Annotated in this window: 50 protein-coding genes, 2 riboswitches and 2 other annotated features (1 of these 54 only partly in view); of the genes, 9 read left to right on the forward strand and 41 right to left on the reverse strand. The window is 47.5% G+C overall.

Features of this window, described 5'->3' with window-relative positions:
- The coding region (locus BMW43_RS21690; RefSeq protein ID WP_218140613.1) for a collagen-like triple helix repeat-containing protein at positions 1–590 on the forward strand (590 nt) is incomplete at its 5' end.
- Between the two features lie 416 nt (positions 591–1,006).
- Here BMW43_RS21690 and sigK read toward each other — a convergent pair.
- The 3 genes from sigK to BMW43_RS05730 form a co-directional block, all read right to left on the reverse strand.
- A complete protein-coding gene (gene sigK / locus BMW43_RS05720) occupies positions 1,007–1,711 on the reverse strand; it encodes an RNA polymerase sporulation sigma factor SigK (RefSeq protein ID WP_091744700.1) in 705 nt (234 codons plus the stop codon).
- Between the two features lie 538 nt (positions 1,712–2,249).
- Positions 2,250–2,867: a spore protease YyaC gene (gene yyaC, locus BMW43_RS05725; RefSeq protein WP_091744702.1), complete on the reverse strand. Its 618-nt coding sequence runs from the start codon at positions 2,865–2,867 to the stop codon at positions 2,250–2,252.
- Positions 2,868–3,053: 186 nt separating this feature from the next.
- Positions 3,054–3,620 (reverse strand): HD domain-containing protein, encoded by a 567-nt coding sequence (locus BMW43_RS05730; RefSeq protein WP_091745011.1) that lies wholly within the window; start codon positions 3,618–3,620, stop codon positions 3,054–3,056.
- A gap of 296 nt (positions 3,621–3,916) precedes the next feature.
- On the opposite strand from BMW43_RS05730, the gene BMW43_RS05735 reads away from it, so the two are divergent.
- Positions 3,917–4,840, forward strand: coding sequence for a Na/Pi cotransporter family protein (locus tag BMW43_RS05735; RefSeq protein WP_091744704.1), 924 nt, complete (start codon positions 3,917–3,919; stop codon positions 4,838–4,840).
- Positions 4,841–4,996: 156 nt separating this feature from the next.
- Here the strand turns inward: BMW43_RS05735 and BMW43_RS05740 are convergent, their stop codons facing one another.
- The 6 genes from BMW43_RS05740 to aroH all read right to left on the reverse strand — a co-directional run bounded on the left by BMW43_RS05740 (position 4,997) and on the right by aroH (position 9,487).
- Positions 4,997–5,806 (reverse strand): metal ABC transporter permease, encoded by an 810-nt coding sequence (locus tag BMW43_RS05740; RefSeq protein ID WP_091744705.1) that lies wholly within the window; start codon positions 5,804–5,806, stop codon positions 4,997–4,999.
- A gap of 162 nt (positions 5,807–5,968) precedes the next feature.
- Positions 5,969–6,685, reverse strand: coding sequence for a metal ABC transporter ATP-binding protein (locus tag BMW43_RS05745; RefSeq protein ID WP_091744707.1), 717 nt, complete (start codon positions 6,683–6,685; stop codon positions 5,969–5,971).
- A 4-nt stretch (positions 6,686–6,689) separates the two neighbouring features.
- Positions 6,690–7,121 carry a Fur family transcriptional regulator gene (locus tag BMW43_RS05750; RefSeq protein WP_091744709.1) on the reverse strand — a complete coding sequence of 144 codons (432 nt, stop codon included), beginning with the start codon at positions 7,119–7,121 and terminating at the stop codon, positions 6,690–6,692.
- Positions 7,122–7,250: 129 nt separating this feature from the next.
- Positions 7,251–7,919, reverse strand: coding sequence for a C40 family peptidase (locus tag BMW43_RS05755; protein ID WP_091744711.1), 669 nt, complete (start codon positions 7,917–7,919; stop codon positions 7,251–7,253).
- 1 nt (position 7,920) lies between these two features.
- A riboswitch (cyclic di-AMP (ydaO/yuaA leader) is annotated at positions 7,921–8,050 on the reverse strand.
- A gap of 93 nt (positions 8,051–8,143) precedes the next feature.
- A complete protein-coding gene (locus BMW43_RS05760) occupies positions 8,144–9,079 on the reverse strand; it encodes a glycosyltransferase family 2 protein (protein WP_091744713.1) in 936 nt (311 codons plus the stop codon).
- Positions 9,080–9,127: 48 nt separating this feature from the next.
- Complete coding sequence (aroH, locus tag BMW43_RS05765; RefSeq protein WP_091744715.1) at positions 9,128–9,487, reverse strand: chorismate mutase; 360 nt, start codon at positions 9,485–9,487, stop codon at positions 9,128–9,130.
- 558 nt (positions 9,488–10,045) lie between these two features.
- Between aroH and BMW43_RS05770 the strand changes: the two genes are divergently transcribed.
- Entirely contained in the window at positions 10,046–12,259 is a 2,214-nt protein-coding gene (locus tag BMW43_RS05770) for a transglycosylase domain-containing protein (RefSeq protein WP_091744717.1), read from the forward strand.
- A gap of 391 nt (positions 12,260–12,650) precedes the next feature.
- Here the strand turns inward: BMW43_RS05770 and BMW43_RS05775 are convergent, their stop codons facing one another.
- Entirely contained in the window at positions 12,651–13,061 is a 411-nt protein-coding gene (locus BMW43_RS05775) for a hypothetical protein (RefSeq protein ID WP_091744719.1), read from the reverse strand.
- Between the two features lie 148 nt (positions 13,062–13,209).
- Here BMW43_RS05775 and BMW43_RS05780 point away from each other — a divergent pair, with 148 nt between their 5' ends.
- Positions 13,210–13,530: a YbaB/EbfC family nucleoid-associated protein gene (locus BMW43_RS05780; protein WP_091744721.1), complete on the forward strand. Its 321-nt coding sequence runs from the start codon at positions 13,210–13,212 to the stop codon at positions 13,528–13,530.
- 11 nt (positions 13,531–13,541) lie between these two features.
- On the forward strand, positions 13,542–14,129 hold the full coding sequence (locus tag BMW43_RS05785; RefSeq protein ID WP_091744723.1) for a hypothetical protein: 588 nt from the start codon (positions 13,542–13,544) through the stop codon (positions 14,127–14,129).
- 108 nt (positions 14,130–14,237) lie between these two features.
- Here the strand turns inward: BMW43_RS05785 and BMW43_RS05790 are convergent, their stop codons facing one another.
- From BMW43_RS05790 to ytxC, 13 genes are all read right to left on the reverse strand, one after another.
- Positions 14,238–16,610, reverse strand: coding sequence for an endonuclease MutS2 (locus tag BMW43_RS05790; RefSeq protein ID WP_091744725.1), 2,373 nt, complete (start codon positions 16,608–16,610; stop codon positions 14,238–14,240).
- An 83-nt stretch (positions 16,611–16,693) separates the two neighbouring features.
- A complete protein-coding gene (locus BMW43_RS05795) occupies positions 16,694–19,195 on the reverse strand; it encodes a U32 family peptidase (RefSeq protein WP_091744727.1) in 2,502 nt (833 codons plus the stop codon).
- Positions 19,192–20,106, reverse strand: a complete 915-nt coding sequence (locus tag BMW43_RS05800; protein WP_091744729.1) for a metalloenzyme — start codon at positions 20,104–20,106, stop codon at positions 19,192–19,194. The genes BMW43_RS05795 and BMW43_RS05800 overlap by 4 nt, the downstream gene beginning before the upstream one ends.
- Before the next feature lie 99 nt (positions 20,107–20,205).
- Positions 20,206–20,895: a DUF421 domain-containing protein gene (locus tag BMW43_RS05805; RefSeq protein WP_245732238.1), complete on the reverse strand. Its 690-nt coding sequence runs from the start codon at positions 20,893–20,895 to the stop codon at positions 20,206–20,208.
- Positions 20,896–20,978: 83 nt separating this feature from the next.
- A complete protein-coding gene (locus BMW43_RS05810) occupies positions 20,979–21,230 on the reverse strand; it encodes a cell division protein ZapA (RefSeq protein WP_091744731.1) in 252 nt (83 codons plus the stop codon).
- 209 nt (positions 21,231–21,439) lie between these two features.
- Positions 21,440–23,884, reverse strand: a complete 2,445-nt coding sequence (gene pheT, locus BMW43_RS05815) for a phenylalanine--tRNA ligase subunit beta (RefSeq protein ID WP_091744733.1) — start codon at positions 23,882–23,884, stop codon at positions 21,440–21,442.
- Between the two features lie 16 nt (positions 23,885–23,900).
- Positions 23,901–24,923: a phenylalanine--tRNA ligase subunit alpha gene (gene pheS / locus BMW43_RS05820; RefSeq protein ID WP_091744734.1), complete on the reverse strand. Its 1,023-nt coding sequence runs from the start codon at positions 24,921–24,923 to the stop codon at positions 23,901–23,903.
- Positions 24,924–25,503: 580 nt separating this feature from the next.
- Positions 25,504–26,370, reverse strand: a complete 867-nt coding sequence (locus BMW43_RS05825) for a TrmH family RNA methyltransferase (protein WP_091744735.1) — start codon at positions 26,368–26,370, stop codon at positions 25,504–25,506.
- 68 nt (positions 26,371–26,438) lie between these two features.
- On the reverse strand, positions 26,439–26,798 hold the full coding sequence (rplT, locus tag BMW43_RS05830) for a 50S ribosomal protein L20 (protein WP_091744737.1): 360 nt from the start codon (positions 26,796–26,798) through the stop codon (positions 26,439–26,441).
- Positions 26,799–26,833: 35 nt separating this feature from the next.
- Positions 26,834–27,031, reverse strand: a complete 198-nt coding sequence (gene rpmI, locus BMW43_RS05835) for a 50S ribosomal protein L35 (RefSeq protein ID WP_054260349.1) — start codon at positions 27,029–27,031, stop codon at positions 26,834–26,836.
- 28 nt (positions 27,032–27,059) lie between these two features.
- Complete coding sequence (infC, locus tag BMW43_RS05840; RefSeq protein ID WP_091744738.1) at positions 27,060–27,584, reverse strand: translation initiation factor IF-3; 525 nt, start codon at positions 27,582–27,584, stop codon at positions 27,060–27,062.
- A gap of 24 nt (positions 27,585–27,608) precedes the next feature.
- Positions 27,609–27,734: a sequence feature (ribosomal protein L20 leader region), on the reverse strand.
- 51 nt (positions 27,735–27,785) lie between these two features.
- The gene (gene thrS / locus BMW43_RS05845; RefSeq protein WP_091744740.1) at positions 27,786–29,696 is read right to left on the reverse strand and encodes a threonine--tRNA ligase; all 1,911 of its coding nucleotides are present in this window, start codon (positions 29,694–29,696) and stop codon (positions 27,786–27,788) included.
- A 487-nt stretch (positions 29,697–30,183) separates the two neighbouring features.
- Complete coding sequence (gene ytxC, locus BMW43_RS05850; protein WP_091744741.1) at positions 30,184–31,095, reverse strand: putative sporulation protein YtxC; 912 nt, start codon at positions 31,093–31,095, stop codon at positions 30,184–30,186.
- Positions 31,096–31,253: 158 nt separating this feature from the next.
- Positions 31,254–31,466: a binding site (T-box leader), on the forward strand.
- 38 nt (positions 31,467–31,504) lie between these two features.
- On the opposite strand from ytxC, the gene BMW43_RS05855 reads away from it, so the two are divergent.
- Positions 31,505–31,984: an Lrp/AsnC family transcriptional regulator gene (locus tag BMW43_RS05855; protein ID WP_091744742.1), complete on the forward strand. Its 480-nt coding sequence runs from the start codon at positions 31,505–31,507 to the stop codon at positions 31,982–31,984.
- Complete coding sequence (locus BMW43_RS05860) at positions 31,981–33,150, forward strand: aminotransferase class I/II-fold pyridoxal phosphate-dependent enzyme (protein WP_091744743.1); 1,170 nt, start codon at positions 31,981–31,983, stop codon at positions 33,148–33,150. The genes BMW43_RS05855 and BMW43_RS05860 overlap by 4 nt, the downstream gene beginning before the upstream one ends.
- 62 nt (positions 33,151–33,212) lie before the next feature.
- On the opposite strand, the gene BMW43_RS21030 is transcribed toward BMW43_RS05860, so the two are convergent.
- Positions 33,213–33,371, reverse strand: a complete 159-nt coding sequence (locus tag BMW43_RS21030; protein WP_177173474.1) for a hypothetical protein — start codon at positions 33,369–33,371, stop codon at positions 33,213–33,215.
- Between the two features lie 307 nt (positions 33,372–33,678).
- On the opposite strand from BMW43_RS21030, the gene BMW43_RS05865 reads away from it, so the two are divergent.
- A complete protein-coding gene (locus BMW43_RS05865; RefSeq protein ID WP_091744745.1) occupies positions 33,679–33,951 on the forward strand; it encodes a hypothetical protein in 273 nt (90 codons plus the stop codon).
- 28 nt (positions 33,952–33,979) lie between these two features.
- Here BMW43_RS05865 and cytX read toward each other — a convergent pair whose 3' ends face one another.
- Positions 33,980–35,194: a putative hydroxymethylpyrimidine transporter CytX gene (cytX, locus tag BMW43_RS05870; RefSeq protein WP_091744746.1), complete on the reverse strand. Its 1,215-nt coding sequence runs from the start codon at positions 35,192–35,194 to the stop codon at positions 33,980–33,982.
- A 196-nt stretch (positions 35,195–35,390) separates the two neighbouring features.
- Positions 35,391–35,500, reverse strand: a riboswitch (TPP riboswitch).
- A 42-nt stretch (positions 35,501–35,542) separates the two neighbouring features.
- Positions 35,543–37,432, reverse strand: coding sequence for a 1-deoxy-D-xylulose-5-phosphate synthase (dxs, locus tag BMW43_RS05875; protein WP_091744747.1), 1,890 nt, complete (start codon positions 37,430–37,432; stop codon positions 35,543–35,545).
- Positions 37,433–37,906: 474 nt separating this feature from the next.
- Between dxs and BMW43_RS21035 the strand changes: the two genes are divergently transcribed.
- Complete coding sequence (locus BMW43_RS21035) at positions 37,907–38,080, forward strand: hypothetical protein (RefSeq protein ID WP_177173475.1); 174 nt, start codon at positions 37,907–37,909, stop codon at positions 38,078–38,080.
- A 298-nt stretch (positions 38,081–38,378) separates the two neighbouring features.
- Here the strand turns inward: BMW43_RS21035 and BMW43_RS05880 are convergent, their stop codons facing one another.
- From BMW43_RS05880 to BMW43_RS05950, 15 genes are all read right to left on the reverse strand, one after another.
- A complete protein-coding gene (locus tag BMW43_RS05880; RefSeq protein ID WP_091744749.1) occupies positions 38,379–39,500 on the reverse strand; it encodes an aldo/keto reductase in 1,122 nt (373 codons plus the stop codon).
- Positions 39,501–39,888: 388 nt separating this feature from the next.
- Positions 39,889–40,797, reverse strand: a complete 909-nt coding sequence (locus BMW43_RS05885; protein ID WP_091744750.1) for a glycyl-radical enzyme activating protein — start codon at positions 40,795–40,797, stop codon at positions 39,889–39,891.
- 22 nt (positions 40,798–40,819) lie between these two features.
- Positions 40,820–43,099 carry a pyruvate formate lyase family protein gene (locus BMW43_RS05890; RefSeq protein WP_091744751.1) on the reverse strand — a complete coding sequence of 760 codons (2,280 nt, stop codon included), beginning with the start codon at positions 43,097–43,099 and terminating at the stop codon, positions 40,820–40,822.
- A 63-nt stretch (positions 43,100–43,162) separates the two neighbouring features.
- The gene (locus BMW43_RS05895; protein WP_091744753.1) at positions 43,163–43,909 is read right to left on the reverse strand and encodes an N-acetylmannosamine-6-phosphate 2-epimerase; all 747 of its coding nucleotides are present in this window, start codon (positions 43,907–43,909) and stop codon (positions 43,163–43,165) included.
- Positions 43,910–44,257: 348 nt separating this feature from the next.
- Positions 44,258–45,097, reverse strand: coding sequence for a class II aldolase (locus BMW43_RS05900; protein ID WP_091744754.1), 840 nt, complete (start codon positions 45,095–45,097; stop codon positions 44,258–44,260).
- Positions 45,098–45,146: 49 nt separating this feature from the next.
- Positions 45,147–45,677, reverse strand: a complete 531-nt coding sequence (locus BMW43_RS05905; protein ID WP_091744756.1) for a DUF4428 domain-containing protein — start codon at positions 45,675–45,677, stop codon at positions 45,147–45,149.
- Between the two features lie 51 nt (positions 45,678–45,728).
- On the reverse strand, positions 45,729–47,204 hold the full coding sequence (xylB, locus tag BMW43_RS05910) for a xylulokinase (RefSeq protein ID WP_091744757.1): 1,476 nt from the start codon (positions 47,202–47,204) through the stop codon (positions 45,729–45,731).
- A 45-nt stretch (positions 47,205–47,249) separates the two neighbouring features.
- Positions 47,250–48,293, reverse strand: coding sequence for a zinc-dependent alcohol dehydrogenase (locus tag BMW43_RS05915; RefSeq protein ID WP_091744759.1), 1,044 nt, complete (start codon positions 48,291–48,293; stop codon positions 47,250–47,252).
- A gap of 143 nt (positions 48,294–48,436) precedes the next feature.
- Entirely contained in the window at positions 48,437–49,267 is an 831-nt protein-coding gene (locus tag BMW43_RS05920) for a PTS system mannose/fructose/sorbose family transporter subunit IID (protein WP_091744760.1), read from the reverse strand.
- Positions 49,260–50,018, reverse strand: coding sequence for a PTS mannose/fructose/sorbose/N-acetylgalactosamine transporter subunit IIC (locus BMW43_RS05925; protein WP_245732239.1), 759 nt, complete (start codon positions 50,016–50,018; stop codon positions 49,260–49,262). The genes BMW43_RS05920 and BMW43_RS05925 overlap by 8 nt, the downstream gene beginning before the upstream one ends.
- Before the next feature lie 458 nt (positions 50,019–50,476).
- Positions 50,477–50,953, reverse strand: coding sequence for a PTS sugar transporter subunit IIB (locus tag BMW43_RS05930; protein WP_091744763.1), 477 nt, complete (start codon positions 50,951–50,953; stop codon positions 50,477–50,479).
- Positions 50,954–51,355: a PTS sugar transporter subunit IIA gene (locus BMW43_RS05935; protein WP_091744764.1), complete on the reverse strand. Its 402-nt coding sequence runs from the start codon at positions 51,353–51,355 to the stop codon at positions 50,954–50,956.
- 214 nt (positions 51,356–51,569) lie between these two features.
- Entirely contained in the window at positions 51,570–54,158 is a 2,589-nt protein-coding gene (locus BMW43_RS05940) for a sigma-54-dependent transcriptional regulator (protein ID WP_091744766.1), read from the reverse strand.
- A 281-nt stretch (positions 54,159–54,439) separates the two neighbouring features.
- A complete protein-coding gene (locus tag BMW43_RS05945) occupies positions 54,440–55,624 on the reverse strand; it encodes a Wadjet anti-phage system protein JetD domain-containing protein (protein ID WP_091744767.1) in 1,185 nt (394 codons plus the stop codon).
- Positions 55,608–57,671: the 3' portion of an ATP-binding protein gene (locus tag BMW43_RS05950; protein ID WP_245732240.1), read on the reverse strand. It continues 1,344 nt past the right edge of the window; 2,064 of the gene's 3,408 nt are visible here — the last part of the coding sequence; its start codon lies beyond the right edge, outside the window — the gene reads right to left on this strand; it ends in the stop codon at positions 55,608–55,610. Before BMW43_RS05950 ends, BMW43_RS05945 begins: the two co-directional genes overlap by 17 nt.

Below are 57,671 nucleotides of genomic sequence, written 5' to 3' on the forward strand. Positions count from 1 at the left end.
TTACCGGAGCTACCGGAGTGACTGGTGCTACCGGTGATCCGGGCGCCACTGGCATTACCGGAGCCACGGGGGTTACCGGAGCTACCGGTGATCCGGGCGCTATTGGAGCGACAGGCGCTACAGGCGTTACCGGGGTGACTGGTGCTACAGGCGTTACTGGAGAAGTCGTTTTGGCTTTTGGATCTTTAAGAGGGAGTAGTGTAGAGACACCAGGGGCAACACTCACATCCGTACCATTTAACGTGGTTGGACCTTTATCAGATACTATCACAGTTAGTCTGTCAGGCAATGAATTAGTGGTAGGAGAAAGTGGAATTTATCAAATAACGGTATCTATTAATGCGGAAGCCACTACTGATCCAGATCCAGATCCAGATCAACCCTATCTAAATGCTATTATTACTGTCAATGGTACACCGCTTTTTGGTGATACTACTACTTTCTTTAAGATATCTAATAGAAGTAGTTCAACGTTTGTCGCTCAGGCCTCCTTAACAGCAGGAGACGAAGTAGGCGCAAGTATTAGTACGGATTTTCCTATTTTAGGTTATATGAATCGCTCTTTAACTATCATTCAATTAAGTAATTAAATAATTTTCAATGTTAATGAGGAAAAACTAAAATAAAATCGTTAAGTATATTGTCAATTATGAGATCCCGGCGCGGTTATTGACGTCTTTCTTGCTTTGTCATTTCTCCGAAACTATGAGTATAAATGAGATTAATATGAATATTAATTGGTTTCGTGGGAGACAGTTAAGTTACTCTCAATATAGAGATTTTGGATAAGATATATTCGCTTTAAGGAGCTTACCGAAAACCATCAAACGGGGAAATAAAAAAGGCATAGGTTCTGGACTATGATTAGTCCGTGAACCTATGCCTTTTTCATGCTGACACATTTGGGGAGATTGAATTAAATTAAACCCTGACCGCTTTATATAGACAATAGTATGGTGTCGTGTACATATCAGCTAAGAAATTATTTAGATATAATACAATATCTTTATTGATTATCCTCTGCCGAAAGATTTTTCCCCAGTTTACCGATCGCTCTCTTTTCAATTCTTGACACGTAAGACCGGGATATCCCTAACAATTTGGCAATGTCACGTTGTGTTTTCCGGCTGCCGTCCGGCATGCCGAAACGCATCTGCAGCACCCACTTCTCCCTGGTACTCAGACGGTTGATCTGCTTGCTAAGCCGTTCCTGTTCGCACTGGTTTTCCACAGCTTCCCCCACTACATCGGGCGCCGTCCCCAACACGTCGATCAGCGTTATCTCATTCCCCTCTTTATCCACTCCGATCGGATCGTACAGGCTGACCTCGGACCGTACCCGACGCGTACTCCGCAGATGCATCAGGATTTCATTTTCAATGCACCGGGCCGCGTAGGTGGCCAGCCTGATTTTCTTAGCGGGATCAAAGGTATTGATGGCCTTGATCAGGCCAATGGTTCCGATGGATATCAAGTCGTCCACGTCTTCACCGGTATTGTCAAATTTCTTTACAATATGCGCGACCAGGCGCAGATTGTGTTCAATCAACACACCCTTGGCCTTTTCATCACCGGCTTTGAGCTTCTCCAAATACAGTTGTTCATCTTTCTCGGAAAGAGGCAAAGGAAACGTATTGTTCGTTATGTAGGAAACCAACAATGCAATTCCCTGAACCACTGCTGTAGCAAAAATAGCTAAAACAGACAACAAACCGATCCCCCCCGTCAAATCTGTCTATTCATTCTATGGAGAGAACACGGGGTTTGTGCCTGTCAGCGGTTTACATCTTTTTGGTAAATTCAGGGCGTTTTTTCAAACTATCCGAAACAGCCCCTGATAGCACTTTTTATGCCATATTTCGTTAAATCTTTGAAATAGGGGCTACTATTCCTGTAAAAGTTTATTGATTTAATGAGCCTGCAGGCCTGGCGAGAGATTTTTTCGGCTGGCACGGAAGTAAAATTAGAGGATCGTTGGGCTATTCTAAGATTTTGCTAACGCAGCCAGACAGAGAAAGTTCCGCCAGAATGCACAGTGTGAATAAATTGGTGTTTTCTTGACTCGCCTGGCGCAAAAATTACGCGCCACGGATCATTCTGTCAGTTTAAAAACACGCCCTAGCCGTCTCACCAAAACAAAGAAATATTTGAGTTCTCCCCGGCTTTAGGCTATACTTCTCTATAGAATAGGATGGTGAAAGACAATGACCGAATATATTGGCGATATAGGCATTATTTTTCTTATTGTTTTAATCGGAATCTACATGCTCTGGGACCAGATCTTCCCCGATTAAAGCCTTGTCGGCCGGCAAAGTTCCGGCTATATTATATAGTGCCGCCTGCAGGGCAACGCTGATCACTTTGCTGATTTTCATAACCAACGATAGGGACGTGCTCTGTAAGCTGACTGCACCAATAATCCCCTCACTGTTTACCACACCGGCAAGTGAAATATGGCCAATACAGGGCAGTCGTTTACCAACGGCACTACCGGCTTGGATGCCGCCTTCCCATACCTCGATATTCCCCACTTCCGCTGCGGTTCCCAGGCAGGCATCCACGGCGACAATGACCGGATCGTCATATTGCCGGTATATCTCTTGAATCGCATCCTGCAAATTACCGGCATGCACCGGATTGTCCATCGTGCCGAAAATAGGATACCCTGTAGTTTCTTCCAGAAATGTACCGGTTAAAGGACCTAGCACGTCACCGGTGTAACGGTCCGACCCAATACATAATACGACAACCGGCCTGACGGTGAACGTAAACTGCCGCCGCAGCAACCCGATCACCTGCCGCCGGATCTTTTCCGGCGCTTCTGCATCATATAAATTAGCAATCAGTTTATTTCCGTTATGTTGCATTTTTCTTTTCTCCTTAATAATAACGTCATACTAATTTATATGTCACCTTAGCGGCTAATATATCTTAAAACAGCAGACTTAAGCCAAACGACAGCGGTATTTTGCAAAAAGCGCTTGCTATGAACGTTCTGATAGTTTGGCATCCCCCAAAAAAACAACCAGACAGAAAACTGTCTGGTTGTTTTTTTAGCCAAGCGCCAGATATTGATATTCCGGTTGCTTTACCGCCGCCGCTAACGCCCCGGTAACAAAAGCAATGTGTTCTTTTAGGTCGACTCCCATATCAGCGGCACTGATCAGAATGGTTTCCCGGTTTACCGCTTTGGCAAACGCCTTATCCTTCATCTTCTTCATAACCGACTTGACTTCCAGATTATCCAGGCTCTTATCGGGCCGCACCAAAGCGCAGGCAATGATAAAGCCGGTTAGTTCATCAACGGCCAACAGAGTTTTCTGCAGCAGCGTCCGCTCACCAGGCCAGTCTCTGGCATGAGATTCCACATGAGTGGCCATTTCGGCGTCATATCCGTGCTCCTGTAGGATTTCTCTGGCATGTGTCGGATGCTCGTCGGGGTACTTTTCAAAATCAACATCATGCAATAAGCCGACAGCTCCCCAATATTCACTGTCTTCGCCGAACTTTTCGGCATAGGCTCGCATGGCCACTTCCACCGCCAGACAGTGCTTCAGCAAGACAGGGCTTGCTACATGGCGATTCAGTGTTTCCCAGGCTTTTTCTCTTGAAATATCCATATGCATTCACATCCTTCTTAAAATATATAGTAAAGTCAAGAACGTGTTTTCAAACTATCCGCAACATCTCGCAACAGTGCTTGCTGTGCCATATTTCGTTAAATTTAAGAGACATTATTCTCTCAAAAAATTACTTTGGCCGGCGCAAAAAGCACTCGCCATGAACTATTGAGCTAGTTTGAAAACGCCCCCTAATAAACTTACCAATTTTTATCTAAAGTCGGACCGGCTTTATATTTATATTCCAGACAATAGGCTCATACAGTGTAAACAGAAAGACTAGCGGGAGGGATGGCATGGATAGCCTGATTTCTGTTATAGCTGGAGTCGGTCTGATGCTTGGCGGCATCTTTCTCATGCGGGCAAGCCTCCGGCACTTCCTTTTACACCGTATACAGCGTCTGTTATATAAACTGACCGTTACTCCCTGGCGCGGCCTGCTGTTCGGCACAGCCGCCGCCGCCCTGATGCAGAGCAGCAGCGCCTTAACCATGATAACCATTGGCCTGGTGAGCGCAAACTATTTGTCCTTTTACCAGTCGCTAGGAATTATTCTGGGCGCTAATATCGGCACCTGCACGACCGTACAACTGATGACACTGAGTGTTTCCGGCACCTATGCCATGCCTTGCTTAGCGGCATCCCTGCTGATCCTGTTGCTATGCAAAAAGCTGCGCTATCCGGCTATGTTTCTGGCGGGCATCTTAAGCCTGTTTGCCGGACTGGACTATTTATCCGGCGCCTTAGGAAATCTAGCACAATACAGTGCGATTTTACAATGCCTGGCGGCCGCCAGGGATAATCCCTTTTATGGAATTGTCGGCGGTATTCTGATTACCGTGCTTTTTCAGTCAAGCAGCGCCGCTACTGGCGTATTGATGGTGCTGGCAAGCGAAGGCTTTCTCTCCCTGGAAACAGCGGCTTACATTATCTATGGCAACAATATCGGTTCTTGCCTGTCTTCACTCTTAGTAGGGGCCGCCTCGCCGCTGGCGGGCAGACGGGTGGCTGTCGCCCACCTGCTGTTAAACGTGTTGGGCGCCCTTATTGCCTTGCCGTTTACCCCCTTACTCACTTGGACGGCCAAAGCCTGCAGCAATGATTTCAGCACCCAAATCGCCTGTATCCATACGATTTTTAATATTGCTTCTTCGGTTGCCGTACTGCCTTTTACCAGACAATATGCCCGCCTGATTATCTGGCTGGTCCCGGAAAAATAAGAAACCGTTGATTTAATGAGCTTGTCGGCCCGGCGAGAGATTTTGGGGCTGGCAAGGAAGTAAAACCGTAGGAATAGCGGTCCCTATTCAAGATTTTGCTGACGCAGCCAGACGGATACGCAGTGTGAATAAATCAGTGGTTCCCCGGGCAATGGACTATGCTTTATTTTCACGCCAGGTCTGCACCACCGCTATCAGGACGTACAGAATAATCGCAGTCATGACTATGGTTCCGCCGGGAGCAATATCCAGATAGAAAGAAGAAAGCAGGCCGGCCGTAACCGACAGGACAGAAAAGCCAACCGCCCAGCCCAACGTTGCTTTAAAGCCGAGCCGCAGGGAATGTGCTGCCGCCACCGGTACAATCATCAGGGCGCTGACCAGCAAAATGCCGACAATCGTCATACCGACTACGACAACCAAGGCCGTCAGGATGCTAAAAATCATATTGACCCGACCGGTATCAATCCCACTGACATTGGCAATGTCCTCATTAAACGAAGACAGCAGCAAAGGCTTGTGCCAAACAAATAAAATACCGCTCACCAGCAGACCGGCCGCCGCAATTAAGCCGACGTCCTGCAGAGAAACCGTGACAATGCTGCCAAACAGAAAGCTTAGTAAGCCCGAGCTGGGCATCTTCGTCATAGTACTGAAAATAATGGCCATAGCTACACCGGCATAAAAAATAATGGCTAACCCCATGTCGGAATACTGGGCGTGCCGGCGTCTGGTCAATTCAATGCCGACCGCTCCGCCAAGCGTCAGGAGCAATGCCCCGGCCATGGGATAGATGCCGGCCAAATGCCCGGCGGCAACTCCGGCAAAGGCAATATGCCCCAGGCCGTCACCGATCAGCGACTGCCGGCGGACTACAACAAAAATACCGATCAGCGGGCACAAAAAAGCGGTAATCAACCCTGCCGCCAGCGCCCGCTGCATAAAATCATATTGAAAAAATTCCAAACCTTTCACCTCTTTACTGTACCTTGCGTCATTTAAAACATAGGATAAACTTGTACGGATTTTTTGTCCCACCAGGCGGAGGAGCCGTGCCTATCGGACATAGGTAAGGTGACGACAACAAAGCGGGTGGAAAAAGTTACAAGATTATCCATGTATGTAAGATCAATACCACATATGGCGTCCTTGGGAATGGGTGGCACGAAATTCCTGGCTGTTGCCCAAAAAGCATAAGCCCCGGTTGATACAAGCCACATTGGTTGCCCAGGCCGCCGCCTTTTCAATATCATGGGACACCATGATCACGGTGATGCCCAAGTTCTTGTTCAATGTCCCCAATAATTCATAAATTCGCTGACTGGCGGCATAGTCAATCCCACTGGTAGGTTCATCTAAAAGAAGCAGGCCGGGGTTGCCGGCCAACGCCATAGCCACCATTACCCTTTGCTGCTGGCCGCCGGACAACTCACCAATGCGGCGATCACGCAAATCACTGGCCTGCACCAGTTCAAGCATATGTTCCACAATATGTTTAACCACTTTTTTCGGCTGTCTTTTCTGCCGGGTTCCCGCAATCAAGCCCAGTTCGACAACCTCACTGACCGTAATCGGAAAATCAGCTGTGTTTTTTCCATAATTTTGCGGTACATAACTAACCAAACCGCCTAGCCGCGCCGCTTTGGCCACCTGCCCGTTAATCAGCACCTCACCCCGGTCAGGCGTTAAAATACCGGCGATAATTTTCAGAACGGTACTTTTACCTGCTCCGTTAGGTCCAAAAATCATCAGAAAATCCTTTGCCGCTACCTGCAGTGAAATATTCTCCAATACCGGCTCACTGCCGTAAGCAAAAGTAATATTGTTCAAACAAACTTCACACATTCCGCTACTCCTTTACCGTCAGTCTGCAATCCGCACAAATTCCAAACAGTTCCACCGTATGCCGCACCAGTTCATAGCCGTGGCCGTGCAAGAGTTCCAACAAATGCTGATTGACCGGGCAAAAATCGATACAAACCGCCTGACCGCATTTTACGCACACCACATGATGATGGTGGTGATCAGCGGCGGCAAGCTCATAACGGACACCCTCTTTACCTGTGCTTTTGATGGGAATGAGCACACCTAACTCAACCAGGACACTGACATTACGGTATACCGTATCCAGGCTGATGTTCGGATAAGCCTCGCGAACACTGTGCCAGATGCTGGTTACCGTAAGCGGCTCCGTCGACTCATAAACCTGCTTGATAACAGCCCGGCGCTGCGGGGTTAGCCGGCACCCCTGCTCCTTAAGTCTTATTACTATATTTTCCATTTATTGCCTCATTCTTTCTTCATAAAAATAAATATATAAGAAAAGCTCCGGCCATCGCCAGGCGCTTTCGACAAATCATCGTATAGCTGAAAAAATAATGGGGAAGCCGCAGCCTCCCCCAAACGATAATTATACTATGCGGCGAGCTCCGATATAGCGGGCTCCCCAATAACCGCTGCCTAGTTGGTCAGTGACTACGCCACGGCTGGACGTCGCACTGATAAAAGTGCCATTCCCCAAGTAAATACCCACGTGAGAAGGTCCCGGAGCGTATGTAGAAAAAAATACCAGATCGCCTGGCTGCAACCGGCTATAGGAAACAGCCTGTCCCATGCCGAAGTCATCATCGGCTGTCCGCGGCAGATATACACCGCTTTGAGCAAAGACAAACTGGACATAACCGGAACAATCGAACCCGCCAGGGCTGGTTCCTCCAAACTGGTACGGAACCCCTGCATAACTCAGGGCATTTTGGATAATTCGCCGTGCCATAACACTTGACCCATCGCGGCTTACCGGAATCTCACGGCCCATCAGAAGACGGTAGGTTTGATACCCGACGACACCATCCGCTTCCAATCCGTGGTCACGTTGGAAAGCCATCACGGCACCCACCGTTCGGGAACCAAAACTCCCATCCGCTTCGCCGGCATTATAGCCAAAGTCGTTCAGCTTTGACTGAATGGCGGCAACCTCCGGTCCGGTATCACCTTTTTCAAACGCCGCGGCAGCACAGGTAACAGAAAACATGCAAAACGCCAACACAAAAAACACAAAAAAACGAGACACTTTACCCATGTACGGCTCCTCTCACAGCCTCCGAGGTTAGCTGACGGGTTAGGGTTGAGGTTCTCCCTACTCAAAAAAATGAGTTTCACCCCTTACAAACGGTTCCCCCGTACCTGAGCTGGATTCGGCTTTATCGCTCACAAAGAACAAATATTCAATATTTTTACATAAACTCCTGCCAAAAAATGCGTAATATTCCTACAAAAATATATTTTTTTCAAAGGACCGGCCGCTTACTTTTTCTTTTCCGGCAGTTCAGCCCGGAGCCAATACAAAGGACGCTGCTTTACTTCTTCAAAAATCCGTCCTACATATTCACCGATGATACCCAGCCCCAGCAGTTGTATCCCGCCCAGCAAAGACACGCTGGCTGTGGCCGTACTCCAGCCTGGCACCGCCTCGTTGGTAAAAACCTTAATATAGATGACATGTACCGCAATGCAAAAACTAATAAAGGAAAATACTATACCAATATAAAAAGCCATCCGCAACGGCAGTTTGGAATAGGCCGTGATGCCGTCCAACGCAAAATGCATCATTCGCCGCACCGAGAATTTGGATTTGCCGGCAAACCGTTTTGGCGCGATAAACTCAATCTGCACCTGCCTGTAGCCGATGGCGCCGACCATCCCCCGGATAAAACGGGCCCTTTCCCGGAAACGCCGGAAACTTGCCACTACTTGTTTATCCATCAGGCGAAAATCCGAACCGCCCTCCTGGACATGCACCTTGGACATAGCGTTCATCAGCTTGTAAAACATTCCTGAGGTAAAGTTCTTAAACCAGGGAACCCCCTCCGTCGTTTTCCGGATGGTTTGGACGACCTGAACCCCCTCTTCCCACTTGCCGATCAACAGCGGCAATAGCTCCGGCGGATGCTGCATATCGCCATCCATGGTAATTACGGCGTCGCCTGCAGCATGGTCAAGCCCGCAGGTCAACGCTACCTGGTGTCCAAAGTTGCGAGCCAGCAGAAGAGCCCGGACCCGCCCGTCCCGCTGAGTTAATACATCCAGCAATAGCGGCGTCCTGTCGGTTGAACCGTCATCCACAAAGATCAGTTCGAAATCATAGCTTAGTGGCGTCAATACTTCACATACCGTATCATAAAAAATCTCTATATTGTCTTCTTCATTAAAAACCGGCACCACCACCGACAACAAAGCCATGACCATATCACCCTGCATTTCATCCGCAAAATAACTTCTTTATACAAACTAATTCTTTAAATCCTGTCTAAGCACCGAAGCGCCTTTTAAATACAGGTGCTTGATTTCTTTTTGCGGCACTTCGGTATTCCACAAAATCAGCACCCGGATACAGCGCGCCACCCCTTCCGGATTATCAATTTCCAGCGTCCCGAACAGCGGAACTTCGGACCAGCCCATTGCCCTGGCACCGGCCGCCGGAAAAGCGGCGTTGATATCCGGGGTAGAACTGAAGATAACCGCACCGATATCTTCTATATCAATTTTATTTTCCTCCACAATAAGCGCGAGCAGTTCTGCGACATTCGCAAAAATCTCCTCCCGTTCGTTTCTCTCCACTGTAGTAGCTCCCCTGACGCCACGCAACAAAGATGTACAACCCCTTCCACAACATTACATTTATTTAATTAGGAATATACTTTATTTCGGCATTCGTCCGGCAAATCCTCTTGTTTTCCTTAAAGAAACGCTGATTTAATAAGCCTGGCGAGATTTTTTCATCTGACAAGAACATAAATCACAAAAACAGTTGGGCTATTTTAAGGTTTACTGACAACGCCAGGCAGAAAAAGCTCCGCCGGAACATGGCGTACGAATAAGTCAGCCGCTCCTTAAACATCACCTATTATCTTGCCCGGCTAGCCGCTAAACATACCCCAGTGCTCTGACCGGATCAAAAATTTGGCTATCTTACGCAGACTTTTCCGCCCTGTGCCGTTGTCGTCGCCTTACATATGTTCGATATGTAAGGCTCCTCCGCCTCGCAGTGCGAAAAAATCTCCGCAATCTAACCTTACATTTTAATCCGGTCAGAGCACTAGCATAACAGCAAATTAAATCTTATATGTTTTCCAATGATTTATGTTATAATAATTGGGGTATAAAACTATGCGGTGATTGTATTTGAAGGAGGTTGTCACACTCAGCATGTATGACGACGAAGCTAACAATAAGAATAAAAATAAAAAAAACCAGCGTTCTTCACCAAAGTTCTTTTCAAAACTGACTGTCATTGCCATCATTGTGTTTATCGTTATCATTGCCGGTGCCGGCATCGGCTTTTTAACGGCCAGCATTCAGACTATGCCGGGACTAAAAGGCGATATCCGTCCGGCGGCCTCTTCCCAGGTATTTGATATTCATGGCAAACCGATTGCCACTATCCATTCGGCCGAAAACCGGCTTCCTGTTTCCATCAATAAAATACCCAAAGATCTGCAAAACGCTTTCATTGCCACCGAAGATGCCCGCTTTTACCAGCATATCGGCGTCGATCCCAAGGGGATTTTACGCGCCGTCTGGGCCAATATTACCAATCGCGGTGTCTCCGAGGGCGGCAGCACTATTACCCAGCAGTTGGCGAAAAATGCCCTGCTGACCCAGGAGCAGACTATTAAGCGAAAAATCCAAGAGGCCTTTTTGGCCCTGCAAATTGAACAGCAATATACCAAAACCGAAATTCTGGAAATGTACCTGAATCATATTTATTTTGGCCAGGGTGCTTACGGCGTACAATCGGCCGCCCAGGTATATTTCGGGAAAAATGTGGAAGATCTGACCTTGGCCGAATGTGCCATGCTGGCAGGCATTCCCAAGAGCCCTAACTATTACTCACCGCTTAACAACCTGAAAGCCGCCACCGAGCGGCAGGCCACCGTGCTGGAGCAAATGGTCAAATACGGCTATATTGACAACGCCACGGCCGCCAAAACGCAAAAAGAAAAGCTTGTGCTCAACTCTCATGCCGCGCAAAACAACATGTCCGATACGGCGCCTTATTTTGTTGATTATGTTTTGCAGCAGCTCATTGATAAATATGGTGCCAATGCGGTGTATAAAGACGGCTTAAAAATATATACTACCCTGGACCTTGACATGCAGACCGCAGCGGAAGCGGCGATGAAGCAGCTTCCTACCGTCCGCACCGACAGCAACGGCATTCAACAGCCCCAGGGAGCCCTGGTCGCCCTGGACCCTCACACCGGCTATATTAAAGCTATGGTCGGCGGCAGAGGCAACGATCAGTTCAACCGGGCCATTATGGCCGAAAGGCAGCCTGGCTCGGCTTTCAAACCTTTTGTTTATTTGGCGGCCATTGAGAGCGGCATGACCACTTCCACGATTATTGAAGACAGTCCCATCACCTTTAACAACTGGTCACCCAGCAACTATGACGGGGATTTCCGGGGGAAAGTATCGCTGCGTACCGCCCTCGAACAGTCTCTGAACGTGCCTACCGTCAAGCTGGCCAATCAAGTCGGCATTGACAAGGCTTTATATTATGCACAGCAGATGGGAATCTCCACGCTGGTATTGAACGGCGGTACCAATGACCGCAATCTGGCCGCATCGCTTGGCGGCCTGACCCGTGGCGTAACTCCGCTGGAAATTGCCAGCGCCTACGGCGTATTGGCCAATCAGGGCGTACGGGCCACACCGGTTGCCATCATTAAGGTAGTTGACCGCACCGGCAAGGTGCTGGAAGAATACACGCCTCAGGAAAAAGCGGTGATAAACGAAAAAAGCGCCTATCTTCTGACGGATATCTTAAAGGGTGTCCTCTTGCGCGGCACCGGTACGGCAGCCAATATCGGCCGGCCGGCTGCCGGGAAAACCGGTACCACCAACGACTATAAAGACGCCTGGTTTGTCGGCTATACTCCAGACCTGGTAGCTGCCGTATGGATGGGCAACGACAATGACGGCTATTTGAACGGAATTACCGGCGGTGCCACGCCCGCCAGGATCTGGCATTCCTTCATGGCTAAGGCGGTGGACGGTATGCCGGTCCGTGATTTCCCCCGTCCCGGCGGGATTGTTTCAGCCACCGTTTCCACCCAGGACGGACTGCTGGTGACCGATCCCAATAACAAAGACGCTAAAAGTGAAATCTTCATCGAAGGCACCCAACCGAATAAACAAAGCACCGCTACCGAAAATCTGCAGGATAAAGACAAAACTAAAGAAGCGGAGAAAGATAAAGACAAGACCGGAAACTCCGGCGAAGCTACCACTGAGGCACCTCATAGCGAGGGAAAAACCTTGCCGCCGCCTCCTAAGCAGGACAGCGCCGATAAGAGCGGCAGTGCCACCCTCCCACCAGTGCCGGAAGGACTGCCGGAAAAACCGAAAAAGAACTAAAAGCACCGTTCCTTTCCCCGGTTACGAAAAAAACGCGCTTTCCGCGCGTTTTTTTTATTTTTCCGCATATAATGAAGTGAGCTTCTCCGGCTTGGCAACTAGCTATATAAGTCAACGCCATAGCCGGTTTTCCCTGTTACGCAAATACCTTTTTTAAATAAACGGACCGTCATCTACCGCAAAGAAGAACAGCAAAATAATAATAATGATAATCCACCAGGAGCCAAAGCCGCCGCCGCCAAAACCGCCACAATTTCTTGCCATTCGATTCCCTCCCTCAATTAACCAATGAAGTCCTGCCGGAAAGTCTGTACCAGCAGTTGACCTCATCCTTTATTTCATAATATGGTTTTGCCAGCTTATATGTTACTAAAATAAAATTCACGCCCGCTCATTCCAGCATTTTTCTAATATGCCGCGGCGCCTCGGAGGCAACCTTGAGGGACTGCATGGTACTATTGACGACCTCGGTTACATTGCGGATTTTATCCACCGTGGTGGTAATGCCGTTCAGATGACGCTCCATAGGAAAATTATCGGAAAATAAGGTTAATAGGATGATAACGGCCTGAAAACTGAAATTAGGATTGTTAATAATCCGCCGCAAAAAGTTGCCCGGCCCAGGCTGGTATGGCGTTTCCACAGTTACCTGTTCCGGCGCGATCGACTTGACCGGTTCGCTCTCCCTGCTGTCAACCGACACTTCCGCCGGCTCGCTATTTATGGTTATATTTTCATCAGGCAACACTGTCGCCTTGGACTCACGCAATTGATTTCTTCTATGCCGTCGCCGCAGGCGCATGAAGCCCACCTCCTAAGAATTTAAAACTGGCTAATATAATATATGTGCGAGGTATGGCATCTGCCTCTTTATTTTTAAATTAAATAAAAGAAGCACATTTTTACTCTTTTTGCATACATTAGCATATAAATATAGCGGAGGTGGAATTATGTGGGAGAATCTGGGCAATATGATGGATGTCGTAAAAAAACTACAACAGAATGTGGATACTATTCAGGGACAGTTAAAAAATGAACGGCTGGAAGTCACCAGCGGCGATGTCATAAAAGTTGTAATCAACGGTCAGCAAGAAATCCTCGCCATTGAACTAAACGCGCAATACTTGAATCCGGAAAGCATCGCCCTGCTCCAGGATCTGTTAGTCGCCACTATGAACAATGCCCTGGATAAATCGCGTGAATTGCACCAATCGGCCATGAATAAGCTCGCCGGCGACTTAAACCTCCCTAAAATTCCCGGCCTGATCTAAGGAGTGGTTATATGTCGAACGAAACCTCTGACCGGTCCCTGCTACAATCGGTTACCCGCATCTTGGATACCCTGACAGCAAATAGCACCAATTATGATACGGCCATCAACCTACTCTCGCTACTATGTCTGATCGCCATACTCAATCGCAGCCAGGGAGCCGGTAACGCCGCCACAGGGTCGATGCCGGCAGCGTCAGGCGAAAATCCACTGCAGAAACTGCTTGGCGAATTAACTAAAGGTGATGGCAGCGGACCGTCACCGGACCTCCTCATGTCACTGTTGCCGCTGCTCAACAATCCCCAGTTAAAGGCAAAACTCGGCGGGGGCAATATGTCGGCTATCCTGGGGCTGATCAACAACTTGGGCGGCAGCCATACTGACAAATTGCAGGACAGCAGTCATGATAAACACGAAAAAAAAGAACCCCCGGAAACTAAATCGTTTGTCGCCAAAGAAGTAGCCGCCGCCATCTCGCAGGAACAGCCTGCCACCCCATCGCCTCAGCCTGTACCCTTGCCGGTGGTGGAAAAGCAACCTGGCGAGGAAGGAGAAAAACGGCCGGCCGGGCGTTACTTAAACTGGAAAAGCAATTTCTAATCAACGGCCGGGCTTGTGCCAAGTCCCCGGAAGCGCTAGGGCGTGTTTTCAGACCTTCCATTCTAAATCTAAACGCCAAAAAACAGAGGTGTGCAAGCACACCTCTGTTTACAGCAGCCGTACAACGGTAGCACCGTCGCCGCCCTCATTCAGTTCTCCAATACTAATATCCTTGACATGATAATGGTGTTTCAGATAACTTCTGACCCCTTTGCGCAGTGCGCCTGTTCCTTTGCCGTGAATCACAAGGACCTCCTGCAAACCGGCTACAATCGCATCATCCAGGTATTTTTCCAAGAGGAGCTCCGCCTCTTCCACATTGGTCCCCCGGATATCAATTTGGCGGCTGACGGCTTTGGCACCACTGTTGTCCAGCCGGCGCCCTGCTGTTTGCGACGAGCCGGAGTAGGACTTTTTCGCCGGAGCGGCAACGGCCAAACGGCAAACGGAAAGCGGCACATTGACCTTCATAATGCCCAGTTGTACCGTCAGCTCACTGCCCTGTACACTGAGGACCGTTCCTTGCTGTTTTAAGGTAGTGACATAGACACCGGTACCGGCTTTTACCTGCTCCGGTGAAAGCGCCGGATAATCGGCCTCGGATTCGGTCACCTCTTCGATCCTGTCACCGGCTGTCCGCAGCCTGCCTCTTGCCGTGGTGATCGCCGCCTGCCTATCCCGTTCGGTCCTTACGGCAAACTGTGCTTTCAGCTCGGCAATCACTTCGTCGGACTCGCGCTTTGCCTGCCGGATCAGCAGGGCCGCTTCCTGTTGGGCTTTTTGCAGCACCTTATGCTTCTTTTCCTCCAGGTTGTCATACTCCCGGGTCAGTTCTTCCCTCAGCCGGGCTATTTCCTTTTCCAATCGGGCCACTTCTTCATTTCGCTTATGATAATCAATCTTTTCCGCTTCCAGGCCCTGCAGCACCGTCTCCAGGTCGGCGTGCTCCTTTTCCAGCAGTTCCTTCGCCCGGCGGATCAATTGGCTGGACAAGCCCAGGCGCTGGCTAATGGCAAAAGCGTTGCTGCTGCCGGGAACACCCACTAGCAGGCGATAGGTCGGTTTCAACGTCTCCACATCAAATTCAACGCTGCCATTGATCATCCCCTCGCGGCTGTAAGCAAAGGTTTTCAGTTCACTGTAATGGGTGGTGGCAATCGTCCTGGCGCCGCTGGCAAGCAAATGCTCCAAAATAGCCATTGCCAGGGCGGCTCCCTCTTCCGGGTCGGTTCCTGCGCCGATTTCATCGATCAATACCAAATCCCGGGCCGATACCTGCTGCAAGATCTTAACCAGATGAGTCATATGAGCGGAAAAAGTGCTCAAGCTCTGTTCAATGCTTTGCTCATCACCAATATCGGCGAAAATATTGTTAAAAACAGCAATCACTGAACCGCTGGCGGCTGGAATGAATAATCCGGCCTGCACCATCAGGGCAAACAGGCCAACGGTTTTTAAGGTGACCGTCTTGCCGCCGGTATTGGGTCCGGTAATCAGCAGGGTATGGAACGAACCGCCCAGTTCCACGTCGATAGGGACAACCACCTCGGACGGAATCAGCGGATGCCGCGCCCGCTGCAGCTTAACATAACCGGTTTGATTAATTTCAGGCCGCTGCGCCTGCATATCAAAGCTCAGGCGCGCCTTGGCAAAAACAAAATCCAGCCGGGCCAGCGCCTGACAATTGGCGGTAATAGCTCCCCCCGCCCGGGAAATTTGCAGACTAAGAGCCTGCAGAATCCGCTCTACTTCGTTTTTTTCGGCCACCGTCCACTGTTTAATGTCGTTGTTCAGATTGACCACCGCCATCGGTTCAATAAATACCGTGGCGCCGCTAGCCGACTGGTCATGGACAATGCCGGGGAAAAACTGGCGGTATTCCTGCTTAATCGGGATGACATACCGGTCGGAGCGGATAGTCACCAGTGCATCCTGAAAATACTTCTGATATTCGCCGGACCGCAGAATCTGATCCAGCTTTTCCTTCACCCGGCTTTGCGCCGTTCTGATCTCCCGCCGGATATTCTTTAATTCCACGCTGGCATCGTCCCGGATTTGCCCTTGCTCGGTGAGCGTATTTTCAATGGCATTCTCAATCGGACGCAACACTTCGATTTCGCCCGCTACAAGCGATAAGAGCGGCGTCTCTACCGGTAAGTCATGGAAAAAATGCTTCATCCGCCGCGAAGCGTACAATACGCTGGCAATGCCGAGCAGTTCGGACGGGTCCAGCACTGCTCCCAGTTCCGCCCGCTTAACCACCTTACGGATATCCCGAATGCCGCCCAACGGAACATTGGGTACGGCGGCCATGATATCGCGGGCTTCCTGCGTTTCGTCAATACGCTCCTGTACCAGTTCAACCTCGCTGACCGGCTTCAAGGCCTCGGCTAATTCACGGCCCAGCGACGAGGTTGTGCGTTGAGCCAAAAGTTCAATGATTTTATGAAATTCCAATGTGTGTAATACAGCTTCAACCATACTCTGTTCGTTCTCCTCAAAACAGAAAGGTCCGACCTATGCCGTGTCGCCCAAACCCGTGGCTTAAGGCCGCCGGCTATTAGTTACAATACCCCTCTGAAATAATGGCCTCTCGTTATATCTTCATGCTCTGCGGCATTAATCTTTTCCTGCACCCGCTGGCGCTCTCCCGTTCCCAGATCAATACATTCACGATAAAGCCGGACTACTTCAGCCAAATGAGCGTCAGATCCCCACTTGCCTTCAATGCGCAACCGGCTGATACCGCTTTCGGCAAACCGGTCAATATGGGGCACCATGCTGAGCTCCTTGCCATTTAACACATGCATGCGGCAATACTGATCGGTAGCCAGAGGAAACTGTTCTCCCTTGCGGTCTTTCAACCAGTACTGTCCCTTTAGACAAGTCTGTTGGCAGGTGCCTGTATGAAGCTGGCCCAAAAAACTGCCTACCGCACAGTATTCAGACACCATTAACGTCAAATAGCCATGCACCAGGCATTCCAACTCGACAGGACTGCTGCCGGCCAGTTTTTCCACCTGGGAAAAGGTCAGTTCGGGGGAAAGAGTCAGGCTGGCCAGCTGCTGCGCCGCTAAAAACTGAATGGTATACAGATTATAAATATTAAGCGGGTAATCACCGTGGAGCGGCAGCGAAATCTGCTCCCTGGCCAGATACAGCATACCCAGGTTGGCAACGGCCACAGCATCCGGCGCCAGCGACTCAAATAGGGCAAGCTCTTGCCGCAGCTTAGGCATCTGCCACTCCTTTGCCAGCCGCGGCGTACTCAAGACAATTTTTTTACCGGCCGAGCGAACCAGATCGACGGCTCTTCGGTAGTCTTCCGGTGAGAGCGCCTGATGGTTCAACGTTTCCCCGCCAAACATAATGCGGTCGGCACCCTGCCGCAAAGCTGTTTTTACTTTCTCCAGCGTGTCCACCTGAACCACCAGTTCCGGCTTTTTGCCCGCCACAGGCTTTATGCTGGCCGGTTCGGGGAGCCGGGACGACTTGAGCGGCGCCGCCGGGCGGCTGAACCGGGCCAGTCTGTCCTCTTCCAGCGCCTCGACCGCCCGTCGCCGGGCATCATTGATTTCACTCAGGGGAACCATGACTGCCCCGTCAATCCGGCATTCAAGTTGTTTGACGGCAAACACGGTCGTCCCCAGGCGTTCGATTTGCTTGGCAACAGTCTCGGCCGTCAGGGGCCGGTTGCGGGCAGCCTCGGCAATAAACTGGGTGGCAGCCTGTCCGGTAAACCCATCACCGTCTTGCATATGAACGACCAACGGCCGTCCCTGGGCAACCTCTACCACAACCTTTACCGGAATACGCCTGACTGGCGCCGCGCCGGTAAAAAACCGGCGGGCATATTCCATCAGCCGGGCATCAAAAATCTTAAACACCCGGTCACCGGCTTTAACCGGCGACGGCACTGCCACGGTTACCTCGGCACCAGCCGGCGCTGCCGCCACTTCGCTCCCCTCCAGGCGGATTGCAGTTACGGTAGTATTGACCCGTCCGCCCACCTTGACCCAAAATTCAATAATATCATCGACATGAAGCTCCTCATCCAGCTTCAATCTAACCGCTTTGCCGACCGGGTCATAAGCCAGCACCCGTCCGATCCGGACACCCCGGTTGTTGGGACGCCGGTGGCTCATCATCTCCCGGCCTGTTTTCTTATGTAAATAAGCGGTGGTAAAATCCCGGTTAAAGATTTGGGCCAGATTCTTATGCTGCAGAACGGCTACTGACGCATCCGGATTGCCCTCCAGATAAGACTGTATCCGCCGCCGGTATATGTCGACCACCACAGCCACATATTCCGGCCGTTTCATGCGTCCTTCAATTTTAAACGAGGTTACGCCGGCGTCCATCAAATTCGGCATATCGTCCAGTGTATTAAAATCCTTAGGGCTTAACAGGTATTCGCCGGCATCGGCGTCGGCCAGTACATTGTTGCCTTCCCGGTCAACCAAGGTATACGGCAGACGGCAGGGCTGCGCACAGCGCCCGCGGTTGCCGCTGCGGCCGCCGATCATGCTGCTCATCAAACATTGCCCTGAATAGGAAATACATAACGCCCCATGGACAAATACCTCTATCTCAATTGGCGAGTGCTGGCAAATATGACGGATTTCCTCCAAGGACAGTTCTCTGGCCAGCACGGCCCGGGAAAATCCCAGTTCCGCCAGATACTCTACCCCTGCCAGATTATGAATCGTCATCTGGGTACTGGCATGCAGCGGCACCTGGGGGATAAGCCGCCGGCCCAGCGCCGCCACGCCCAGGTCCTGGACAATGATGGCGTCCACCTGGAGCCGGTCCAAAAGCTGCAGATATGCGGCTAACTCCTTCAACTCCGCCGTATCTACCAGCGTATTCACGGTTATATAAACCAGCACGCCACGCAAGTGGGCAAAACGCACTGCGGCCGCCAGTTCCTCTTCTCCAAAATTATCGGCATAAGCGCGGGCGCCAAAGGACTTCCCCGCCAAATATACGGCATCCGCACCGCTTTCCACGGCAGCTACCAACGCAGGGTAACTGCCCACAGGAGCCAAAAGTTCCAAAAAATTCATCTCCCTCTATCTGTTTCCAAAGCCGAGATAATCACCGGTGTGATATCGGCTAAAGAATGTATATTCCGGGCCAGCCGGACGCACTGCCTGCCAATCAGTACAGTCGGCACCGGCTGCAGTGTATGCCTTTTCGTGCTTAAATCCTCAAAATTGCCATGATCGCTGGTCAGCACAAATAGCATGTCCGGCGGTAATGCTTCATAAATACCAGCCAAAAACTCCTGCAAAATATTCATGATCCGTGCGGCCCGAACCCAGTCCTGCTTATGGCCGCACAGATCGGTTTGAAAATACTCGAACATAGTAAAATCCTGCGTATCGGCCAGTTCCACCAACCGTTGTCCGGCCAGCCGAGGCGCCAGAGGCACCACATCAGGCCAACCGGCCTGAATCAGTGCTTCATTGGTAATATCCTGATAAATAGCCCGCCCGGCCAGCAAATCCTCCAGTGACCGCAGCGGTTGTCCGGCGGTCAAAATGGTCAGCGTAGTCGCTGCATGACGCCGTTTGCGGCTAGCCACCAAGGTCATATAGTCTGGCGTATACATATTGGCCGAGGTAACCCGATAGCCATGGTTTGTCAGCCGTTTCATGATGCCGTGTTCGGCAATGATTTCGGTCAGTTTCGGCCCCGGAAAGGCGTGAACATGCATGCCCATAACAGCCGGAGCGTTCACACCGGTAAACAGCGCCGTTTGGCCGGTCGCGCTCTGCGGCAGTCCCGCTACGCCCAGTGTGGCATCCGTCGGAATCAGACAGGCATGTTCCGATAGTACCGGTCCCAGCGCAAGGGTTGGCGAACCGCCGAACAAGGTTTGCAGTAACGGCACGGGGTAGGCTACAAAGGGATTTTTATCAGACCGGTTTTCTCCCAAACCGATTCCATCAACAAAAACCAGCAATACTTTCATTAAACCACCTGCTCTGCCATGTAAATAAAAAGCAGTTTCCCATCTGTATATACCTTACCAGCTATTCATTGAAAAAAGAAGGGGTTACCCCTCCTTTTTTCAATGAATTTCTTTTTCCGTTAACGGCTGCTGAGAAGCCGGCGCATCATACCGGCCCGGAGGCTGCTGCAAGTATTCCCTGATATAGCTCACATCCTCCGCCAGCTTTTCCAGCTTTACCATTTGAGCACCCATGGGACTTAGCGGATTATCGAACATACTGGCAATATAATCATCAAAATCCCGCCGGCACACCGGCTCGGCCTCAGGATTCTTTATGACCGAAAAAACGCCGCAGCTTTCCAGACGGCCTGTTTTAATATCCTTCAGATCGGTAATATCCATGCCCTGCCGGTGCAGTTCCTGACGCAAATCGTCATAATTAAAATAAGTGTCGGCAAAGTTTTCTTTGATGATTTTGCCGTCCTTAATCAAAGTCACCGGCGTCCCCTCAAACCAGGTTCTTAGCCGCGTACTCTTTAACGACAGGTAAGACAACAGTTGCTGCAAAAGCAGGAGGGCCAGCAGTGCTTCCACCCCAGTCAGCAGGGTTTGCGTTTTATCCATGGCAGCGCTGACAATAATGTCGCCGATGCCTACCATGATCACAAAATCAAAAGGAGAAAGCTGCCCTACCGTACGGTTTCCCATAATGCGCACCACAATCAGCGCCGCCGTACAGAAAAGAATAATATGTAAAAAAACCCGTCCGATTTCACCTAGCGAAGCTGCCTCACCAAGACCAAACACGTTATCACCCCTTTTATCGCTATTATTCGCAGATAAAAGAAGGCTTATACCGGCTAGTATTAGACAGCTCTGATGATCAGACATTATTTCTTATCCAGCAGCTCCAGCAGTTCCTGATAATCTGTCTCCAGCCGAATGAATTCATCCGCCAGATTAAGTGCCGCCAGCACGGCAATCTTCGCCGGTGATAAACGGGCGTTGGTCCGCGCGACCTTGCGCATACGTTCATCGACCAGGGCAGCGGTTTTTATGATGTGCTCCATATCGGCGTCGCCCTTAAGCGGATATGACTCGCCAAATATTTCAACTGTAACTTTACATTTTTTATCATTCATGCTTCTTTCACCAACTACCTTGTTTGTTCTTCAACTACATGTTATATACACCGATTAAGCGTAACAGACCCGCTTTTAGGGAATTCACATAAATACTTTGTTATGATAGATTCTACCTGCAGGAGCTAAATCCTGCCGGGAAAAAGCAAAACAAGAAAGATCGGGCCGGCTGACCAGATCTTTCTTGCTTTATTTTCCTAATAGTTTAGTTAACTCCGGATTTTTGCCTGCAGCGTATTTTCCAGCGCAGCAATAACCTTTTTGTAAGGCCCTTCTACCTCTTCATCGGTAAGCGTCTTTTCCGCCGACCGGAAGGTTAGGGAAAATGCCAGGCTGCGCAAGCCGGCAGCCACCTGTTCGCCGGTATACACATCAAACAGCTTCAAACCGGTAAGCAGGGCGCCCGCCGTATCGATAATTGTCCGGTATACCTTGTCAACCGGGATTTCCGCCGGTAGAACGACGGCAATATCCCGGTTGATCGCCGGGAACTTAGGCAGTGAGCGGTATTTGGTCAAGAGTTCAGCCTGATCGGCGATAGCTGCCACATTCAGTTCAAAGGCGTATACCTTACGGTTAATATCAAAGCCGTCCAGCACCTGAGGATGCACTTCGCCAATTGTCCCCAGCACCGTATCATCTTTAACAACAATTGCCGTTTTCCCCGGATGGAAGGAAGGATGTTCGCCGGCCTGTATAGTATAGTTCTCGATCCCCAGAGAATCCAGTAATGCCTCGACGGCACCTTTAGTATCATAAAAATCAACCGGCTCTTTTTTCACATTCCAGGTCGCCTCCTGGCGATTTCCCACCAGAGCGCCGCATAGCATCAACGGTTCCTGCGGCAAAGAGCCAGCCGTCGGCGGCAGGGTTTCCGGCAAATAGACTGCCCCCAGTTCATATAGGTGTAAATCCTCATTTTTGCGGGATAAATTACGGGCCACCGTTTCCAGCATGCTGCCCAGCAAAGTGGTCCGCAGCAGCGGGAAATCATCGGTAATCGGATTTACAATGGCGATTGTTTTGCGCAGGGTGCTGTCAGCCGGAATATTCAGCTTATCCAGCGTTCCCGGATGCGTGAAGCTAAACGCGACAATCTCGGAAAAGCCGCTGCCGGACAAGGTGGTCTTCACTTTATCGGCAATGGTCTGCAGATAGCTCTGGCCGCCCCGGACCATATTGCCGTGCGGCGTAGTCGAGGGAATCCTATCGTAGCCGTAGATCCGCGCTATTTCTTCCGAAATATCTGCCGCTCTGGTAATATCGCTGCGCCAGGTCGGCACGGTTACAGTAACCGCATCGGCCGAGCCGGGAGCATCAATCTCAAACTCCAGCCGTTTTAAGATTTCCAGCATGTCCTTCTTGGCAATATCCGTTCCCAAACGGGCATTAATCTGTCCGGCGGTAAAGACCACTTGCTTGGGCAGCACGACTTGCGGGTACTGGTCTACTATACCGGTACAAACTTGGCAGGCTCCCATATCTTCCAGCAATTGCGCGGCCCGGTCCAACGCCCGGGTAATATTGGCCGTATCAACGCCCCTTTCAAACCGGCCGGAAGCTTCCGAGCGAAGGCCCATACTGCGTGAAGTCCGCCGAATGCTGACACCGTTAAAAGAGGCTGCCTCCAAAAGAATGTTTTGGGTGTTAGCGGAGACTTCCGTTGCCAGACCGCCCATAACACCAGCCAGTCCTACCGCCTGTACGGCATCGGCGATTACCAGCATATCCTCCGTCAGTTCCCGCTTCACGCCGTCCAGGGTCGTCAGCCGCTCTTTGGGATTGGCCTTACGGACACTCAGGGTGTGGCGGGCCAGCAGATTGTAATCGTAAGCATGCATGGGCTGCCCCATTTCCAGCATGACAAAGTTGGTAACATCAACCACGTTATTGATGGAGCGCATGCCCGCCGCCTGCAGCCGGTGTCTCAGCCAGTCCGGGGAAGGGCCGACCTTGACATTTTTCAGCACCCGCGCAGTGAAGCGCGAACAGAGAGAAGGCTCCTGGATGTCCACTTTAAACAAGGCAGATGCTTTCTCGCCGGCAGCCTCTTTTACGTTCAGCATAGGCTTTTTTACACTGTTCTTTGTCAATACGGCAATTTCCCGCACCAACCCCAGAATACTGAAACAGTCGGCCCGGTTTGCCGTAAGCTCAAACTCCAGCACCACGTCATCCAGGCCCAGCACGGTCCGGACATCGACGCCCAGCGGGGTTTCAGACGGTAAAATATAAATACCCTCTTTAGCTTCCGCCGACAGCAGCTTGCTGTCCAAATTAAGTTCGGCCGCCGAGCACAGCATGCCGCTGGACATAACTCCGCGCAGCTTGCTTTCTTTAATTTTCATGCCATTCGGCAATTCGGCTCCCACCAGCGCCACAGGCACAATATCCTTTTGTTGGACATTTTTCGCTCCCGTTACAATGGTAAGTATCTCACCGCCGGCAACATCGATTTTGCAAATGCACAGCTTATCGGCGTTAGGATGCGACTCAATAGCCACAATTTTTCCGGTTACTACTTTTTCAATATTCTTACCTAAATATTCAACAGTGGCAACAGGCACGCCGGCCATAGTCAGCAGGTCGGCCAGGTCTTCCGGTGTTTCCTTAAAATCAATATAGTCTTTAAGCCATTTAACAGATGCACGCATATGTTAAACCCCCTTCTTAAAACTGCCGCAAGAAGCGCAAGTCGTTATCATAAAACAAGCGTAGGTCATCAATGCCGTATACCAGCATAGCAATACGTTCGACCCCCATGCCAAAAGCAAAACCACTGACCTGTTCCGGATCAAACCGGCTCATCTCCAGCACACGGGGATGCACCATGCCTGACCCCAGAATTTCCAGCCAGCCGGTCCCCGAACATACACGACAGCCCTTGCCGCCGCACATTACACAGGAAATGTCCACTTCGGCGCTCGGCTCAGTAAACGGGAAAAAGCTGGGCCGGAAACGAACGCCCACCTTGCTGCCGAATATTTCATGAATGAAAAGCTCCAGCGTACCCTTCAGATCGGAAAAACGGATACCCTTATCGACTACCAGTCCTTCCACCTGATGGAAAATCGGTGAATGGGTGGCATCATAATCGCGGCGGTATACTTTGCCCGGTGCAATGATGCGAATGGGTTTTTGCGGATCCGACGCCTGCATGGTGCGAACCTGCACCGGTGAGGTATGGGTGCGCAGCAATATATCTTCGGTAATATAGAAGGAATCCTGCATATCCCGCGCCGGATGATCCGGCGGCAGGTTTAGTGCTTCAAAATTATAATAATCGGTCTCCACTTCCGGGCCGTCGGCAATGTCAAACCCCATCCGCATGAAGGTCTCCTTGATCCGTTCCAGCGTCAGCGTCAGCGGATGTTTGGTGCCCATCGCCGGGCGACGCCCCGGCAGAGTTACGTCAATCCGTTCAGAGGCCAGCCGGTTAGCCAGTTCTGCCTGCTTTAGTTCCTCACCCTTAGTAGTAATTCCGGCTTCCAGCTGTACTCTGATATCGTTGACAAGCTGCCCAATGCGAGGCCGCTCTTCCGGCTGCAAGCCGCCCAAGCCTTTCAGAAGTCCGGTCAAGCTCCCTTTTTTTCCTAAAAATTTAACTCTTAGTTCATTCAGGGCATTGATACCCTCAGCCTCGTTTAGTTCACGAAGCGCCTGTTCCCTCAATGCTGCCAATTGCTCTTCCATAACTATCCTCCTAAACTAAAAAACTAAATAAAAAGACTTCCACCCCTGAAAAGGGGCGAAAGCCATACTTCCGCGGTACCACCCTAAGTTTATACTCTGCTTCCCTAACGCGGAAGAAACGTCCGGCCTACCAGAATCCACCTTCAGCCCGGATACTCAGGAACGAACTTCTGCCAGATGCCCCGGAGCTGCTCTCAATCTACGGCAGCTTCCTCCCTGTATGAAACAGACCTGACATACTCTTTCCGTCATCGCAATTAAAGTCCATCAATGTATGATCAATTGTCGGTAAGATAAGTACGCAGCAATAGAACCGGTCGTTACAAACAACTTCCAGAAGAATTCGGCGGTCAACACCTAGACCACACCCTCCCTATTTAATGTCGGTATCAGGACTTTTTTCTATTGTAGCATACAGATTCTCAATTTACAAGGGAACCGCTGATTTAATGAGCCTGTGGGCCTGACGAGAGATTTTTTCACCTGGCGGGAAAGCAAAACCGAATGAAAAGCCGGGCTATTTCAAGATTTTGCTGACGCGGTTAGGCTAAAAAGGATCAGTCAGGATGCGCGGTGCGAATTAATCAATGGTTCCTAAGCCGACAGCCAGCCCCTTATCGGCTATTTTTTCCCGCCGCTGCCCGTAATGTCTCTGCCGCACCGCTTCGTAGAGGATCACGGAAACGGCAGCCGACACATTGAGCGATTCGGCCTTGCCCAGTAAAGGAATATACACGTTTTGATCAGCGGCCGCCAGACTTTCCTGACTGACACCATTCCCTTCGTTGCCGAAAATGACGGCAACGGCCGGCGTAAAGTCAACCTTAAAGTAAACGTCCGAGGAGGCTAGCGAAGAGGCCAGCAGCGTAACGCCTGTTTCTTTACAGAGCCGAAAAAAATCCGGCAAGGCAACCTGTTCTAAGATGGGCAGGTGAAACAAGGAACCCATACTGGCTCGCACTGTTTTGCCGGCAAACGGATCGGCACAGCCCGGCGACAGGATAACCGCCGTACAACCGGCCGCATCGGCACTGCGAATGGCGGCGCCAACATTGCCTGGGTCCTGGAGGTGATCCAGCACCACCCAAAACGGAGTCTCCTGCCGGGCAGCCACTTCCCGCAAACAAAAGCGTTGCTTTTGCACTAGCGCCATAATCCCCTGGGGCTGTTCGGTATCGCTTATTTTGGCATAAACGCTCTCACTAACCTCCAGCAACCGGATCTTCTTCTGCCCTAAAACAGCAAGAATAGCCTGTCCCCGTTCGTTCCGGGCCACTTTCTCGGTACACAGACACAAATCGATGCAATAGTCCGATTGCGCCGCTTCTTCTACCAGCCGGATTCCCTCTACCGCAAATAGTCCTGTTTCCTCACGGTACTTTTTTTCCCGTAAAGAGGCAGCCAGTTTGACATATTGGTTTTGCAAACTGTTGATACGTTCCAGCATAGGGTCGGAACACTCCTTTTTAGAATCTCCGGTTATGTAAAAAAAATCCGGATTGCTCCGGATTTATCTTACTTGGCCAGTTGCTCTTTCGCAGCAGCCACTAACGAACCAAAGGCAGCACTGTCGCTTACGGCAAGCTCTGCCAACATTTTACGGTTTACTTCCACACCGGCTTTTTTCAAGCCGTTCATCAACTGGCTGTAAGAAATGCCGTTGGTGCGGGCAGCCGCATTAATACGGGCAATCCACAGTCTGCGGAATTCGCCTTTTTTGGCACGACGGTCACGGCGGGCATAATACAGCGCCTTCATAACCGTTTCGTTGGCTTTTTTAAACTGTTTGCTCTTGGCTCCTCTGTAGCCTTTCGCCAGTTTTAATATCTTTTTATGACGTCTATGTGCAGTCACGCCTTTTTTAACTCTTGGCATGTTGTTTACCCCCTGTTTAAGTTAAGTATGGAAAATTAAGCGTAAGGAAGCATTTTTGCTACGCGCTCATGATCGGATTTGCTGACCAGAGCTGCTTTACGCAAATTGCGTTTACGGGACGGAGATTTCTTTTCCAGGATATGGCTTTTAAAAGCTTTAGCGCGTTTGAATTCGCCGGAGCCTGTAACTTTAAACCGTTTTGCGGCACTTCTGCGTGTTTTTATTTTAGGCATGGTGGATCCTCCTTCTAAATTATAAGGCTTAGCTATGTGGTTTAGCTGCCAAAATCATAATCATATTTTTTCCTTCCAGCTTGGGTTCCCGCTCAACATTGACCATCTCTTTCAATTCGGCGGCCATTTTGAGTAAAACCTGTTTCCCCAACTCCGGATGAGAAAGCTCCCGGCCACGGAACATAATGGTTACCTTGACCTTGTCGCCGTCCTGCAGAAAACGCTGAGCGTTTTTCAGCTTAACATTGAAGTCATGATCCTCAATATTGGGACGAAGCTTTACTTCTTTTACCGTAACCACTTTTTGTTTCTTCTTGGCTTCTTTGTCGCGTTTCTGCTGTTCGTATTTGAACTTGCCAAAATCCATAATGCGACAAACCGGCGGCTTGGCGGTAGGGGCCACCTCCACTAGGTCAAGATGCTGCTCCCCAGCAATGCGCAACGCCTCTCTGGTCAGCATAACGCCCAACTGATCACCATTGCTGCCGACCACCCGAACTTCCCTGGCCCGAATCTCCTCATTGATCTTTAAACTCTCTTTGCTAATTGCCACTCACCTCCACTTATTTACGAACTATAAAAAAACTAAAAACGGATGGTATATACTACCATCCGCCAAAAAGCATAAATATACATCATGCCCATATGGACCTTACGAACTTTCCGTTGTAAGGTGAGAAGCGGATGGCTTCTGCTTACTACTATTCTTCACTTGACTATAATATCATTCACCAGTTCACAAGTCAAGCAATTTTCAATTTTTTTCCCTGATTTCCTTAAGCAGCTGGGGCACGAACTCCGCTACCGGCTGGCTGCCCAGATCGCCCTGGCCTCTTTTGCGCACGGCAACACTGCTCGTTTCCTGCTCCTTATCACCAACCACCAGCGTATACGGCACTTTTTGCACCTGAGCTTCACGGATTTTGTAGCCGATTTTTTCATTCCGGTCGTCAATTTCCACCCGGATATCCTGCTCCCGCATTTGCTGCGCAACAGCCCGGGCATAAGCGACATGACGGTCGGTAATAGGCAGCAGTTTAACCTGCACCGGCGCTAACCAGGCCGGGAAGGCTCCGGCATAATGCTCAATCAGAATGCCGATAAACCGCTCCATGCTGCCGTAAGCCACACGGTGAATCATAACCGGACGGTGTTTTTGTCCGTCCTCGCCGATATAGTTTAGATCAAATTTCTCTGGCAGCAGCATGTCCAGTTGGATGGTGCCGCACTGCCAGGTACGTCCGATGGAATCTTTCAGATGGAAATCTATTTTCGGACCGTAAAACGCACCATCGCCAGGATTAATCTTATAATCCATACCGCACTCTTCCAGGGCTTCCTGCAAAGCCTTGGTTGCCACTTCCCAAATCGCATCGTCGCCCATTGCCTTTTCCGGTTTGGTGCTCAGCTCAGCGTGATAAGACAGGCCAAAAGTGCTGTATACCTGGTTAAACAAATCAATAACCCCTTTAATCTCGGTCTTGATCTGCGACGGCAGCATGAAGATATGGGCGTCATCCTGGGTGAAGCTGCGTACCCGCATCAAGCCGTGCAAGGCGCCGGACAGTTCATGACGGTGCACCAGACCCAGTTCGGCCGTACGCAAGGGTAGGTCACGGTAGCTGTGATGCTGGGTGCGATATACCAAAATACCGCCGGGACAGTTCATCGGTTTAACGGCATAGCCTTCGTCATCAATTTGGGTAAAGTACATATTGTCCCGGTAATGATCCCAGTGGCCCGATTGCTGCCATAGCTTCTGACTGAGAATAATCGGCGTTTTGATTTCCTGATAGCCGTATTTTACATGCAGCTTACGCCAGAAAGTTTCCAGTTCGTTGCGGATAATCATACCTTTGGGGTGAAAGAACGGGAAGCCCGGCCCCTCATCCTGAATGCTAAAGAGGTCCAGTTCACGGCCCAGTTTGCGATGATCCCGTTTAGCGGCTTCTTCCAGCATGGTAAGGTAGGCGTCCAGTTCGGCTTTTTTCTCAAAGGCCGTTCCGTATATCCGCTGCAGCATTTTACGTTTTTCATCGCCGCGCCAGTAAGCTCCCGCTAACGTTTGCAGCTTAATCGCTTTGACCTTGCCTGTGGATGCCACGTGGGGGCCGGCACACAGGTCGACAAACTCACCCTGTCGGTATAAAGAAATGACGGCATCTTCCGGCAGGTCGCGAATCAGTTCCACCTTGTAAGACTCACCTTTTTCCTCAAAGAACCGAACCGCCTCAGCGCGCTCCATTTCCAACCTTTCAATCGGCAGGTCTTCTTTCACGATGCGCTCCATCTCAGCCTGAATACGGGCTAAATCCTCCGGGGTAAACGTAACGGGCGCATCAAAGTCATAGTAAAAACCGTTGGCAATCGCCGGACCGATAGCAATCTGCACATCGCTATACAGCCGTTTTACCGCCTGGGCCATAATGTGGGAAGCACTGTGCCGCAAAGCATCTTTCCCTTCCTGATCTTCAAACGTCAGAAACTCTATTTTGGCGTCCTTGGTTAGCCGGCGGGCCAGGTCCAATACCTTACCGTCCACCTTCGCCGCCAATGCGGTTTTGGCCAGGCTGCGGCTGATTGACTGTGCCACTTCTCCCAGTGTCTGGTTGGCTTCCACTTCCCGAATCGAACCGTTGTTTAACTCAATATGAATATGTCCCATTTGTAATCCCTCCTAAATAAAAGCTAAAAGCTGACAAAAATAGAAAACTCCCGTCCCACGTAGGGACGGGAGTATACCCGCGGTTCCACCCTGATTAGTTTTAAAAAAACTCATCTCGTATATGCTATGCTAACGGACATATAACCCGGCCCGGCTTACTTAGTACTTTGCACCCCCTAATTCTGTATCATTCTGGCGGTATATTTTTCGCAATACTGCGTTGTCAACGTCTTACATATTTCCGATATGTGCGACGTTTCCGCCTTATCTTGCGAAAAATCTCCTCGCCAGTCTAGCACAGTCTTAGGGGCTGCAAGGTACTATTCAACCGGACAGTTCAGAGGCGGTAACAATAGGTAGCTACGTTAAAGATGCTTGCAGCCGGTGACATCTTCTCTCTGTAACGCCTTGCTTATTGCCATATCCTCGTCATTACTTTTACTTTACTATTATATTCTCTAAATTATAGCTGATCCCTTGCCTGTTGTCAATTATCCGGCGTAATATTTCCCAAAACATATGGCCGGCAAAGACTGCAGCCCTTGCAGATTGTCACACGGCCCTCAAATATATTTTTGATGATCTCGACCGTATCCTGCGTTTTTTGCGGGTCGCAGCCATGCAGTACAATCTCTTGCGGTGCCAGGGTGATTAAAGCGGTAACCAGGAGGTCCCCATAATTAATTTCGTCCGCGCTCTGACTGATATAGCTCTCGAGGTACTGATTGTGGATGGAATTACCTGCCGTGTCAATGATTTTAAAGACTCCCTCAGGATCGATCACTATGTGCACTTCATCCGCCTGGGGTTCCTGTATATCGACAAAATAACGCAGTACACGGATGAACTCTTTATATTCCAATTCCATCATGAAGTCCTCTACCACATCATCCACCAGATGGACCAGTTCTTCGCGATAATCTTTCAGGCGAAAGTTGATAAATCCTTCCACCACCAATTCGTGATGATGATCCAGATAATCGGTCAGTCTTGACAATATTTGCTTGCGGCGATCAACCAGGCAGAAATCAATGACATTTGTTTTATTCCCGTTTAATGCTTTCAGGGTGTTCTCATAAACAGCCGTCCGTTCTTCCTCGTTGAAGTAATGGTAGTTCTGGTTAATGATCTTGCGGATAATATTCTTTTCTTCATCGGCCACAATCAATTCGGAAACAATTTGAGCCACATAATCCTTCAAGAGCTGCTTGATGCGTTCATAGCTGCGGAAGGATAGCTCACCGTCGACGACATTGCAACCAAGAAAGGTATAATTGCCTTTGCTGGTTTCATCTATCGCGACCTGAAATCCTTCCTGCGCCAATGCAACACAATCTTTCTGAAGTTTTACCCGAATCTCATCCGTTGCTCCGGTCAAGCCTACAGAAAGCAATTTCAAGAACCTCACTCCCTTCTAATGTATTATATGTACTAAAAAATATTTGCATACAAAAACGGGCAGGCTATCGTCTGTCCGTGTAAAAAACATTTTTATACGGACAGACTGTACTTGCAATAATAAAATTACTATGGTACTATATTCAAAAATGACTTAATGTGAATGTGATGACAGGGATAGTACGTATCGCGTGTTTTGCTCAGAGAGCCGGGTAAGGTGTGAGCCGGCGCAGGAACCGCTACGGAATGCCACCCTCGAACAGCCTGCGGAAAACTAATAGTAAGCATGGCCGTAGCCTGGCGTTAACAGGAAAAAGTGAGCCCCACAGGCTAAACTAGGTGGTACCACGGGAATATTTTCTCGTCCTTTTCAGGACGGGATTTTTTTATTTTATAAGGAGGTTTTTTACGTGATTGAATTATTAGAGCTCTTAGAAAAGGACCATACCCTGCCGCTTGACCAACTGGCGGTCATGCTGAACAAGCCTCAGTCGGAAATTGAAAAAGCCATCAAGCGGCTGGAAAATGAAAAGATCATCGTGAAATACCACACGATCATCAACTGGGATAAGGCAGGGGTGGATAGTGTCACCGCCATTATCGCCGTAAAAATAACGCCGCAGCGCGAAGTCGGTTTTGATTCGGTAGCCGAACGTATTTACCGGTTTCCCGAAGTGCGCAGCCTGTATCTGATGTCCGGAGCCTATGACCTGCTGGCCATGATCGAGGGCAGTTCGCTCAAGGAAGTGGCCAACTTCGTATCCACCAAACTTTCTACCATTGACGGCGTCGTCAGCACAACCACGCATTTTATGCTGAAAAAGTACAAAGAAGCCCATGTGATCATGGATGACCGGGAAGCCGATCACCGGTTGGTGGTGTCGCCATGAACTGGGCTGAACGCATCTCGCCGGTAGTCAACTCCATCCCTCCCTCCGGCATCCGGCGTTTTTTCGATATCGTTTCAGAAATGGAGGACGTCATTTCACTGGGCGTAGGCGAGCCTGACTTCATTACGCCCTGGCATATTCGCGACAGTTGTGTCGACGGCCTGCACCGGGGCTATACTTCCTACACTTCCAACTTTGGCCTGCTGGAGCTTCGCGAAGAGATTGCCCGGCTCAAACAAAATGAATTCGGCGTTACCTATAATCCACGCAACGAGATTCTGGTCACGGTCGGCGTAAGCGAAGCGCTTGACCTGGCGATGCGGGCTTTGCTTTGTCCCGGCGACGAGGTCCTGATCCCGGAGCCCTGCTATGTATCGTACAAGGCCTGCGTCACCCTATCCGGCGGCGTTCCGGTGCCTGTATCGACCACTCTGGAAACAGAGTTCCGGGTAACCGTAGAGCAACTGGAAAGCAAAGTTACACCCCGTACCAAGCTATTAATTATCGGCTATCCCAACAATCCCACCGGTGCCGTTATGCCCCGGGAGGAGCTTGAAAAAATCGCCGGTTTTGCCAAAAAGTACGACCTCATTGTCATTTCCGACGAAATCTACGGTAAGCTGACCTATGACGGCCAGCATACCTGTTTTGCTTCCCTGCCGGATATGAAAGACCGTACCATCTTGCTGGACGGTTTTTCTAAGGCCTACGCCATGACCGGCTGGCGCATCGGCTATGCCATGGGCAACCCCGATTTTATTGCGGCTATGACTAAAATTCATCAGTATACTATGCTTTGCGCGCCGATAACTGCCCAGATCGCCGCTATTGAAGCCCTGCGGCGCGGCGAAAAGGCTGTCCAGCAGATGGTCGGCGAGTACAACTTCCGTCGCCGGCTCATGCTGGACGGTCTGCACAACGCCGGTTTGTCCTGTTTTGAGCCCAAGGGCGCCTTTTACATCTTTCCTTCTATTAAAGAGACCGGCTTATCGTCCTTGGCTTTTGCCGAACAACTGTTGAAAGCAGAGAAAGTGGCTTTAGTCCCCGGCGATGCCTTCGGCACCTGCGGCGAAGGCTTTGTCCGCTGTTCCTATGCCACCTCCAGCGACAATCTGGCCGAGGCCCTGGAACGCATCGCCTGTTTCGTAAAACGGTTATCCCGCTAGAAATATAAAAAGGCCGTAAAGACAGTCGTTCCTGTCTTCACGGCCTTTTCCGTTTATAAAAATTAATCCTTGACCTTGTTATATAACGCAATAAAATAGAACACAATGGCAATGATACCGGCAATCTGGATAAATGTTAAGTTATGAATGTCCAAAATAGCAATCCATGCCACAAACAGCACCGATAAGATTTTATCCTTTGTCGAAAGCTTTTTAAACAAACGCTTGCTTCCCCCTTTTGTTCTAGCTGCTATTATCATACCACAGATTGCCCAAAAATTCTAACCTAAATGGAATAACCCCGCAGCCGGCCGGGGCTGCGGGGTCGAAAAAATAAAGAAATGAAATCAGGGAGAAAACATCTCTTTATTTGTCCCGGTATCTCCGAGATGTTTTTAGTATACCCCTTTTTTCTTTGAATTCCGTTTAGCTTAGAGCTATTTTGCTGTTTTTTTCTTAAGAATCAATCGGAAAGGATTCCTTACGGTGTCGGCGAATTGTATAGGATATAACAGAAAGGATACAGTGATGATCTACACAATTACCTTTGCCATTGGCTCCAAGCAGCCTGATTATGACCGTCTTACCGCCGCACTCCGCGCCTTGGGCGATGCCATACCGGCCCTACCGTCCGTGTGGCTGCTGGACAGCCTCTATGACGCCAACCAGATTTTCGAGGCCATCGGTCGTTACCTTGCTCACGAAGATCGACTGTTTGTCGCCGAAATTACTGACAACAGCATGGGCTGGATTGAGGAGCCGGCCAGTTATTGGCTGTCGCAAAAATTCGGACTCTATTAAAAAACAGCGCTTCCTCCAAACAGGCCGGCTATATGCCGGCCTGTTTTTGCTGTCCTCCCACCTGGCGCACCAGCTTAAGCAATATGGCTGTGATAACCATGACCGGTATGGTCGCGCCGGCGATAAAATCAACCTCCAGCATTTGATAATACAGCCAAACCCCAATGCCCCAAACGGCCAACGCCGGCCAGTCAACCAAGAGACCTGCTGTCACCTGCCGGCGGCCGTGCCAGAAATAATCGCTGAACAGAACAGCAAATAGCGGTGCAAAAACTGAGCCAATAGCCAGCAAAAAGTCCTGATAAAGTTCCATATCCACCGCAAGCGCCAGTGCCGTACCGATTGCCGTCAGTACTAACGCCATCCATTTTTCATTCCAGGCCGGCACCAGATTGGCAAAACTGACTCCGGCAGAATAGGCATCCATAAATGTAGTCGTCACAGTGGCCAGCACAATAATGCCCAGGGCGCCAAAGCCCAGACCAGCGGCCAGCATCATGGCCGACGGATCGGCACTACCGCTCACCAGTGCCGCTCCCAGGCCGATAATATACATCCAGCAGCTGCCAACAAAATAGCCGGCCCAACTGCCCCACACGGCACCCTGGCGGTTTCGGGCAAAACGGGTGTAGTCGGCGATCAGCGGCAGCCAGGATAACGGCATAACCACGCTCAACTCCAACGCCCCGCCAAAAGATATGCCGCCAACCGCCTCTTTGGTCAGAGCGCCGGTATCATGAAAGACGACCTGGCTCAACATCACCGTTACGCCCAGCAGCAATACCACGGCAGCCATATTCAGTTTTTTCCAGCCTCCTTCGCGGCCCAGCGCAATCCATAGAGCTACCAGCGCGCCAATAAAAAGACTCCATACTTGCAGCTGGTCCCAGCCCCACAGCAGCCTGGTCACATCATTGGCTGAACGGGCAGCCGAAATGATCATGACTGCCGTCCAACCCACCAGTTGCAAAATATTTAAAGCAGAAAAAAGATAAGAGCCATATACCCCAAAAGAAATTCGCGTAGAAAACAAGGCTGGAATTCCCTCGCGGGCACCAATGTAGCCGCCCAAGGCCAGCAGCGTTGTTCCGGCCAGATGACCGAGGAGCACCGCCAGCAGTCCCTGCTTAAATCCCAGCGGCGCCAATAGACCGCCTGTCATAATCTCAGCGATTGATACCGCCGCACCAAACCATAAAAATAAAAAATGACTTCCCCGTACCGTCCGGTTATTTTCCTGCATCTTAGTTCGTTCCTTTCCTAACAACCATTGATTTTCTTATCCTGGCTCCCATTAAAAGATTAGAAAGACTGCAAAGACCCCAAGCTTTTAGTGGAAGTTCAGTATTACATCCCTACGGGATAAAAAAACTGCTTTCAATTACCATCAGCCCGGTCAATAAAAAAAGCATCCTCACGGATGCTAACGGTTAAAAACAGGCCCTTCTATCCGTCATCCCTCCGCTGGCATTATCCAGATCAGGTTACAGGTCATAGACATATCGGGTCTATATCTCAGCCGGCCTTCCCAGCCCCCTGTGACAGGTATGTAATTGGTATCAGCGTATCACAGATTTATCAAAAGGTCAATTTATTCCGGAAAGAGCTTCCGCAAAAACCCTGCTGTCTGCCTGGCAATGCCGTTGGCGTCGAGACCATACTTTTTTAGCAGCAGGGCATGAGCGCCATGCTCAATAAACTCATCCGGCAGCCCCAGGCGCAGCACACGGCTACCCGCCAGCCCCTGGTCGCTAAGACATTCCAGAACGGCAGATCCAAAGCCGCCAGCCAGCACATTTTCCTCCACCGTAATCAACGGACCGGTTTCCGCTAACAGGTGAATAACTGACCGGTCCAGCGGTTTAACAAAGCGGGCATTGACTACCCCGGCGTCAATACCCTGTTCCTGCAATTGCGCGGCAGCTTGTTGGCATGGGTTTACCATGGAGCCGATAGCAACCAAGTTAACATCCCGCCCCAGCCGTAATACTTCGGCCTGCCCGACAGGCAAAACCTGCAGCGGTTCACTCAAATCGACCCCGATCCCGATCCCGCTGCCTCGCGGGTAGCGCAGGGCTACCGGCCGATTTCCCTGCAGCGCCGTATACAGCATATGCCGCAGTTCCCCCTCGTCCTTCGGAGCCATGCAGATCAGATTGGGTATATGCCGGAGATAGGAATAATCAAACACACCGTGATGCGTCGGACCGTCTTCCCCTACCAGACCGGCCCGGTCAAGAGCCAGCACCACCGGCAGCTCCTGCAGACAGACATCGTGCAGCACCTGATCATAAGCCCGCTGGCCAAAGGTGGAATAAAGCGCAATGACCGGTTTCTTCCCCTCACAGGCCATCGCCGCCGCCATGGTCACCGCATGAGGTTCGGCAATACCTACATCAAAAAAACGGGCCGGGAAACGGCCGGCAAAAGCTTTTAGCCCCGTTCCTTCCGGCATAGCTGCCGTAATGGCGGCTATATTTTTATCGGCTTCCGCCAGGGTCAGCAAGGTGTCACCAAATACCCGGGTATAGGTGGGTGGTCCGTCCTTTTTGATAATCTCGCCGGTTGCCGCATGAAAAGGTCCTACCCCATGAAAGATATCGGCATTTCGTTCGGCTGGAGCATATCCTTTTCCTTTGCGGGTCAGCACATGGAGGACAACGGGGCCGCTCATTTGCTTTGCTTTTTCCAACAGTCCGGTCAGGTCGGCCAGATCGTGTCCGTCGATCGGACCGAGATAGGTAAAACCCAACTCTTCAAACAGCATCCCCGGAATAAAGAAATGCCGCACACTGTCTTTCAGCCGCTCCGCCGTCTGAACCATCCGGTCACCGATCGAGGGAATACGCCGCAGCAAATGTTCAAGATCTTGTTTGACCTTCGCATAACCGGGAGCCGTCCGTATTTTGGCAAGATAGCCGGACATGGCGCCTACATTCCTGGCAATGGACATCTCATTGTCATTCAGTACCACAATCAGTTTGGTGCCGATATGCCCGGCGTGATTCAAAGCTTCATAAGCTTCCCCGCCAGTCAACGACCCGTCGCCGATTACCGCCAACACGTGATTGTCCTGTCCCGACATATCCCGCGCCACCGCCATGCCGACAGCCGCCGAGATGGACGTACTGGCGTGGCCGGTGGCAAACGCGTCATGTTCGCTTTCACTGCGCTTCGGGAAGCCGCTGATACCGCCCATTTGCCGCAACTCATGCAAGGCACCGCCCCGCCCCGTCAATATTTTATGGACATAAGACTGGTGACCCACATCCCAGATCATTTTATCCTGTGGGCTGTCAAACACTTTATGCAAAGCCAGGGTAAGCTCCACCACCCCCAGATTGGGAGCCAGATGGCCGCCTGACCGGGCTACCGTTTCAATAATCAGGCTGCGGATTTCTCCCGCCAGCAAAGTAAGTTCGGCAAAAGTCAGCTTCTTAATATCTTGCGGACTGTTGACACGTTCTAAGAAAGTATGCAAAATTCGTTCTCCCTCCTGAAACTAATACCGGAAATAGTTCGCCATGTTGGAAGAAATCCCCTGCCATTTTGCACAAAAGTTCATTTTTACTGCTCCGCCAACTTTGAAACTGGAAGCTACGGCGAGGCAAAGTTTTTGTCAGCCAAGACGCCTATATGTCGACTGACGACCACGCCGGCTGACGAAATTTTGACCGTCAGCAATTTCTGTTTACAAGGTTTATGGAGCACTAGAGATCTGTAAACTCTAAACCTATAGAATGAATTGCGAGAGATTTTTCGTCCTGCAAGACGAAGGAGGTGCGCATATCGGGAATACGCAAGCCGACGGCAACTAAGCAGGGCGGAAAGATCTCGTAAGAACACTAAGAATTAGGGATTACAGACTACCAGGTAACATAAAGAAATTTTACAGTTCACCTTCCCGCCGGCTCATCCGTATAATAAAGTAAAGACACAATAAGGGGTGGTCCTGTTGGTAATTGATTTTAATGAGCAAAAGTTCCGCAACGAAGTCAAGTCAATGGTTCGTCCTTTTGGCTTAAACAAACATCAAGTGGATGAAGTCATACGGCACGCTCTGGCGGCAGTCCGCCGGTCAAGTAAACCGGTTCGCGGCAATCCGGCAATTCCCGGCAAAGAAGAATGAAATAAAAAGAAACTCACCTTCCGGATTGGTAAGGTGAGTTTCCTCATGCTACAACATGTAAAGACACAACCTATCTATTTATGGAAAAATCAACAGGTCGACGTGTCATTATCGTTACCGATGCAGCAAAACAACAACAAAATAATAATAATGATAATAAACCAGCTACCTCCTGGTCCAAAGCCACCATTTCCACCCCAACGCATGATTATAACCTCCTCATAGCTTAATACAGAATCTACTGTATCCTATGTCGGATGAACGTTAGAGGTTACTCTCCCGCCGAGAAAAATGAAAGTTATGCTTCAAAGACCCGGGCCACATCCTCCAGGCACTTGGTAATTTCAATATGCTGCGGGCAATGGCGCTCACATTGCCTGCAGGCAATACATTCCGAAGCCTTGCCATGGATTTTGGTGTAGTTATTGTAGTAGAGCTGCTGCAGGGAAAAGCCCTTACTCACCGCTTGCTGTTCCGTATTGTACAGCGCAAAATACTTGGGAATCGCTATATTTTTCGGACATTCATCCACACAGTACTGGCAGGCGGTGCAGGGAATGGCAATCGCCTCATTAATAATCGTAACCGCCTGTTCGATAATAGCCTGCTCTGCCTGGCTAAGCGGCTGAAAGTCGCTCATGTACTCCGTATTGTCCAACAGTTGCTCCTTATCGGACATCCCGCTCAGTACCATCATAACCCCGTCCAGACTGGCAGCATACCGTACCGCCCAGGACGGCACCGATAAGTCCGGCCGGTACCCCTTAAACAGCGCTTCCGCTTTTTCCGCCACCTTAGCCAGCGCCCCGCCTTTGACAGGCTCCATCACAATAATCGGTTTATTGTGTTTGCGCGCCACTTCGTAGCACTTCCTGGACTGGATACTGTCATTATCCCAATCCAGGTAATTAATCTGCAGCTGCACAAAGTCCACTTCCGGATGGGCCGTCAGAATTTCGTCAAGCAAAGCAGCATTGTCATGATAGGAAAACCCGACTTTTCTGGCCTTGCCTTCCCGCTTCTTTTGCTGCACAAAACCGAAGCTATCCAATCGTTTGGCTGTTTCGTAATTGGTTACGCCCAGATTGTGAATCAAATAATAATCGAAGTAATCAACACCGCATTTTTCTAATTGCTCATTGAAAATGCGCTCTTGATCTTCCTCGACTTTGAGAAACATCGTCGGCAATTTGCTGGCCACCGTAAACCGGTCGCGCGGATGGCGCTTGATCAAGGCTTCGCGCAAGGCGATTTCGCTCTTGCCGGAATGATACATATAGGCAGTATCAAAATAAGTAAAGCCTCTCTCCAGAAACAGATCGACCATCTGATTCAACTCCGTGAAATCAACACTGGTCGGATCATCCTGCTTAATCAGCGGCAATCGCATAAAGCCAAAGCCTAATTTTTTCGCTTCCATGTCGTACCCCTCCATGTTGTTATGGAATGATTAGGGAGTGTCTTCAAACAATTAGCGAACTGATCAGTGATGCGTGACTTTCGTGACAGACAAGACAAAATTTCGCAGGAATACTGAACTTTATTCCCGGGAATTTCAACGAAGTATGGCACAAAGGGCGCTGTCAGCGGACGTTCCGATCATTTGAAGACACGACCTAACTAAAATGCCGGAAAAAGGATAGCCTAGTTCAGGCATTGTCTTACTCTTTTAAACCCTAGTTTAGCACCTGGAGTGAACTCCATGTCAAGCGGTTTTTACAAAAACGGCAAAGCGGACTGCCGCCTTCATCACACCACAGCTAACGTCAGGCTTCCGTCAGTAAGTCCAACAAGAGGCCTGCGCATCATCAACCACCGATCATCACACGCAGCCCCTTGGCGGCTCCACTGGCTACATACGGCGCCAACTCGCTTGGGGCCAGCATATTTACAGTAGCCAGGCTATATGCATATACTCTGCCAAGCTGTTCATACTTATTCCTGCCCAGTGTATGATAAGGCAGCAGATGCACTTCCTTAATCCGATATCGGACAGCCAGGTCAAATATCCCCTCCAACACGGCCACCTCATAATTAAAGCCTGGAATTACCGGTGTTCTAATGATAATTTTTTGCGGGTTCTTTTTGGCAAGATAAGCTAGATTGTTAAGAATGACACCCAGCTCGGCTCCGGTGGTCGCTTTTAATATTTCATCGTTTACGTGTTTTATATCAAAAAGAAACAGGTCGATATAGGGCTCAGCTTCCATCAGCTTTGTCAAGCCAGTCTGGCCTGTTGTTTCTACCGCCACATGCAGCCGCCCGGCCTTGAGTGCCTTGAGCAGAGTCAAAAAGCCGTCATACCGGGTAAAGGGTTCCCCGCCGGAAAGGATAACTCCGCCCTGTGAATCTTCATAGTAAGCCCGGTCCTTCTCCACTGTCGCGAGCACCGCCGCAATTTCCATGTTCACACCGGGAAAATGTATCGCTTGCTGCGGGCAAAGCTCGCCGCACAAGCGGCAATTGCCGCAAAGGCTTCTGTCAAACACCAGACGATTGTGCTCATTTAAATGAATTGCCTGCTGTGAACACTGCTTTATACAGATGTGGCATCTGACACATTTTCTTTCATTATACATGAGCTGTTTGCTGCTACCTTGTGACTCCGGATTGGCACACCAGGGGCAAAACAGCGGACATCCTTGTAGAAAAACCACCGTTCTGATCCCCGGCCCGTCATGGAGGGCAAAACGTTCGATCTCCAGAACGCTTACCACTAGCTTCGCTTCCTCCTCCGGCCTACGCATATAGATGGCGGCTCAGCAATTCCTGCTGTACATCAGACTCCAGATTAACAAAAACCGCGCTGAAACCGCTGACCCTTACAATCAGATGAGGATACCGTTCCGGGTGAATAACCGCGTCTTCCAGTACTCCTTTGTCGACGACCGTGACCATCAACTGGCAGCCCCCTTTACGGAAATAGGTTTTGAATAACGCTTTGATTTTTTCCCGATTCTGATTGAACAAGACGGGGGAAAATTTAATATTTTGCACTGCTCCCCCGTGATATTTCGCCTTAAACTTAGTCAGTGAGTTTAACAGTGCCGTGGGACCGGACCGATCAGCGCCGCCCTGCGGATTGTTGGCCGGATTCATAAACATGCCACTCAGTCTGCCGTCTAAAGAAGCGGCGGTTTTTCTCCCCCATTCCGTGTTGAGCTGATTGTTACTGATAACGATCAGGTAATAGGCCATGCCGGCCTGTATGCCCCGGTCCCTGATTCCCTGGGCAACATACTCATAAAATTCATTGGCCAGAGAATCTGCAGCCTCCAGGTCGTTGCCGTATTTTTCACAGCGGAGCAAATCCAGCCTGATTGCCTCATACCCTGCAAAATTAGCCAGTGCGGCTGTCTGCAACTGTTTCAAGGTATATTTCTGCTTATCAAACACCAATTGCTTTATGGCATATAACGCGTCCGATGTATTGATATTGCCATAGGTCTCATTGGTCCCGCCCAAATAACGGATTCCACCGTCCAAAAGAGCTTTACCCCGGGCAATACAATCATCCATTAACAGGCTGGTAAACAAAAATGCCGCTTGCTCGTTCATAACTTTATAGGAGTATAGTTGGGCCCTCATCGACAGGTCAAAATAATAATCCAATAGCTCCAGAAACTTGCCATATAGCTCCGCAAAACTCTGGAAGGTTTCCACCGGTCCGATTTGAACCGGTCCCGACTTTCTTATATTATCCATCGGATCAACGCCCTCATTTAACACGATCGTTAATAATTTCAACAGGTTGATGCAGGTATTGGGTGTGCCGGTACTTTGCCCTTGTATGACAAACTCCCCGCAGCCAAAGGGAACATATTGTTCCGCCGTCTGCTCATCGACGTTCATGGCGTACATAACGGCAGGAATATTGACCTGATCATTGTACAGCGTCGGATAGGTCACGCCCTGGCCCAGCAAATCCAGCGCCTGATCAAAGATGTCCTCCGGCGTGTCCTTCGACAGGCGCAGCGTAAACTGAGGCTCCACATACCGGCACTCGCCGGTCACCTGCAGAGCAAGCCTGGCAAATACATCGGCTTCCTTCGGGTGCTGCCGGCCCTTGCCACCCACAATAATCCGGCCATTAACCGTAGTTCGCCTGTTTTCAATCAGCGTCCACAATGTCTTTACATGCTGCTTGGCTTCTTCTTCCGTGATTCTATGATTAGTTAAATCACGGACAAGAAAGGGACCGAAGTAATCGTCAAGTCTGCCATAATTGATAACCCCAGCCAACAGCGCATACAGCCAAAATAGCTGCAGGGCCTGGTGAAAGGTTTCCGGTTTATCCTGCTTGATTTTTTCCAGGCTGTCAAAAATAACCTGCAATTCTTTTTTTCTATTTTTATTGGCCTTTTCCATATGCCGCAACACCATGGTTTGCAAATAACCGGCACAATCTACGAATAAATCTAACACCTGCAGAGCGGCCTGATAAAAAAGATTATTCCGGTCATTTGTCTGATGAGTTTGAAGCAGCCGCCTTAGCCCGCCAATCCCTAAGTCCAGCAGTTTGGGATAGTCCAGCATCATGCCGCTAAGTCTCGCTGTAGCAATCAACGGAAAATCAACATCCACAAACCGGCCGATCGTGGCTTCCGTTAAAACATCCCTGCAGTATAAAGCCTTGGTATCATGCTCCATCCAATACCGGTACAACGCATCGACCCGTGCTTTTATCCTTTCGTCCTGAAACTGATTCTTAAATTCCCGCAGCTTGTTAAACACACAGTAATGACCCACACCGCCTACCGAGGTGACACAGCCAAAGCCTATGGGCAAAAAATCCAGCCGCCCAATCAGGGTGTCGGTTTCCTCCAGCTCCCGGAAAAGCGCCGGATAGATGGTTCTCAGGCAAGCAACCTCTCTCATTTCCTTTGCTAAGCCCAACGAGTCCTTATGTGCCTTTGTGTACCGCTCCATAATTGCCAATTGCTCCAAGGGAGATTTTTCCGATGGGATTTTCTTGCTGACCTCTACATTTTGAATCCCATCTATTTGGGACATAACCATTTTTTCATCTCCTTTTATCTAAGCTGTCAATTACAGTACTACCCTACGGCGGGCAGCCATCGCTTAATGCTTGCTGCGTTCGGCATCACGCCAGTTTGTCTGATATCCGTTCAACAAATCCACAAACCTTTTGGCAATCAGATGCGGTCTGGTAATCGCACTTCCCACCACAACGGCATGGGCCCCTAAATACATGCACTTCATGGCGTCTTCCGGCGTATAGATATGGCCTTCCATCACCATATACGCATCCTCTTTAAAGTCCCGGCACATCCGGGCAAACTCCCGTATATCCGGTTGTTCAATATGTTTGGTTTCCGCCGTATAGCCGTATAAGGTGGGTGCTACCAGGTCTGCCCCCAGTTGAATCGCCCGCTTGGCTTCCTCATAAGTGGCCACATCAGCAAAAATAATCGCTTCGGGGATTTCTTTTTTCAGTACAGGCAGCAGCTCATAGGCCGGTCTGCCCTCCTCCGTAAGCTGACTGGTGCAATCAAGGGCAATGATTTCGGCCCCCGCTTCCCACACCTGTCGGCAGGCGTCCAGGGTAGGAGTAATAAATACATCGGTATGCTCATACCAGATTTTATATAGTCCAATGACAGGCAAATCCACCTTGGCCTTAATGGCTTTAATCTGTTCCGGCGAATTGGCCCGAATGCCGCTGGCACCAGCCCACTGGGCCGCTTCCGCCATTTTGACAACCATGTCATCCGTATGAATCGGATCATCCTTTTGCGTTTGACAAGACACAATTAAACCTGCCAACGACTCAATAAGCTGCCTTTTCTTAGGGTCCTGGGTTTTCATAAATACACTGTACCTCCTTTAAATTTAGATTACAACAACTTTACTAATTACCTCAAACAATTATCTCTCTTCCTTTATTATACACCGCCAACAATTCTTTTCAATTCATTTTAATTCATATTAAATCATTTTATATCTTTACATCGCATTATTAGTTTATATAAATTACATTTTCTCGAAGATCCTGACATATAGTTATCTAATTGTCCAGCTTAACGCACTATATAATCAGCGTAATCTAACACAAAACAAATAGAGGCCCCGGACTTGTTGCTCACAAGGAGAACACCGGTAACCTCTTCTAACTTAATACATAATGATTTTTATGTTTATTTTTAAGTAAACAAACTATCTCTTTTCATTTAATCCTAATGCTTTTTCTTCCACTAAACTTGCAACTTCTTCTTGTGCCTCTATGCTTAGCGAAATTAAATCATGCGCATTGGTATCCTCCTGATAGGCTTCACCAAACACGCTGATAAACTTCCGTCTTAACTCCGAAGCAATGTTGATTTTTACCAAATTAAACTTTTTAGCTGCCAAAATCGCCTCTTTGGGAATCCCGGATCCGCCATGTAAAACTAACGGCACTGGGCACACTTGAGAGATTTTCTCTAAAAGAGGCAAGTCCAACTCCGGTTCTAAGTCCAAACCATGCACATTACCCACCGCTACGGCCAGCAAGTCGCAATTTGCCCTTGATACAAAATCAAAAACCAAAGCAGGATTTGTTTTGTCGGTATCACCGTGAGCAATATCTTCCTCTTTACCTTTAATTGTTCCTAACTCGGCTTCCAAGGGAATATTATAGAAGTGGCAATAGTCGGCGCACTTCCTTACCAACTTAATATTGTCTTCATATTCCAAATGCGAGGCATCAATCATAATCGAGGTAAAGCCGGCATCTACACACGCCTTGACATCTTCAAAGCTACGGCCATGATCTAAATGCAGGGCAATAGGCACATCGACTTTCTCCAAGGCCTTATTGGTTAAATAAGTAATGACCTTGGGATGGGAAAGCCGCAAGTTATTGGAGGATATCTGGATAAATCCCGGAATATTGGCTCTCGCAAGTCCCTGAACAATGGCATTCGTCATTTCTAGATTTGTGGTATTAAAGGCAGGTAAAATATAACAATTACTTTTAGCATATTTGATCAAATCAAAGCCATTAACGATTTTCATCTTTATCACCCTTTACAGAAAATATATCTATCATCATAGTAAGTTTACTCTAACTAGCTATAACCTCTTCCAGTTCTGACACAATTCGTTTTGATAACTCCAACGCTTTGACATAGGCAAAGCTGGATTTTCTTACTGCTTTAGCAAGCAACACAATGCTAACCCGTGGTTGCTCGTTATCTTGTAGAAAAATATCGACATGCAATTTTTCAATCCAATTATCCTGTGCTTGCTTCTCTCTTATTTCACATTTTTTAATTTGAGTATACTTAAATATTTCCGGCAGCCTGTTTCCTGACGTAAACATCCGATGATTAGGTAGACAAATAAGCTTGTGCTTCTCATCAAACAATACGATGTTTTCGATCTTTTTGGTAATTTCAAACTCGTCAATACATAACTGATTTTTCTTATACTGATTATATATCTCCAGCAAATCGGCATATTCTTTCTGCACAATCGTCTCGGTAAAATGTCTGCTTACTATAGCATAGCAGGCTTTGCAGACATATCCACCAATGAATTTAAACCTTCCTAAGAATACACTTTTATTGCAAATAGCACATGTTACAGTAAACACGCTGCACCTCCTTTCCCCGTAAAATTGCAAAACTTCTTCAAGTACCAAGCTTTATCCAGGAAAAATTGCCTTTAAGGCGGGATATATTCTTTTATATACGGAGTATTTTTCTTCATATAAGCTGTGTAGTTGCTCATTAGGCTGAATCGTTTGGGCAACAACCACCTGCTTATCTACTACTTCTTCGATAGAATTGCAATATCCGCAGCCATACAAAGCCAATATACCGGCTCCGTAAGCAGGACCGGAGCTAATGTTCAATTTATCCAGCGTAATATGCAAGACGCTCGCCAAAATCTGAAGCCACAGTTCGCTCTGTGCGCCACCACCAACAATCTTAGCTCTTTTAAATTCTATTCCCATGCTCCGTAAAACCTCAACAACATCCCGAAAGGCAAACGCAACACCTTCCAGCACGGCTTGAGTCAAATGCCGTCTCTCTGTATGAATGCCTAAGCCCAGAAACGCGCCTCGAATCAACGTATCGGCAAAGACCAGCTTATCTCCGGTCAAATGGGGGAAAAACATCACATCATTTTTTCCCAGCTCATCATAGTTAATCTTTCTTTGCTCCCCTGCATAATCATGGGTGGCAAGTACATTCTCCATTAACCATTTATTACAGGAGGCACTAGCTTGCACCACGCCTTGCAATAGATTGATCACCGTATCATCGGCAATAGAAAATAAGATATTTTTTGCCCTTCCGCTAAAATTGGCTTGCTTGCAAGGCACACAAATCACACCAGAAGTTCCTAAGGATATAACGGGATAATCAATATCAATGCCGCCTGCCGAAATCGTGGCCGCCGGATTATCGCCTGTTCCAACTACCACTTTTACGTTTTTGCGCATTCCTAGCATACTGGCTAACTCCTCTTTTAAAGAACCGGCGATAGCTGCCGAGCTTTTAATTTCAGGCAAGATATGATCTATGCCAATCATCGCCTGCATCTTCGCCGACCATTGCTGCCGGTCAAAATCGAATAAGGCGGAAGTGGACGCATCGCAGTAATCTGTGGACATAACGCCGGTTAAGCGATAAACAATATAATCTTTGGCAATCAGCATGGTTTTGACTCGGCGGAAATTTTCCTTTTCATTTTCTTTCAGCCATAAAAGATTAACAGCCGGAGAACCAGTAGAAATTATGTTTTTTAATTTTTTAGTTTCATTATCCTTGTCAACTTCGGTTTTTACCCTGCTAACCAAAGCATGGGTTCTCGTGTCATTCCACATGATAGCCGGCCTGATACTCTGCCCCTTGGCATCCAGCACAACCGTTGTATGCATCTGTCCGGTAACACCGATACCTTCCACCTTTGAGGCATCACCGGGATCTAACAGCTCTTTCATTCCCGCAAGTATATTTGCGAACCAAATTTCAGGTTCTTGCTCTCTCCAGCCAGGTTGAGGCGAAAGATTATCATAGTCTTTGGTTACCGTTTCGAGCGGTCTGCCCATTTCATTGATCAATACTAATTTAACCGCAGAAGTTCCCACATCAACACCAATAAAAAGTGCCATCCATCGCCCTTCTTTCTACGAAAGTTCCGTTTACGATTTTCTCCGTTAATCAAATCGTAGAATCGTTTTTAAGGTGTCCGGGCGCGAAGCTTCCTCAAAAGCTTCTGTTGCACTTGTATACGGATACACTTTATGAATTAGCGGAGTAAAGTCGATCATTTTTTCAGCGATTACTTTAACTGCTTGTTGAAAGGAATATACCGTCGGGCTAACCGATCCTGTGATAACAGTCTCCTGGGAATGAATACGACCACCATCAACTTGTAAGGGAGTATTAGGATGCATGGAGCTGAACAATATGCACCGGCCAGCCGCACTAGTCATGCGGATTGCTTGTTCTGCCACCGCCGGAATAGCCGTAGTATTAAACACAACCTCCGCCCCTCTATGACCGGTTAACTCTTTAACGTAATCCACCGGGTCCTTTTCCCTTGGATCAAAGGCGATATCGCAGCCGTACATTTGAGCAAGGTTCCTCCTTTTCATATCCGGTTCACTTAGAATGACTTTGGCACCTCTCAGCTTGGCTAGCTTTATATGCAGCAACCCCATAACTCCACCGCCAATCACTACGACTAGATCACCGATTTCAATTTTCCCATGACCGATGCTATTGAGAACGCAGGCCAGCGGTTCTGTAAATGCCCCAATTTCAAAAGGGATATCCTCCGGTAATACATATACATCACGCGTATCAATTGCAATATATTGGGCGTAGCCGCCAAAACCGGATATTCCATCCTTTGAATAAAAAGTCTTACTCACAGGCGCTTTTTCACATAAATTTTCTCTACCCTGCCGACAATAGCTGCATTCCCGGCAGGCAGGAATGATATAAGACACGGCATGTTGACCAATTGAAAATTGATTTTTATCTACCTTGTCCCCCAGTGCTACAATTTCTCCGCAATACTCATGCCCGCCAACCCGGGGTAAACTGTATGGATTATTCCCTTTATAATCACGAATATCATTTGCGCAAATTCCGCTTGCCCTGATTCTCAATAATATTTCACCAGTTCCGGGGCTTGGTGTTGCCAATTCCCGGATCTCGATGTTTTGGGCTCCTACCAGCACTAGTGCTTTCATTTTCTTTCTCCTTTTACCTTTATTTCAACTTATGCTTATCACGACGGACTATCATTTTATCCATAATGAAAGAGTAAGTAAGAGTAATTTTAGAAAGTTCCTCCTAAAATCACTCTTATTACCCCATAATCACCGACTTATGACTACACCAAAATCCCTGTCAGTCCGCCAATGACACCGATGGCGATAATCATGGCGATAATCTGCAATGAAGTTTTCCTGCGTTTTAGCAAAGAATAAACTAATAAGGTGAAACCAAAAGGCAAAATAGATGGCATAATTGCATCTAAAAATTGGGTTTGTACATTAAAGGTAGACGTCGAACTAACAATATTTAATCCTACCTTCATGGTGACATAGTTGGATATTAATCCTCCCATAACCATGCAACCCATAATCTCCGCGCCTTTCAGTATCTTATTTAGCGTGCCTTGCTCTAGGAAGTTCATGATGGCCTCAATTCCCGATCTATAGCCAAACATAAAGTTAAAATAACTAAATGCATAAGCTAAAGCGACAATCACGGTACCATAAATGATAGATCCTGCAACAGTTCCACTCAAAGTAATATCTATACAAATTGCCAATAATATGGGAATAACCACTCCCTGCCAGATAGTATCTCCCACTCCAGATAAAGGTCCCATTAGTGATGTTTTTATACTAGTAATAAATTCTCCCGGTACTTCTGTTCCTAAAGCCTTTTGCTCTTCCATGGCAACTGCCATACCTAAAATACATGCTCCAAACTCAATATGCACATTAAAGAACTCAATCTCACGCCTCATTGTTTCTTTTCGCTTTTCAGGATCATTTTTATACAGCTTCATAATGAGAGGAGCAAACATATGGGCACAAGCCTGTCCCATCATTCTTTCATAGTTATAGCACGTTTGAGGAAAGGTTTCCCAAATCAGAAAGGCTTTCATTAAATCTTTCTTGCTTAGCAATCGTTTTTCATTTTGATCACTCACTTAAAGTCCCCCCTTTTGTAGCAGGCTGCAGTTGTACATAGATGATGGCGATAATGGCTGCAATGACGCCTAGCGGTAATAAACTTAGTTTAGAATATACGGCTAGCACGAACCCAAAGAAGAAAAACACCCGGGCATCGCCCTTAAAAATATATTGTAGAGTAATGCCAATCCCTAATGCCGGCATCATTTGACCAATAACTTTAAAAATAGTTAAAATATTACCACTGAGTAAATTAATGAAATTGAGAATGTAAGCCGATCCATAATAAGCTGCCAGACCACAGGGAATAACTGTCATGACAAAGCACATAAGCTGCGGGAAAAGAACATTCGCTCGCCAGATTTTGTGATATTCCTCTCTTTCGATATATCTATCCGCGGCATGAACAAAGATCGGATCAAGCGTCATCCTCCCATACCAGACAATCGTCCCCAATAACCCGATAGGCACTGCCAGCGACAAGGCTGTCGTAGCATCTAAATTTCCCGTAATGGCAAAAGCTGTTCCCAGAATCCCAGCCAATGCCATATCGGCTGGCATGCTGCCACCAGCGGAAATGAAGCCTAAGTAGACCAGATTAATCGTGGCTCCAATCATAGCTCCTTTCAAAGGATCTCCCAGTATAATCCCTACAATAAAACCGCAGACAAGAGGTCTTTGCAAAGACCAAAGACCGACGAAAGGAAGATTCCCAATAGCAAAAAAGTAAACCAAACCGCATAAAAACGCATCGAACGCTGACATCATGAATCCCTCTCTTTCACAATATAGTGTTAGTCACATTCCGTATCTGAAATCACCAACAACGTTTTACCAAACAGCCAGTAAAAAAACACAACCATTATCTCCTAATGACCTTTAGGCAAAGCCAAGCAAATGGGCTTGGTGTAGCTACTTCACCAAAGGACGAATTCACCGTAAGATCGCATCGGCTGCTTCTCGGCTAAAAGAACAGGCATTTCTGATGGGAAACTGCTTTTCTATGATAAAATGGGACGTAAATTTCCAATGGCCCATGTATACGGTCAACCAAGACAAAACTTTGTGATATCACGCGCTTACCTGTCGATACAGAAAAACTTTCTGTAGAACTGCATTAACTCCATGTTCCGCAAACATCATTAGCAAACTAATTGAGTTTACCGCTACACTTAGAAACTCAAAAGCTTACTATTGCGTAACCTCGCTGTTTCCATGAAAGCCCCTTATAACAAGTTTTTTATATCAATTGATCTTTGATCAGGAACTAATTGATAATAAACATCTATGCCTTTATTGATCATATTCCGAATTGAATCTACTTCCTCTGGTGAACAGGACACGTTCTTAATAAAAGGTTTTCTTTCTCCCCGCAGCCCCATACCGCCTAAAATGACTTCTTTGATTCCAACACCGCCATCAATTAATGCTTCAAAAGTAATCGGACTTTTGGTCAATATCAGAATCCTTTCGCCAGCGTCAAAGTTACCTTTTAAGTCATTAATTCCCTGCTCAACAGAAAAGACATCCACCGTAATTCCAGACGGTGCCAACGCCTTGATAATCCGTTTATTGAATGGATCTTTTTCAACCAATTCATCTACGATAACAATTCGGGTTGCATTACAGCTTGGTGCCCAGGCAGTGACTACCTCGCCGTGAATCAGCCGGTCATCCACTCTTGCCACAACGATATTTTTCATTTACATGACCTCCTTCAAATAATTTTTTACATCAGAAATGGAATCTTTGGCACTTTTCATAATTTCCGCACACAGTTCCTCACCTTTCAACAAAGTGCGTTTATTCATGATTTCTATGAATAGAGGTAGGTTAATGCCCGTAATATGATAGATAGGATAATCTTTCATTAAAGAGACCACCACATTAAAAGGACTGCCGTGAAATAAATCTGTCAAAAATAAAAACTCTTCTTTGTCTTCGGAATTTTTCATCTCCTCCTCCAATAAATTTCTCAGGGTGTGCGTACTATCAGTAGGATATAAGCCAAAAGCAACCACATTCTCCTGTTTCCCAATAATCATCTGCGCACTTTCCAATAAGCCTTTGGCAAAACTGCCGTGGGATACTACTATGATTTTCATTCTTCAACCTCTTTTCCGTTATAATTCATCCATTTCTTGTTGGCGACATATCACTGAGTATTTTTCTATCTGATGTCTGCTCATCTATAATTAAAGCAAGTTTCGTGCCAAAATGCGTTTCAATCAAAAGTTTTTTTAATCCCTACATTTTGTTGACATGAAAAAAAAAGAAACCGGTTGATTTACAACCAGTTTCAAAATATAGGTTTATCAGTCAAATGTGTTTCGCAAGTGTTTTAAATATATTAAAGATAAAAACATATTCCGTGTCAGGAATGCAAATCTCGAAAAACTCTTCTACTTTGCTGAGTTTAACCTTTATTAAAGAAATCATATCCATATTCGTTTCCAAAATAGCATCCGTTTTATCGTATTCTAAAGAAATATTTCGCAAAACTCTTTCTATCATACAAGCACAATGGAAGATAAACTTGATTCGCAGGCAATCATCTATTTCAACTTCTAAGCCATCCGCTATTTCCGTTAATACTTGATCAAACATATGATAAATTTTTCTGGAATCCAAAAAGCTAAGTGTTTCATCTAAGATCCTTAAAATGTTATCTTGAAAATAATCATTCATCTTATTATGATTAAATTCAATAATAGCTGGCGTATCCCGATTATTATATTCTTCCGATCTGATTTTTTGTATATCGGCTGTTAAATCTTCGATGTCCAGGTCCGCTAAAAATAGTGATTTACGGGTAGCTTCAATCACGATAGGCGTACTGACCATATCAATCGTGCTGGTTTTAATGCCTGTTTCTTCTGTAATCATCTGGGCAAAGGAAAGCAATGATCCCATATCGACCAATAGCAGCACTCCCTTGCCGCGATTGATTTCTTTTACTTTTTCTTTGACCTTTTCATAGATATCTTTAATATTGGCTGTTAACGGCATATCAATCCCATACGCGTGCTCTGTATCCAGCAATTGATTTGCCACTTTCGCCATGCCTGTTGCAGTATTATCACCATGGGCCACAACAATAACGCCAATATTCTTACGGACTCCTACTTCCCGAAAAGCATATAGAAACATGGTTAAATAAGCAATTTCATCATCCGGTATTTTAATATAGAATTCGGTTTCGAGTTCGCTGCGTAATTTTGTAGCAACCTGGAACTCTTCCTTATGTTTAGGCTGCGTCTTATGCTGATTATCTATGTAGTTCTCGTAGCCATTATGCAACCTTATAATTAAAGCATTGATATGCAAAGCCAGTCCGTATAATATTTTTTTATTATAATCTGTACCAAATAGCTTTGATTCGTTTAATACTCTTTCAATGATATCAATAATTTTCACATCAACAATTTTAGCAATTACATCTTTAGTATAATAAAAATTCTTGGTTTTAATCTTGGAAAACAATGTATCAAAGTAATTATCTATCTGATTATTTAATTCTTGCAAGATTTGATTTTCCGGTAAATTGCTGTTAACTCTCTTCTCCCAGCTTTTTTCGATGATTTTGTAGAAGTTATCACTTAAGCTATTATCCTGAAGCACCAATGGCTCTTTATCCTGATCAGTTTGAGAACAATCAAAAACAATATCCGTTACTAAGGTATTATTAAAATTTTGTGTCATATTTTTCCTATATTCACTAATTTTAAAAATACCATCTTTCATATTACTAGATAGCTGAGACAACTTTACAATAATCATATCCTGCTTAAACCTTATATATTCCAGGAAAGCTTTCGCACAGATAAGCTGTATATTGCTTTTTAACTGGCCTATATTGGCATTGCACTCATAAAGCATGAGTATCCGTATCAATTCATGATTGACTTTAATCGAGGTACCGATGCGCTGCGCTTCTACTGAAAAAAATTCATAAATAAAATCCTGCCTCTCCTGCAGGGTAAACTCACTTAAATCCGGCATTTTTATTATCACCGGTATCCTGCGAAGAAAAGTACTTAATACGGCCGTATTGGGGTCCTCTGTTGTTGCCGCGATAATCCTTACATTAACCGTATGATAAAGATCGGTCTCTCCCAATTTTCGGTAAATTCCTTTATCCATAATCAAAAACAGCATTTCCTGCCCTTCCGGCGGCAGTCTATGAATTTCATCTAAAAAGAGGATTCCCTGATTCGCCCGGCTTACCAGACCTTCCTTATTCTTATCCGCTCCGGTAAAAGCTCCTTTCACATGTCCGAAGAGATGAGATAAGAGCAACTGTGCATTATCCGTATAATCAGCACAGTTAAAAATGACGAAAGGTGTATCCTCTTTAAATATCTTTGTTTCTATCCCGTATTTATACATGGCTTCCGCAAAAGTAGTCTTGCCTACGCCTGTGGAACCGGTAATCAATGTATGTAGTCCGTTAGGGGGATATAAAATAGCGGCCTTAGCCTGTTCAATTTGCGTTTTCAACGAACCGTCGGCACCAATATAGCTGCTAAACACACTGTTATTCTGTTCCTGTATAACCTCCTTAGGGAAGTTGTTCTTATTTTGATTATGCAGCAAATAGTCTTTAAACGCGCTCATGTCATCAAACGTATTATCGGCAAAAACCATGCCCAGCTTTTGTTCCATAATCCCCTTGTGCAAATAATAGACTGGCTTGCCTTTTATCTTTAATAACTTGTTTTCTTTAAATAACTCATTTAATTCCTTGCTGGTATTGGCTCTGCTGATATGTAAACACTGTCCGATGGTTGTGGCATCATAACCAATCTGGCGTTGCTGCCCAATAGACTGTTCATCAATTTGGCAAGTTAATGTTTCCAGTTGTAAATATACTTTCTCTTCTCTTTTTAATACAACCTGATGATCCATATATTCTCCACCAATCTATATACAAATAGTGAGTTCAGCCGATGGAACACAAACAGCCGGAAGTTTTTTGCCACACAAAACCGTAGCTACTACAGGTAATCTCAAAAATTAAAATTATTTTGATAAATGTCTAAAGTAATCTTACTAGAAATGATAAGAGCAAGCAATCATTTTTTCCTATATTAGTTTATTGTGGAGCGCTAAATTCGTGCGCTCCACTGGCTGAAGCCAATAAAAATAACCTCCGGCATACAAGCTATGCTGCGCCGGAGGTTGATGACTCATAGAACTGATAAACCGTCTAAATCTCTTACTAAGTAATTAAAAGCAATGCGTTCTTGTTCTAGTCGAACGCCCTTCCCCCATTTATCATCCTGCAAAGAAACAAATAACTGTTTTTCTTCCCCTGTTAGTTTAGTTAATTCACCGACAACCGGTTTATCCTCGTCGCTCCATAATTTTTTATGGTCTAGTAAAACCGTTTCATTCATCAGCAGTGACTTCGTCTGCGGCAGAAAGTGACGAATTTGATTTAACATAGCAAAGCCATGCGTATCAATATCACCCCAATAATAAACATCTTTATCTCGAAGCCATGGTATAAATTTTAATACATCAAGCCCATATCCTAATCTGAAAACCACCAAACTCTTGCTAACCGGAGGAAACGCAAGACCGTTAATCTCATTTTCTGTAATAAACACTCGGTCAACAGCTGGAGAAAAGGCAGCAAACTGCGACAGAGGAATTTCCATATCAGAAACTCCCTGAGCAAGCAGCATTGGATCCAATAAGCGAAACCGAATCCTAATTGGCTTCATCTGCAATCCATAACGCAATTCAAAAATTGTGTTATTCTTATCAATTGCCTGCTCCGGTAAAACAATATCCAACAGTTTCGTGAACAGGCTTTTTCTCTGTTCAATAAACTTTGTATCGATACCGCTGATATCCAGTTGGCGCAAATACAAACCCGATCTATGATGCCCAGAAAACCATTTCAATACGGCTACAATCTGATTCCATTCCTCACCAATTTCTAAAACTTTAATCGGGTGTTCAAATACCCATTCACTTAAAATAGGCCACTCTGTCATAATCATCTTGGTTAGCTCGCCAAACCACTTTGCCTCCCGCTCTTTTTTTAACAAACGCAGCGCATCCTGCACGGTAGGGATGACCACATGGGTCGGGATTACATTTCGCCCCGATTGTCTGTGATGAATCTCCTTCTCTACCAATTCATAGCCATGCCCAAGGTTTTGCTTACTCTTTTCTTTTAAACTTTTAATCCATGCAAAAATTTCTGAAAAATTGGTATTAATCTCGGAATTTTGTGGTCTCTTAAGGGATATCTTTAACGGAAATAAATCGTCCTGAGCCAGTACGTGTTGCAAAATCCTCCCACTCTGCCACCTCTTTTCTAATTCTGCCTGGATAGTCTTAGCATCAGACCATTTTAACATAACGAGCAGCCTCCCTTAGCTTCCGCTCTTTCTCAAACTCTTCAATGGTAATATTTCGTACCATTGACTGATGCGACACATCGTCATGATGCACCAGCCCCACATGGGAAACAAATTTAGATATTGTCGGAATCTTAAGCAAAGGCGTAACAATCATAAGCTGTAAATCCAGGCTTTGAAATAAATTTAACCCAAAGCGGGCTGACTCATCCGAACTTTTTAAAAAAGCCTCATCAATAACCACAAAACGAAAGGACTGAGGATGATTATTTTGTCCCTTCAAGCCAAAATGATAAACAAGGCTGGCTGCTAAAATTGTGTAGGCTAACTTCTCTTTTTGCCCGCCGGACTTTCCTCCAGAGTCTGTATAATGCTCATATTCCTCATCTGTTTCACGCCAGCGCTCTGACGCAGAAAACAAAAACCAATTACGCACGTCAATGACTTTCTTAGTCCAGCGCGCATCTGTTTCGTTTTCTCCCTCACGCCCACGGAATCGTTCGATAATTTCTTTTACCTGCAAAAATTTCGCTTCCGTATACTGCTCCTCTTCCTCGCTACCGAAGAAACCTTCGGTGCAGGTCCGCAAGCGCACTCGAAAATCTTTAATATCCGAGTCATGGGTCTCATCATATTCAATTCTTATATAACGATCTGGATTATAGTCAATATTATTGAGAGAGTCATTGATTTGATCAATACGATCGCGAATCTGTTTTTGCGCTTTATATAAATTCTGTTGAAACAATGCAATTTGATTGATTGCATTCGTGTGAAGCAATTCCTTAAAACGCCGCTCAAAATTAGGCAAGCCGTCTTTTTCTAACTTCTCCAGGATTTTTTCATACTCGACAAACGCCTCAATGCTTGCATCAATGTCCTGCATTTCCGCCAAATATTTATGGCGATAAGAACTCATCGTACTCACAACAGTCTGACCCGTTTTCTGAATCTCCCCGTTCAAACTATCCCGTTCCCCATCAAGCCAATCCCGGTAGTTTCGCTCCTGTAGAGCGGCATTTCTCAAGGTAATTGATTGATCTTTCAATGCATTCATCTTGTTTTTTTCAAGAAAAGCATAGTCTTTTTCCCGCATCGCTTCCGTCGCCTGTTCAACAATCATCTGACTATTTTTATAGTCTTCCTTTAAACTCTTAAGTTTGTCTTTCAATGTTTCTTCTTTGGATTTTAAATCAATCAATCTTTTCTCTTGCTGCTTTTTCTTTTCGGTTAAGTTTTTCAATTGTTCCTGCAGAGCTTTTAATATGTCATTTTCTTCCTCTAACTGTTTTTGCCGTTCTTTTTTTTCAGCAATTTCCTGCTCTTTTGCAACCGTATCAATTTCAGAGAATGCCTTAATCCGTTCCAGTTCCTTTACAGCGTCAAGCTTAGCTTCATTCCTTTTCTGCCGCTCCCTGATCTTTAAAAGTTCCTCAGACACTTGCTGCAGTTGGTCTTGAGTCTGCTTTACCGCTTCTTCTAAAGCAGCAACTTTTTTTTGATTAGAAAATCCTAATATAAAGTTACGGCGATCATCCAAGGCACGACGGTCGTCTTTTTCGTGACGTTTTCCATTCACCTTAATCTGTCCGGCCTTCGTGACAGCATACCGTTCATGGCGAAACTCCTCTATGGTCTCACAGCAAACATAGCGATAGCGCTGAAAAAGTTCCTGTGATAACCAACTGCCAAAAGAAGTGTCCGGTTTAATTACTAATTTGTCTGCGACCACCGAAGCGGTTGTTTCTTCCTGCAAAGGCTGCCGTTTTTCCTCATGTACCCGGTAATATACGAAGCGGAGTCCTAAGTTCGTCTTATCAACCCATTCCGCGACGGAACGGTAATATTTTTCAGGCACTAGCATTGATAAGCCAAAATTATGCAGTAAGCGCTCCAAAGCACCTTCCCATGTAGCTTCTTCGGGCTTTATCTCTAACAACTCGCCAACAAACGGAATTTCCTGCTCTGCAATATTTAGACTCTGACACAATTCCCAGCGCTTTTCAATATAATTACGAGGAATGCTCGTCTTTCTGGAACGAAGCGA

It is taken from the genome of Propionispora vibrioides (assembly GCF_900110485.1).
GTDB classification, from domain to species: Bacteria; Bacillota; Negativicutes; order Propionisporales; family Propionisporaceae; genus Propionispora; species Propionispora vibrioides.

Coding starts and splice junctions, on each gene's coding strand:
- yyaC (WP_091744702.1), bottom strand. CDS start 2,867: ATGCAACATAACGGAAATAAACTGATTGCTAATTTATATGATGCAGAA.
- BMW43_RS05730 (WP_091745011.1), bottom strand. CDS start 3,620: ATGGATATTTCAAGAGAAAAAGCCTGGGAAACACTGAATCGCCATGTA.
- BMW43_RS05735 (WP_091744704.1), top strand. CDS start 3,917: ATGGATAGCCTGATTTCTGTTATAGCTGGAGTCGGTCTGATGCTTGGC.
- BMW43_RS05745 (WP_091744707.1), bottom strand. CDS start 6,685: ATGTGTGAAGTTTGTTTGAACAATATTACTTTTGCTTACGGCAGTGAG.
- BMW43_RS05750 (WP_091744709.1), bottom strand. CDS start 7,121: ATGGAAAATATAGTAATAAGACTTAAGGAGCAGGGGTGCCGGCTAACC.
- BMW43_RS05755 (WP_091744711.1), bottom strand. CDS start 7,919: ATGGGTAAAGTGTCTCGTTTTTTTGTGTTTTTTGTGTTGGCGTTTTGC.
- BMW43_RS05760 (WP_091744713.1), bottom strand. CDS start 9,079: ATGGCTTTGTTGTCGGTGGTGGTGCCGGTTTTTAATGAAGAAGACAAT.
- BMW43_RS05770 (WP_091744717.1), top strand. CDS start 10,046: ATGTATGACGACGAAGCTAACAATAAGAATAAAAATAAAAAAAACCAG.
- BMW43_RS05775 (WP_091744719.1), bottom strand. CDS start 13,061: ATGCGCCTGCGGCGACGGCATAGAAGAAATCAATTGCGTGAGTCCAAG.
- BMW43_RS05780 (WP_091744721.1), top strand. CDS start 13,210: ATGTGGGAGAATCTGGGCAATATGATGGATGTCGTAAAAAAACTACAA.
- BMW43_RS05785 (WP_091744723.1), top strand. CDS start 13,542: ATGTCGAACGAAACCTCTGACCGGTCCCTGCTACAATCGGTTACCCGC.
- BMW43_RS05790 (WP_091744725.1), bottom strand. CDS start 16,610: ATGGTTGAAGCTGTATTACACACATTGGAATTTCATAAAATCATTGAA.
- BMW43_RS05795 (WP_091744727.1), bottom strand. CDS start 19,195: ATGAATTTTTTGGAACTTTTGGCTCCTGTGGGCAGTTACCCTGCGTTG.
- BMW43_RS05800 (WP_091744729.1), bottom strand. CDS start 20,106: ATGAAAGTATTGCTGGTTTTTGTTGATGGAATCGGTTTGGGAGAAAAC.
- BMW43_RS05810 (WP_091744731.1), bottom strand. CDS start 21,230: ATGAATGATAAAAAATGTAAAGTTACAGTTGAAATATTTGGCGAGTCA.
- pheT (WP_091744733.1), bottom strand. CDS start 23,884: ATGCGTGCATCTGTTAAATGGCTTAAAGACTATATTGATTTTAAGGAA.
- pheS (WP_091744734.1), bottom strand. CDS start 24,923: ATGGAAGAGCAATTGGCAGCATTGAGGGAACAGGCGCTTCGTGAACTA.
- BMW43_RS05825 (WP_091744735.1), bottom strand. CDS start 26,370: ATGCTGGAACGTATCAACAGTTTGCAAAACCAATATGTCAAACTGGCT.
- rplT (WP_091744737.1), bottom strand. CDS start 26,798: ATGCCAAGAGTTAAAAAAGGCGTGACTGCACATAGACGTCATAAAAAG.
- rpmI (WP_054260349.1), bottom strand. CDS start 27,031: ATGCCTAAAATAAAAACACGCAGAAGTGCCGCAAAACGGTTTAAAGTT.
- thrS (WP_091744740.1), bottom strand. CDS start 29,696: ATGGGACATATTCATATTGAGTTAAACAACGGTTCGATTCGGGAAGTG.
- BMW43_RS05860 (WP_091744743.1), top strand. CDS start 31,981: ATGAACTGGGCTGAACGCATCTCGCCGGTAGTCAACTCCATCCCTCCC.
- BMW43_RS05865 (WP_091744745.1), top strand. CDS start 33,679: ATGATCTACACAATTACCTTTGCCATTGGCTCCAAGCAGCCTGATTAT.
- cytX (WP_091744746.1), bottom strand. CDS start 35,194: ATGCAGGAAAATAACCGGACGGTACGGGGAAGTCATTTTTTATTTTTA.
- BMW43_RS05880 (WP_091744749.1), bottom strand. CDS start 39,500: ATGGAAGCGAAAAAATTAGGCTTTGGCTTTATGCGATTGCCGCTGATT.
- BMW43_RS05890 (WP_091744751.1), bottom strand. CDS start 43,099: ATGGTTATGTCCCAAATAGATGGGATTCAAAATGTAGAGGTCAGCAAG.
- BMW43_RS05895 (WP_091744753.1), bottom strand. CDS start 43,909: ATGAAAACCCAGGACCCTAAGAAAAGGCAGCTTATTGAGTCGTTGGCA.
- BMW43_RS05900 (WP_091744754.1), bottom strand. CDS start 45,097: ATGAAAATCGTTAATGGCTTTGATTTGATCAAATATGCTAAAAGTAAT.
- xylB (WP_091744757.1), bottom strand. CDS start 47,204: ATGGCACTTTTTATTGGTGTTGATGTGGGAACTTCTGCGGTTAAATTA.
- BMW43_RS05915 (WP_091744759.1), bottom strand. CDS start 48,293: ATGAAAGCACTAGTGCTGGTAGGAGCCCAAAACATCGAGATCCGGGAA.
- BMW43_RS05925 (WP_245732239.1), bottom strand. CDS start 50,018: ATGATGTCAGCGTTCGATGCGTTTTTATGCGGTTTGGTTTACTTTTTT.
- BMW43_RS05930 (WP_091744763.1), bottom strand. CDS start 50,953: ATGAAAAATATCGTTGTGGCAAGAGTGGATGACCGGCTGATTCACGGC.
- BMW43_RS05935 (WP_091744764.1), bottom strand. CDS start 51,355: ATGAAAATCATAGTAGTATCCCACGGCAGTTTTGCCAAAGGCTTATTG.
- BMW43_RS05940 (WP_091744766.1), bottom strand. CDS start 54,158: ATGGATCATCAGGTTGTATTAAAAAGAGAAGAGAAAGTATATTTACAA.
- BMW43_RS05945 (WP_091744767.1), bottom strand. CDS start 55,624: ATGTTAAAATGGTCTGATGCTAAGACTATCCAGGCAGAATTAGAAAAG.